The following is a 57,671-nucleotide window of genomic DNA, read 5'->3' as shown; positions in this document are numbered from 1 at the left end:
TTTTTCAAAATTTTCTATAGTTGGTTCTAAGATAGATTTTATCATCACACAAAAGCACAAAGACTTAGGTGAGATTAATTTATTTTGGGCTGAAGCTAAGCAAGGCATAAGTGATGTTAAAAAATCATTCATTCAACTTATTTTAACCATAGGAAAACATAAATTTCACACCGAGCAAACACCTGCTTTAATAGGTGCATTTGATGCTGAAAAAATCGCATTTTTACCTTTTTCTAAAATTCAAGAAGTTTTTTATAAAAACGACATAGACTGGAGTGTAACGCCAAGTGATCACACAAGCGAGCAGTTTTTAAAGCTTTTGAAAGAATTAGATGAAATTTTAAATGAAGCTTTGATTTTTTACTATGAAAAAAATGACAAAGAATTAACAAATTTCATAAAAGAAAATTTAACAAACGAAAATATAAGCAAATTTAAAATCGACAAAAACAACTTTGTAAGTATATATCACAAATGGAATAAAAGCGTAAAAGAAAGCATAAGTATAGACTGGGATTTAGCAAAGAAAAATGGTATTATCGATGCGGATTTTTACCTAGCTGATTTACTTTCAAACGAAAATCAAACCATAGTAGAAAAGCTTTTTGCTATCTTGAAAAAAGATCATTATGAATTTAATGCCAAAAAGACAGATCTAGGCTCTATCGCTACGGAAAAAACGGGCTTTAAAGATGATCAAAAAGCACATAAAGAATTTTGGGCTATTTATGAGCGTCCGCCTTTGGAGGAATTTTGGGATTATATGATAGAGCGTAGGGATTTGCTTGTAGATCAAGACATTAGAGAAAGAAAGGGAGCGTTTTTTACTCCAAGAATTTGGGTAGATAAGGCTTGTGAGTATTTATCAAAGGCTTTAGGCAAAGACTATGAAAGTGAATACTATACATGGGACCTTGCTGGTGGGACAGGAAATTTGTTAGCAAATTTCACAAATGCAAAAAATGTTTTTTGCTCTACCATAGATAAAGCAGATGTTGATGTGATACATGAGCGTATAAAAAATGGTGCAAATTTATATGAAAAACATATTTTTCAATTTGACTTTTTAAATGATGATTTTTTTGATAAAGTAGATGATAAAGGCAATATAATCCAAAAATCAAAACTACCTTCAAATTTACAAGAAATTTTAAAAGATGAAAATAAACGCAAAAAACTCATCATCTTTATAAACCCACCTTATGCAGAAGCTGGGACTGCTGCTGCTATGTCTGGAACTGGAAAACACAAAAAAGGTGTTAGTCTTGATAATTATGTTTATGAAAAATATAAAGATATTTTAAGCAATGCTAGAAATGAACTTTTTGCTCAATTTTTTATTAGAATATATTGTGAGATCGATGGAGCTATACTAGCTTGTTTTTCTAAATTAAAGTATATAAATTCTGCAAATTTTATAAAATTTAGAGAAACTTTTAAATCTAAATTTTTAAAAGGCTTCATAGCGCCTTCTTATACTTTTGATAATGTAAAAGGAAATTTTCCCATAGGTTTTTTAATATGGGATACTAGTCAAAAAGATGAGCTTAAAAAGGTAAAGCTTGATATTTTTAATGAAAATGGAAATTTTTTAGGTAAGAAAAATTTTTATAATGATGAAAAAGAAAGCATAAATAAATGGCTTAGAAAATTTAATATTGAAGATAATGAAATAGGTGTATTAATGGCTGATGCACCAGATTTTCAAACCCAAAATTTAGTAGCATTGCTAAATAAAAAAACAAATAGACATGGTATTTTTCAAAATATAAATCAAAACAACCTTATTGACACCGCAGTTTATTTTTCTGTGCGACATGTTATAAAAGCTAATTGGTTAAATGATAGAGATCAGTTTTTATACCCAAACAAAGCATATCAAAACGATAAAGAATTTCAAAGTGATTGTTTAGCTTTTATGCTTTTTCACGGACAAAATCGCATAAGTGCAAAAGAAGGTGTAAATCACTTCATACCTTTTAGTGAGAAAGAATTAGGCATTACTCAAGAAGCATTTAAGAGTGATTTTATGTATAAATTTATAAATGGCAAGATAAAAAATGATGATGTTTTGTTTGATGATGAATTAGGTAAGGTGGAATTTTCTAATGAAGCAAAAGAACTTTTAAAAGCAGGTAAAGAATTTTTTAAGTATTATCACACGCATAAAGAAAAGGCAGGATATTTAGTCAATGCTTCTTTGTATGATATAAAAGAATTTTTTCAAGGTAGAGATGAAAAAGGCAAGATGAATATACCTAGCAAAACAAAAGATGAACATTATAAAATTTTACTTAGTGATTTGAATTTAGCTTTGGGTGTTTTGGCTAAAAAAATCGAGCCAAAAATTTATGAATACGGATTTTTGAGAGAATGATTAATTAATACTAAAAGAAAAAATACTTCCTTTGTATGGAGTAGATTGAATTTTTAAAGCACTATTATGCAAAGAAAGTATTTTTTTAACTAAAAATAATCCTAAACCAAAGGAATTACTTTGACTTGGATTGATTTTATAGAATTTTTTGGTGATTAATTTTAAATGCTTTTCTTCTATGCCTATACCTTCATCTTTTATAATAAATTCGCAATTTTTAATTTGTATATATATGTCTTTAGAACTATATTTTAAAGCATTGTTAATCAAATTAATGATTACATGTTCGATTAAAAAAATATCTGCAAAAACTTCACTTTTTTCGCCATCTATATGAATTCGTGTTTCATTAAATGAATTAACAATTTCCTGACTTAATTTAAAAAGATCAAATTTTTCTTTATTTATAGAATTTAAATTAAAGGCAAAATTTAGTTTATGAGTTAATTGATTGATTTTAAAACTTTGTTTTTGAATTTTATCAATTAAATAAGTTTGAGTAGGGCTATTTTGATTATTTTTAAGTGATTCTAAACTTAAATTAATCACACTTAAAGGATTTTTTAACTCATGAGAAATTACGCTGATTAAATTAGAAAGTTGTTCGTTTTTTGTCTTAATCTTTTTAGCTTGTTTTTTATTTTGAGAATTTTGCTTATGGATATGGTTTTTAATTTTGAGTAAAAAAGTATTGATTAAATTTAAATCTTTAAAAAAAATTTTTTTAAAAATAAAAGTTGATTCTAAATTTATATTTTTAATGAAATTGAGTAATTCTTGAAAATATTCTTTAAAAGTTTTATAAATAAATATAAAAGTAAAACTTAAAACAAGTAAAAATATAACAAATATAAAAGCATTTTGTATCCAAAATTCTGTTTTTACATCTTTGGGGTAGACTATGATAATATATCGAAAATCTTCATAAGTGTAAGATTGATAATAAATTATTTTTTTATTAAAATGTGTGTTGCTTAATTGCGTATTAAATTTATCTATGAAAAAAGAATAATCTTTTAATGATGAAATAATCTTATTTTCTTTTTTAATGATAAAATCTGCTCTTGTTTGTAATGCGAAGTCTAAAATATTATCTTGATTAATTTCTTTAAGTAGGCCAAAATTTAGTGTATCATGCAAGGTTTTTAATTTTTGTTCGTAGGTGCTTTTTGTGATATTATCAATGTACTCTTCGTTTATAATAAAAAATAAAATCATAAAGAAAATACAAAGAAAGCTAAACAAAAGCAAAAAGAAAGTTTTAATTTTTAGCAAAATTTATATCCTACAGATCTTACTGCTATAATTTTTTCTTTTATTTGAGGTATTTTTTGTTTTAATCTTACTATGGCAGTATTGATAGTCTTATCGCTAGTATTGTCGTTTTTCCATACTTGTTCGCTTAAAAATTGTCTATTTAAAAGTTGATTTTTATGAATAAAAAAGCATTTTAAAAGCTCAACATCTAATGTGCTTAAATTTATATTTTCATTTTTATAAGAAAGTATTCTCTCTTCAAAATATAAAATAAAATCACCACAAATTATTTCTTCTTTTTGAAGTTTATTTCTTTTAGTAACAGCTTTAATTCTAAATAGTAATTCGTTAAAATCAAAAGGTTTACAAATATAATCATCACATCCTTGCTCAAAACCATCTAAAATATCTTTTTGTAAAGTTTTAGCACTGAGAAAAATAACATTTTCATCATAACCTTTTTTTCTCATTTTTTTAATCATTTCAATACTATCTCCACTTGGAAGATTTCTATCCATAATGATTAAATCAATATCATTCTTATCTAAAAAGTTTTCCAAATTTAAAAAATCAAAAAAACTAAAGACGTTAATATTTTCTTGCTTTAATCTAAAACATAAAAGCTCATTTAAATCTTTATCATCTTCTATCAGAACTAAATTTAACATTCAAAAATTATATCAAAAAATATTTGTATCCAAAATGTTTCCATTTTATTTTAAATTTTCATTACTTTTTTAATATTAAGGAGAAAATCTATGAAAAAAGTTTTAGCTTTAAGTTTGATGGCTTTTATGAGTTTAAGTGCAGCAGACCTTAAAATAGCTGGTTCATCTACAGTGTATCCTTTCACTTCTTTTGTTGCAGAAGAATATGCTTTGATAAAAAATGTAAAAACTCCTATAGTGGAAAGTTTAGGAACTGGAGGTGGTTTTAAAGTTTTTTGCGAAGGTATAACTAGCATATCTAATGCTTCAAGAGCTATAAAACCTAGTGAATTTGAAGTTTGTCAAAATTCAGGAGTTAAAGATATTCTTGGAGTAATGATAGGTTATGATGGTATTGTTTTAGCTCAAAATAAAATCAATGCTCCTTTAAATATTACAACTGAGGAATTGTTTTTAGCATTAGCCAAAGAAATACCACAAAATGGAAAATTAGTTCCAAATCCTTATAAAAACTGGAACGAAATCAATCCAAAATTACCTAATAGAAAAATTACTATTTACGGACCTCCTTCTAGTTCTGGTACAAGAGATACTATAGAAGAATTAATTATGATACATAGTGCTAAAAAGTTTTCAGAATATGAAGATAAATATAAAGCAATACGTCAAGATGGAATGTATATACCAAGTGGAGAAAATGATAATTTAATTGTTTCAAAATTAAATGTAGACAAAGAAGCTTTTGGGCTTTTTGGTTATGGATTTTTAGTTAGTAATGAAGATAAGATTAATGCTGTGAGTATAGATAATATTCAAGCAAATAATGAAAATATTTCCAATGGATCTTATAAATTATCAAGATCTTTGTTTATTTATGTTAACGCTAAAAATCAAGATGCACTTGAATTTGCAAAAATTTATATTAGCGATGATTTGGCTAAATCAGGAGCAGAATTAGAAAAAATAGGTCTCGTTCCTTTAAATGATGATATGTTAAAACAAATGCAAAAACATGTTGATGAAAAAGAATTATTAAATTCTGAGCTTGTAAAAGCTGGAAAAGTTTTTTAGTATATAGGGATAGAAATTGGCAAAAGAAAAAATAGTTAAATTTATACTCTTTCTTTGTGCTTTTGTTAGCGTAGTGGTAAGCTTTGCCATTATGCTAACTATTTTAGTTGAAGCTTTGAAATTTTTTCAAAAAGAAAGCGTTTTTACTTTTTTATTTTCTAGTCAGTGGGCTGCTGATACAGCTTTTGTTGGAGCTGATGGAGTAAGAAAAGAAGGAATTTTTGGTGCTTTGTCTTTATTTTGGGGAACTTTTTATATATCTTTAATTGCTATGATAACTGCTTTGCCTCTTGGAATTATGTGCGCAGTTTATTTAGGCGTTTTTGCAGGTAAAAAATCTAAAAATTATTTAAAACCAATTCTAGAAATTATAGCTGGAATTCCAACCGTGGTTTTTGGATTTTTTGCAGCGATAGTTGTGGCTCCTTTTATAGTGTGGTTTTTCTCTCTTTTTGGTATTAATGCTAGTTTTCAAAGTGCTCTTGGGGCAGGATTTATTATGGGGATAATGATAGTTCCTATTATAGCTTCTTTATCTCAAGATTGTATTGAAGCTGTTAGTCAAAAAAGAATAAATGGCGCTTATGCTTTAGGTATGACAAAAAAAGAAGTAGTTTTTGCAGTAATTTTACCAGAGGCTTTGCCTGGTATGGTAGCTGCTTGTCTTTTAGGGCTTTCAAGAGCACTTGGTGAAACTATGATAGTGGTTATGGCTGCTAGCTTAAGACCGAATTTGAGTATGAATTTTTTAGAAGATATGACAACAGTTACTGTTAAAATAGTAGAAGCTTTAAGCGGAGATCAAGCTTTTGATAGTTCTTTAGCATTAAGTGCATTTTCTTTAGGATTTGTATTGTTTATTATTACTTTAATTATTAATATTTTTAGCGTTTATTTAATCAATCGCTTTCATAAAAGGAAAAATTTATGAAAAAATTGTTTAGACAGAGAAAAAAAGCCTCAAAATCTTTTAAAAGATTTTGCAAAATGGGTCTTTATATAAATCTTGTTTTTCTTGGTATTTTTTTATCAAGTATTTTTTATTTAGGGCTTGGAGCTTTTAAGCAAACTTATATTTATACATATGCAGAGAGAAATTCTCCAGTTTATGAATTATTATCTCGAGTAGAACAAAGAAAAATTCGATCTTCTCAAGTAAGCGGAGAGGCTTGGTTTTTAGCAAATGCTGAAGTAGATCAATATATGAAAAAAAATTATAATAAACTTGATGATGCGCAAATACAACTTATAAATGAGTTGATGCAAAAAGAACAAATACAATTAAAATTTAATGCAAATTTTTTTCTAAATGGAGATTCAAAATCACCTGAAAATTCAGGTATTTTATCTTCTGTTGTGGGAACTTTACTTGTGATGGTTGTTTGTATGGTTGTAAGTATTCCAATTGGGGTTGGTGCGGCAATTTATTTAGAAGAATTTGCTCCACAGAATTTATTTACTCATTTTATAGAAGTTTGTATAAATAATCTTGCGAGTATTCCTAGTATCTTATTTGGACTTTTGGGACTTGGTGTGTTTATAAATTTATTTGGTATGCCTAGATCCTCAGCTATCGCAGGAGGTCTTACACTAGCTATAATGAGTTTGCCAATTATTATAGTTTCTACAAAAGCTGCATTAAAAAGTGTAGATGTTAATATGAAAAATGCAGCTTATGCTTTAGGTATGAGTAAATTTCAAATGATTAAAGGTATAATGCTTCCTTTGGCAATGCCTATGATACTCACAGGTTCTATTTTAACTTTAGCACAAGCTATAGGAGAAACAGCACCTTTAATGATAATAGGTATGATAGCTTTTATTCCTGATGTAGCTAGTAGTATCTTTTCACCAACTAGTGTTTTACCAGCTCAAATTTTCACATGGTCTGCTATGCCAGAACGAGCATTTTTAGAAAGAACTGCTGCTGGAATTTTAATTTTATTAGGACTTTTAGTTATATTAAATTTAAGTGCTGTATTACTTAGAAAATATTTTCAAGGAAAAAATTCATGATTATTGCAAAAACTGTTGATTTAAATTTATTCTATGGAAAAAAACAAGCTTTATTTGATATCAATATGCAAATACAAAAAAATAAAATAACAGCTTTAATAGGTGCTTCAGGTTGTGGAAAATCAACATTTCTACGCTGTTTTAATCGTATGAATGACAAAATCGCTACAATCGATGGGCTTGTAGAAGTAAATAAAAAAGATGTAAAAAATCAAGATGTTGTTGTTCTTAGAAAAAATGTTGGTATGGTTTTTCAGCAACCTAATGTTTTTGTAAAAAGTATATATGAAAATATAGCTTATGCTCCAAGACTTCATGGAATGATACAAGATAAAGCTCAAGAAGAACAATTGGTTTTAAGTTGTTTAGAAAAAGTTGGTTTATTAGAAGAAGTTAAAGATAAGCTTCGTCAAAGTGCTTTAGCGCTTTCTGGTGGTCAACAACAAAGACTTTGTATAGCAAGAGCTTTGGCAATTAAACCTAAGCTTTTACTTTTAGATGAGCCAACTTCAGCTCTTGATCCTATATCATCTAGTGTGATCGAAGAGCTAATTAAAGAACTTAGTCATGATTTATCTATGATTATGGTGACTCATAATATGCAACAAGGTAAAAGAGTGGCTGATTATACTGCATTTTTTCATTTAGGTAAATTGGTTGAATTTAATGAAAGTAATGAATTTTTTAACAATCCAAAAGAAGAAAAAACAAAAGCTTATTTAAGTGGTGCTTTTGGATAAGTAATTTTTATTTTTGTAATTTTTAGGTATAGTTTTACTAAATCTTAAAAGGATGCGTATGCTTATAAATAAAACTTATTTCATAGATTCTTGTGATGATGTAGAACTTAATATAAAAAGAGAAAGTAAACTTGAATATAGAATAACTTATGATGATGAAAAAGAGATGAAAGCTGTGGTATTTGTAATAGGTGGATATGGTGCAAATGCTAATATGACTTTTGTTGATTTTAATCGACAATTTGTAGCTAAAAAATACAATGTTGCTGCAGTAAGTGTTTTGTATCATTGTTTTTGTCAAAGAAAAAGTGATGTGGAAAGATATAGTGCATTACTAGCGTTTATTGAAGAGGATTTGCCAAATTTAAAATTAGTTTTAGAAAATTTTAATCTTCAAACTAGTAAATTAGATACATCTACGGCCTTTATCCATTATGAATTTTTGAACAAGACTATTAGCAATCTAAAAGAAAATAATCTTTTGTCTCAAGATTATCGAGCACATTTTAGTGCAACCTTTATTCCACCAAATAACGAATATCAAAACTATGGCATAATGGCAGCAATTGATCATATCAATGCTTTAAAAGATATTTTAAATAAATATCCTCAATTTAAAACTCTACCTAAAATTTACGGAGGTGGATCTTATGGAGGTTATTTAGCTTTAATGTGTGCAAAGATAGCTCCTTGGTATGTTGATGGAGTTATAGAAAATTCAGCTGCAATCTTGCCACCATTTGAGTATTTTTTAGGAAAGGAATTTCAAAAAGAAGATAGCGTAGTTTATGGTTCTAATATAATGATGCATTGTCAAGTTAAAACTCATTGGACTAGAAAAAACCCAAACTCTCCTTATTATTTTGCAGATGAAAATTATCTAATAAGAGCTTTATTAAATCAAACTCATTTAATATTACAAACTCAAAAAAGTAAAGATATAGTTTATATAAGTTATCATGGCTCAAAAGATACACTCACCCCAACTAACTACAAGATTCAAATAGTACAAATACTTAAAGCATTGGGCTATGAAATAAATTTTCATTTAATAGAAGAAAAAGATATAGATGGTAAATACATTAAAGATTTAGAACATGGATGTGGAATTCCTGATAAAGCATTATTCAATAAAGAATTACCAAACATGTTAGAAAAATTAAAAGGTAAAGAATTTAATATAAGAGAAGATAGTATTTCTTATCCTTGCAAGGATAAAGTTTTTACTTTTAAGGATAAAGATGATAAATTTTGTCTTTCAATTATATAAAAATTATTACAGAGGGTGAAATATGACAGCTTATTTACATATAGGAACTACAAATACGGGCAACCAAGAAAAACAAGGTTTTTTAATGCAAAATGAAGACAAGCTTTTAGAACAAGGTTATATATATCCAAAAAGCTTAAGAATGGCAAATAGACATTGGGTGTTAGTTGATATAGTTTTAGAATTAGTTAAAAAAGAAAATTTAAGTTCTAATGTCTTAGATGATTTAGATGATGAGCGTTTGATTAAAGCTGTTGAAAATTTTAGAGTGGAAGCAAAATTACATCAAGATAAAAAGTTTATTTTTTCTGCTGAAGGTATAGTTTGGGACTTTTCTACTAAAAAACATATAGAAATTTTGAAAAAAGTGATGGATAATCTAGGATTTACAAAAATTTACGAGATAGTTTATTTTAGATCGACACTAGATTATTTAAATTCTCATTGCTCTCAAGATATTAAAAATAATATGGGGTTTTATTCGGCTGATTTTAAACCAGATGAACATCCTAGAAAATATATTTTTGACTACAAATGGATTTGTCAAAGTCATAGTGAAATTTTTGGTGAAGAAAATTTAATAGTTAGATTACTTAGGGAAGAATATGTTGGTGGAACTTTACTAAAAGATTTTGTATATCACTTAGGTTTAGAATGGGATGATGATTTTGTATTAAAACAAAATAAAAACGAAAGCTTTAATCTTTTAGGTATGGAACTTCAATCAAGACTTATTAAAAAAGATCTGCAAGGTCAAAATATTAATTCCTTACTTTATATTGCTAGAAAAACTTTTGAAGGCACAAGCGATAATAGATTAAAATTTAAAGTTGCAAAAGATATTGCAAAGTCTTATGTTGATTACTATGAAAGTTCTAACGAATGGATTAGATCTAAATATTTTCCGCATAGAAAAACTCTGTTTGAACCTGTAAATTGGAATGAATATAAAGAAAATCCAACCTTAACTCAAATAAATGAGAAAGATTGGGATCAAGTAGCTGAATTTATAGCTCAAATTATAATATCTAAAAATAAGATTATAAATTCTTTAAAAAAATAATTAATTATATGCTTTTAGGAGCATATTCTTAATATTTTCGAAATTTTCGAAATTTTCAGGATTGATGAATTCGGCTTTAAGTGGTGCCCCGCAAAATTTTTCTATCTCTGCTACTAAAGCCATGATATCTATACTATCAATTATATCTTCGCTTACTAAATTTTGAGTGTTTTCATCTACATCTGCTCTTTCTATATTCAAGAAAAATTGTTGAACGTCTTTTAAATTTATTTGCATACCAACTCCTTTAAATTGTTATTATATCAAAAATTTAATTGATTTACTCTGTCTTGATCGCTATCTCCTTTGAAAATGGCGTAGTTTTTATTTTTACTTTTTAATGGCGAAATAAATATCAATATTTTCTTTAATAAAAAGTTCGTAATATACAGGTATTATCTCTTTTTTAGTTTTTAAATTAGTCCCATATTAATAAAAAAATGCTTATTGGGTATGTAGCAAATCAAGCTTACAAATTTACAATTTTTTTATTTAATAAACTTTGAAATTCATAATACAAATAGCATGCATTTTGATTTATTATGTTTGATAGTTCTAGTAAAAATACTGCTTTTATTCTTCATTTTTAAATACCCCAAAAGCCTCATATTTATATATAGGATGCCTCAATTATCGATTTATAAAATAACTTAAGCTTTCTTAGGAAAAAATATAAATTTAAGTTTGCTTTTTTTAAGTTCACCGATGGTAAGTTTTTTATATTTATAGAATTATTTTTTTGTATTTATTTATATTATTACTAAAATTAGCAAGTTCAAAATTTTTCTTTTTATCATTTTTTATATAAAAATTATATAGTTTATCTATTTTTGTTATATCCAAATAAAGATACAATTTTTTGTGAGAATTCTGATATTCCAGTAGATGAAGTATGTTTTATATTTAAAACATCTACTAAATGTTTGTAAAGTTTTAAACCTAAAGATGGATATTGTTTTTTGGCACTCCACAAGGAAGTCCAAACATTAATATCTTTAAAATTTATATCATATTGACTTTGCAATATAAAACCTAAAATTCCATCAAATTCTTTAGTATTTGTATTATAAGCTACTAAAAAATTATATCTTTGATGATTTGTATCAAAATGCTGAAAATCCAATACAGTTTTTGATTTTACAAAAATATGATCTTGCTTCCATTGAGTTTTTATATAATTTTTTAAAAGTTCATATTCATTATCTTTATAAAATCTTATTTCATGATTCATCCTAAATTTATCTTCTAGAAAATCTAGTTGTTTTTTAAAATTTTCCAAAGATAAATATCTAAAATATGGTAATTTGTTTGAAGAATTTCTAACATAATGATACATTATTATTATTTTCATTTGCTAAGTTTTTGTAAAACCTTTCTATCTATTTTTCCATTTTGATTGAGTTGAAAATTATCAACTATAATGAATTTCTTAGGAATCATATAAGATGGTAATTTCTCTTTTAAAAAGAATTTAAAATCTATTTCTTGATTACTCTCGTAAAAGCAGATTATTTCATCATTAAATATACAAGCATTGTTTTTTACCTCATTATGAGAATTGATAATAGCTTCTATTTCTCCAAGTTCTATGCGATGACCCATGTATTTTATTTGACTATCTATTCTGCCATAGCATATAAGCTCACCAAATTCATTATAAGCTACTATATCTCCACTTTTGTATAATAAATCTAAATAATTATTATGCAATGGATTTTGTATAAAAGCTTGTTTTGTTTTTTCTTTATCGTTGTAATAACCTAAAGAAAGACAAGTTCCTCTTATGTAAAGTTCCCCTTTGATATTTATTTGATTTTCTTTAATCAAATTTAAGTTCTCATCAAAAACTAAAAGCTCTGTGTTTTTACAAGCTTTACCTATAGGTAAAAGCTCTTCATCTTTAAATTGTCTATTTATTATATAATAAGAACATACGTCAGTAATTTCAGTAGGTCCATATAAATTTGCAAAAAGTGCTTGTGGTAAATAAGTCCGCCATATGTTTAATTGTTTATTTGGCATAAGTTCGCCACAAAATAAAATTTTGTTTAATTTTAAATTTGTATCATGTAGAGCATTTGTATTTGCAAAATATATTAAAACCGAAGGAACCCAAAAAATAGTGCTAACTTTTTCTTGCTCTAAATAAGCTAATATTTTTTTAGGAAAAGCAAATAAATGATTTGGAAGTAAATGTAGTGTCGCTCCTGTTTTAATAGTGCTGAAAATATCTAATACACTATTATCAAAATACAACGGTGCTTGATTTGCTATAATTTCTTTATCATCAATATTAAAAGTTTCACAAATCCAAAAAGCATAGTCAACAACACTTTTGTGAGATATAGAAACACCTTTAGGCACTCCTGTGCTTCCACTTGTAAATAATACATAAAGCAAATTTGTATCTATGTGTTTATTTTTAATATTTTCTAATTCTTTGGTATTTATTTTATCATCGTCAAATTCATCTATAAATAATGTTTCTAGCTCTAAATCACAATTTAAATCTTTTGAAGTGATTAAAAGTTTAGGTTTTAAAACTGAAATTATTTTTTCAATTCTTTCTAGTGGAGTCTTTTCATCTATTATAGTATAAAAATTTCCACTTCTTACAACAGAAAAAAATGATATTAAAGCATTAATTCCTTTTGGAAGTATTATTAAAATAGGATTTTTATATATATTTTTTTCTATTATGGCACTAGCTAGTTTTTTTGTAATTTGGTCAAATTCTTTGTAAGTTATATGATTGCCATTAAATTCAACAAATAATTTTTTATCTGGATATTTACTAACACTTTTTTCTAAAAAGTCACATACATTAGTAATCATTTTTTAGCCTTTGAGAATATTTATGATATTATAAGATAAATTTTCTAGGAAAATATAATGCTTATAAATAAAACTTATTTCATAGATTCTTGTGATGATGTAGAACTTAATATAAAAAGAGAAAGTAAACTTGAATATAGAATAACTTATGATGATGAAAAAGAGATGAAAGCTGTGGTATTTGTAATAGGTGGTTTTGGAGTAAATTCTAATATATCTTTTTTAGATTTTGATAGAAAATTTTTATGTAAAAAATTTGATGTGATAGTTGTGAATGTTTTTTATCATTGTTTTTGTGCTAGAGAAAGTATAAATGAAAAATATAATCCCTCGATGATACCAAATCAAGAAGATTTATCTAATATACAAAGGATATTGAATGCTTTAAGTATCAATATAAAAGCTAATGAAAATAATTTTTTAGATTTAATAAGCTATATAAATGAAAATGTTAAGGTTTTAAAAGATAAAGGCTTAATCGATATTGATCAAAAAGCTATTTTATCTTGTGGTATTATTCCACCAAATAATGAATATCAAAACTATGGCATAATGGCAGCAATTGATCATATTAATGCTTTAAAAGATATTTTAAATAAATATCCTCAATTTAAAACTCTACCTAAAATTTACGGGGGGGGGTCTTATGGAGGTTATTTAGCTTTAATGTGTGCAAAGATAGCTCCTTGGTATGTTGATGGAGTTATAGATAATTCAGGTGTGGTTTTACCTCATTTACCACATATTATCGGTAGAGATATGAACGCGGGTGAATTTATTTTTAAAAATGTAAATTATGAATTGATTTGTTATGTTAAAAGATATTGGACTAGTAATGAAAATTCTTTATATTTTTTTGGTAAGGAAAATTATTTAATCCGAGCTATTTTAAATTCTAAACATTTATACGAACAAAGTAAAATGAATAATAAAACTATAATTGTTAGTTATCATAGTTGTGAAGATCAAGGTGCTCCTGTGCAAAATAAAATAGATTTAATTGATGCTTGTAAGCACTTAGGATTTAATACCACTTTACACTTGATAAAAGATGAAAAAGATATAGATGGCAGATTTATTAAAAGTTTAGAGCATGGCCTTAGAATGAGTGATAAAGCATTATTCAATAAAGAATTGCCAAACATGTTAGAAAAATTAAAAGGTAAAGAATTTAGTATAAGAGAAGATAGTATTTCTTATCCTTGTAAAGATAAAGATGATAAATTTGTTTTAGAATTAAATTAAAGGAAAATAGTGTTAATCAATAAAACTTATTTCATAGATTCTTGTGATGATGTAGAACTTAATATAAAAAGAGAAAGTAAACTTGAATATAGAATAACTTATGATGATGAAAAAGAGATGAAAGCTGTGGTATTTGTAATAGGTGGATATGGTGCAAATGCTAATATACATTTTTTAGATAGTTATAGAAAATTTATAGCTAAGAAATTTGATGTCGTGACTATTAATGTATTTTATCATTGTTTTTGTCAAAGAAAAAGTGATGTAGAAAGATATAGTGCTGAGATGACATTTTTGCTAGATGATATTAGAAAATTTGAAAAAGCTTTTAAGGATTTTGAAATAGATTTTGAGATTTTAGACAATACTATAAATATAGAAAAATATTATCAAATACTTGATAAAAAATTGACCCTACTTAAAGATAACAAATTATTAGAAACAAATTATAAAATTGATTTATCTTGCACTTTTGTCCCACCAAATAACGAATATCAAAATTTTGGCATAATGGCAGCAATTGATCATATTAATGCTTTAAAAGATATTTTAAATAAATATCCTCAATTTAACACTCTACCTAAAATTTACGGGGGGGGGTCTTATGGAGGTTATTTAGCTTTAATGTGTGCAAAGATAGCTCCTTGGTATGTTGATGGAGTTATAGATAATTCAGGTGCTGCTTTACCGCCGTTAAAATATATAATTGGTAGAGATTTAAATGAAGGGGATGCTATACTAAATCACGATGAGTTAAATAGCAGAGTTTATTGCTATGTGGAAACCTATTGGCAAAGAAAAAACCCAAACTCTCCTTATTATTTTGCAGATGAAAATTATCTAATAAGAGCTTTATTAAATCAAACTCATTTAATATTACAAGCTCAAAAAAATAAAGATATAGTTTATATAAGTTATCATTCTAAAAAAGATCCCGCTACGCCAGCTGATTACAAAATTTCTATGGTAGAAATACTAAAAGCATTAAATTATGAAGTAGATTTTCATTTAATAGAAGAAAAAGACATAGATGGTAAATACATTAAAGATTTAGAACATGGATGTGGAATCTCTGATAAAGCATTATTCAATAAAGAATTGCCAAATATGTTAGAAAAATTAAAAGGTAAAGAATTTAATATAAGAGAAAATAGCATTTCTTATCCTTGTAAAGATAAAGTTTTTACTTTTAAAGATAAAGATGATAAATTTGTTTTAGAATTAAATTAAAGGAAAATAGTGTTAATCAATAAAACTTATTTCATAGATTCTTGTGATGATGTAGAACTTAATATAAAAAGAGAAAGTAAACTTGAATTTAGATTAACTTATGATGATGAAAAAGAAATAAAAGCTATAATTTGTCTTGTAAATGGTTTAGGCGATGATATTAACGATGATTTATATCTTAGCGAGTTTTGTTCTAAAAATTTTGATGTTGCAGTTTTAAATGTAAATTATCATTGTATAGGAAATCGTTTAAAAACTGGGGCAGAATTTTATATAGATGAGATAGATAAATTAATTTTAAAAACAAGTTTAGAAGCTATAGGATTTAATCTTCCTATAGATATTCAAAATATCAATACATATGATGAATTTTATGATGTTGCGGATATTGTTAATAAGCTGATAGAAAAACTAAAAAAAGAACAATATTTTGATGAACATTATAGGATGTGTTTAAGTCTGGGATTTAAACCTGCAAAAAACGAATATCAAAATTTTGGAATCATGCAAGCAACAGATATATTAAATGCTCTTTTATATATTAATAAAAATCCACCTTTTAAGATTATGGGGGGGGGTATGAAGAATATTTTAATTGGAGCTTCTCATGGAGGTTATTTAGCAAATTTATGTGCAAAAATAGCTCCTTGGAATATTGATTGTATTATTGATAATTCTTCACAATCAACTCTTAATGAATTGTGGCGTTTAATAGGTTTTGGTAAAGAAATTGACTATACTACATACCATTGTGTTGGAACCACTCAAATATTTAAAAATATCAGTCTAGCTGTTAATGATAAAACTCATTGGACTTCCAATAAACAATCTCCGAGATATTTTTCACCAGCAAGAAAACTTATAAGAGAAATTTTAAATAAGGAACACTTAAAAACTCAAAGTTTATATCCTAAACCAAAATATATTTCTTATCATTCTAACTTTGATCAGTTTGTACCTTTACAAGATAAAGAGCAAATGTATAATTATTTAAAAGAATTAGGATTTGATATAGAATTTACTAAAATTATGAATCAAAATGAAGTTGATGGAAAATTTATTAAAAATCTAGAACATGGTATGGGTATTCCCATGAAATTACTCATTAAAAAGCATTTACCAGATATCTTAAAAGAAAAAGTTAAAGATAAAACTTGTAAAAAAGAAATTTCTTATAAAAGTGATGATTTAATTTATACTTTTAAAGAAAAAGATGACAAAATACTTTTAGAGGTCAATGAAATATAATTTTAACTTAAAGAAAGTATTTTTATTTTAAAATTGTCATCTTATTTTTTCTAAAAAAGAGTAATTATGGCCTCAAAGCAACTTTCACTCAAGCATCTTAGCATGCCTATATTGCTTGAAATGTTTTTAAGATATTTTTCTTTGATTATTAACACTATAATGGTTTCTCAATATTCTAATTTTTTGGTTGGAGCTATGGGTGCTGGTAATCAAGTAGCAGATTTGTTTATTATAATTTTTAGTTTTTTAAGTGTAGGTTGTAGTGTTGTTATAGCTCAAGCTTTAGGAGCTAAAAATTATGTTTTAGCTTTAAAAACAATTCATCAAAGCTTATTTTTAAATACTTTAGTGGGTTTAATATGTGGCATTTTAATTTTATGGCATGGTGAACTTTTACTAGATCTTTTGCAAATTCCTCATGAGCTACTAAAAGATAGTCAAATTTATTTGCAAATGCTGGCAATTTGTTTGTTTTTTGATGCCATTGGTATAGTATTAGCTGCAATTATACGAGTTTATAATATGGCTTATTGGGTTATGTTTGTAACTTTATTTATGAATATAGTAATTTTTTTAGGAAATTATTATGTTTTGCATTTTACCAAACTGGAGCTTTTTGGAATAGGGCTTGTTAATATATTTGGTCGTGTTGTTGCCTTTGTGATGTTAATTTGTATATTTTCATTTAAACTCAAAATTCATTTAAAGTTTAGAGAAATGATAAAACTAGAAAAAGTAGTTTTGAAAAAAATTTTTAGCATAGGGGGATTTGCAGCTGGAGAGCATTTAGTTTGGTTTATACAATACACTATAGCATTTGCTTTTGTAGCAAGTTTAGGTAAAGAAAATTTAAGTGTTCAAACAATTTATTTTCAAATATCTTTGTTAATTATGTTAGTAGGACAAGCAATTAGCGTGGCTAATGAAATTATTATAGGTAAATTAGTGGGTGCTAGATATTTAAATATCGCATATAAGCATACTTGGATAGCATTATATTTTAGCGTTATAGCAAGTGCTTTGGTGGCTTTATTAAATTTTATTTTACAAGATTTTACCATGTCAGTAGTTAAATTAGAAGACACTCTAAAAGAACTTATGGCACCGCTTTTTACACTTTCTATATTTTTGGAAATTTCTAGAACTTTTAATATAGTTATGGTAAATTCCTTAAGAGCTACTGGAGATGCTAGGTTTCCTTTTTTAAGTGGAATAGTATTTATGCTTGGAGTTTCTTTACCTGTTGGTTATGTATTGTGTTTTTATGCTGGATTTGGAATTTTAGGTGTGTGGATAGGATTTTGTGCGGATGAATTTTTAAGAGGAATTGTAAATTCGTATAGATGGAAAAGTAAAAAATGGCAAAGCAAAATTTTAGTATAAAAGGCTTGTTAAAATTTAAAGAATTCAATATTCAATTTGAAAAGAAAAAAGTCAAGTATTTAAGATTAAAAATTGATAAAAAATTAAATCTTAAGCTCACAGTACCTTTGCATTATGAAAATATCGATGTATTTAGTTTTTTGAAAAAAAATGAATCTTGGATTAGAATTAAATACAAAGCAATTTCGTCTCAAAACATAATTTTAAATCCTAATGAAATATATTTTTTAGGTCAAAAATATATGGTAATTTATAATGAAAAAAATCTTAAAACTTGTATCAAAAATTCAAAAATTTTTACAAAAGATACTAAAACTCTTGAGGATTTTAAGAAAAAAAGTGCAAAAATAATTTTTGAATTTTTAATTAATAAGTGGCAATTTGCTTTTGAGAAAAAAGTGCAAAAAATCAGCATAAAAAATATGATTTCAAGATGGGGATCTTGTAATCACAAAAAAGCCTATATTAATTTAAATTTAAAACTTATGCAAAAACCCATAAAGACTATAGAATATGTGATATTGCATGAACTTACTCATTTAATTTATCCTCACCATCAAAAAGAATTTTATAGTTTTTTGTATAATCTAATGCCTGATTATAAAGAAAGAGAAGTTTTTCTCAAGCATTTTTAGTAATAAAAATTGAAGAAATATTTTTATTATTTTAAAGTTTGTATTGTGTATTTTTTAAGCTTTCCTTAGAATTAAAATTGTTATATTTACGCTTTAGTTTAATCTTTAAGGTTTTATTTTGTTTTTAGAAATTACTTTTGATTATAAATGCAAGAATGACATATTTGAATATCTTTTATTGTATTATGCCCAAGATTATAGTTATGTTTTTGAACAAAAAGATAATAAGATTATTATTAAGATAAGTGGTGAAAAAGAATATTTGCAAGCCTTTTGTGAAAATTTAGAAAAAATTAGTCATAGTATTTTTTTAGATAAATTTGATTTAAAAATAATCGAAGAAGAGCTTGAAAATTTAAAGCCAGCTAAAAAAGATTTTACCAAGAGATCATTTTTAACAAGATTAAATGCTAATGCTTACATTCATGGTGAACTTGTTGAAAATGAATGGGAAATTTTTGTCGAAGAAGAGTTTAAAATTGAAAATGATTTTATAAAAATTACTAAAGAAAATTTTCATTTCTTTTTAGAAAAATCTTTGGAAAAATTAAAAAACAAGCAAAAAATAGAATATAAAAATGATAAAGGAATCTATACTCTTGAAATTTTTAATGAAACACTAGATGATTTTTTAATGCCAAGTGACCCTAAACACATCAATGCGTTTTTTTCTTGTAATAATGAACAATTTAAAATTCTAGCAGGTCTTGAAAAGCCTTTAATGAAACTAAAATTTAATGCTATTTTTAGACAAAATCATAATCTTAAAAATGACTATTTTAAGATTAAAATTTATGATAATTTATTTATTTTTGCTTTATGCTATGAACTTAATAAAGAAGGAATAAAATTTTTAAACTTTAAAAAATTGCAATATTTTGAAGATGATTTCGAGGTTGCTTTAATAGAAAAAAATATGTTTGTTTTAAAAGGTTTTGATTATATTTTACCTGAATTTAAAAATTTAATTTTCCAAAAAGAAGATAAAAACTATGCACGAATTTCTTGTATATTATCTGATTTTAAAGATAAGAAGCCTTTACTTTTAGAACTTAGTAAAAAATATGATGATATTATATTGCTAGATAAACAGGTAAATTTATTAAAACTTAAATTGCCAACAAGTTTTGATGAATTTTATGAAGTAGTTAAACAAGATGAAACTGCTAAAAGATTATTAGAAAACTATCAAAAAGAGTTTGTTTTACCGCAAATAAAATTAAATTTGAAAAATAATTTTTTTGGAATTTTTTGTATGATAGGGATTATTTTAGAACTCGATAAAGATCCCTTGCAAGCTGGAATGAAAGTCTTGTCTTTATCAGATGAAAGTAAAATGGCAAAAGGTGTTAGAATAGATTTTAAATTTAATGATCAAAAAGAATTTGATTACACCAAAACTTTAAGAAGTGTTATGAGTTTTAAATTAGCAGGTGTAGAAGATCAGATTATAGCTTTAGGTGCAATAGAATCTTTGGCTTATTGCTTAAGAGATATGTTTGATGATTTAAAAGCAAAAAATCAAGCAGATTTTGTTGTATTAAGTGGTAGTTTGTTTGAACATAAAAGCTTAAGTAAAAATATTTTTAAGCACATACCATTTTTTAAGATAAGCGATGTTCCACTTTGGATATGAAATTTGCATCAAAGGGCTAGTTCAAGGAGTTGGTTTTAGACCTTTTGTTTATAATTTAGCTAAAAGGCTACGTCTTTATGGGGAAGTTTATAATGATGGTCTAGGGGTAGTCATAAGGCTTCAATGCGAAGAATTTTTATTCGAGACTTTTAAAGATCAATTATTAAAACAATTACCAAAACTAGCAAGAATAGATCAAATCCAAATTTCAAAAACAAGTTTTAAGCACAAATATCAAGATTTTTTCATAAGTTCATCTAAAGATACAGACAAATTTAGTCCCATTTTAAGTGATTTTTCTCTTTGTGATGATTGCCAGAAAGAATTTTATGATAAAAAAAATCCTCGCTATAGATATCCTTTTATCACTTGTACTAATTGTGGTCCTAGATTTTCTATCATTAAAAAGCTTCCTTATGATAGAAACAATACCGCTATGGATAATTTTAGCATGTGTTCTTTTTGCGAGAGTGAATATAAAGATCCTTTAAATAGACGCTTTCATGCCCAACCTCTATCTTGTCCTCGATGCAAAATCACTATCTTTTTAAAGGACAAAAATAAAAATATATTAGCAAAAGATGAGCAAGCTTTTTTTATGCTTTCTAAACTTCTAAATGAAGGTAAAATTATCGCTTTAAAAGGTATGGGAGGATTTCATTTAATTTGCGATAGCACAAATGAAAACACTATTAATGAGTTAAGAAGAAGAAAAAAGCGTCCTAAAAAACCTTTAGCCATCATGGCAAAAGATATACAAATGGCAGAAAAACTAGCTTACATAAATGAAAATGAAGCAAAACTTTTACAATCACATTTAAAGCCAATTGTAATATTAAAAAGTAAAAAGATTTTAAAAAATTTAGCGCCAGATACAGATAAAATAGGGATTATGCTAGCTTATATGGGAACACATTTGTTGTTATTTGAATATTTTGATAAACCTATTGTAGCAACTAGTGCAAACATTAGTTCGCAAAGTATTATTTTTGAAGAGCAAAAGCTTTTAGACAAACTTTATAATGTATTTGATTTTTATCTTGACTATGATAGAGATATTGTAAATTCAAGTGATGATAGTATTGCTCAAGTAATTGACGACAAAATAATGTTTTTAAGAACTTCTAGAGGTTTAAATCCTTTTTATTATCATTGTAAAGATATTTTTAATTATGATGAAAATATCCTTGCTTTGGGTAGTGAATTAAAAAATGAATTTGCGTGTTTTTTTAAAGGCCAAATTTTCATATCTCCTTATATAGGAGATATGAAAGATATAGATATACAAGATAGATTTTTGAAAATATTAAATTTTTTCAAAGATTCCTATGATCTTGAATTTAATCAAATTTTATGTGATAAGCATCCGCATTTTTTATATACAAAGGAATTTAATTCTTCTAAAAAGTATTTTATACAACATCATTACGCGCACTTATGTGCGTGTTTATTTGAGCATAAAATTTATAATGAAGATGTTATAGCATTTATTTTTGATGGAACAGGCTATGGTGATGATGGTAATATATGGGGAGGAGAAATTTTTAAAGCAAATTTGAGATCTTATGAAAGGTTACATCACTTTAAATCCTTTAAGCTCATAAATAGTGATATTAAAAATATTTTAAATTTGACTTTAGCTTTAATTTTTGATTTTAAATTCGAAAATGAAGCAAAAAAGATTTTATCCAAATTAGACCCTATAAAATTAGAAAATTTGCATAAAATTTATGATAAAAGTGTTTTATATACTAGTTCTCTTGGTAGGATTATTGATGCTTTTGGAGTTATTGCGTTTGATATAACACATCTTGATTATGAAGCTCAAATAGGGTTGTTGTTTGAAAAATACTATGATGAAAATCTTGATTATAGTTATAATTTTGATATAAAAGAAAATGAAATTTGTATTAAAAATGCATTTTTGCAAGCATTAAAAGATGATGATAAAATTAAAATTAGCACAGGATTGTTAAATGCCATAGCTAATATAATTGTCAAGATATCAAGTTTTTATACAGAAAAAATTATTTTAAGTGGCGGTGTATTTCAAAACAAGACTTTGCTTACTATTTTAAACAAAAAGAATATTTCTTATAAAACTTCTTTACAATTTCCTTGTAACGATAGTTCAATAGCTTTAGGACAACTAGTACATTATTTATCATTAAAAACCTGATAAAACTCATAAATTTTTAATATTTTTAAAGATAAAATAAAACGAAAAAGGATTAAAAATGTGTAAAGATTGCGGCTGCTCTATAAGTGAGCATGAACATCATCATGAAAATCCAGCTTTAAAAGATGAAAAAACTATCAATGTTATTAGTAAAATTTTATCAAAAAATGATCATCAGGCTGCTCATAATAGAGAACATTTTAATGAATATAAAACTTTATGCATCAATTTAATGAGTTCGCCTGGAAGTGGAAAGACTACACTTTTAGAAGAAACTATAAAAACTTTAAACAATGAACTAAAAATTGCTGTTGTTGAAGGAGATTTAGAAACAAATAATGATGCAAATCGTATTAAAAATGCAGGTGCATTGGCTCATCAAATCACTACTGGTCAAACTTGCCATTTAGATGCTTTTATGGTTCATGAAGCTTTGCATCATTTTAAATTAAGTGATCTTGATATTGTATTTATAGAAAATGTAGGGAATTTAGTTTGCCCAGCAAGCTATGATTTAGGAGAGCATTTAAATATAGTTTTACTTTCAGTAACAGAAGGTCATGATAAGGTTGAAAAATATCCTGTAATGTTTAGAAAAGCTGATTTGCTCATTATCACTAAGGCTGATTTGGCTCAGCATTTTGATTTTGATTTTGAACAAGTTTCACTAGCAGCAAAAAGATTAAATCCTAAGATTGACATAATGATTTTAGATAGCAAGACAAAATCTGGTTTTAACCTATGGATTAATTATTTAAAAATGAAAAAGGAATTAAATTAATGTGTCTTTCTATACCTTCTAAAATCTTAGAAATTGATGAATTAAATTCAGCTATAGTGGAGACTTTAGGTGTTAAGCGACGAGTAAGTTTGGATTTAATAAGTGAGCCTTTAAATGTAGGTGATTATGTTTTAATCCATGTTGGTTTTGCGATGGAAAAAATAGATACTCAAGCAGCCAAAGAAAGTTTAAAAATTTATACAGACATCGCATGTAAGATGGATAATGGTCAAATCGATGAATATGAAGGGGACATGGGTTTAAAAGATGGATTTAATCAATGACTTTAGAGATAAAGAAAGAATTTTAACTTTAAAAGAGCTAATCGCCTCTAAGCTTACAAAACCTATTAATATAATGGAAATTTGCGGTGGACACACTCATAGTATTATGAAATTTGCTTTACCAAGTTTGCTTCCAAAAGATATCAATTTTATTCATGGACCAGGGTGTCCTGTGTGTGTGATGCCAAGAGAGCGTATTGATATAGCCTTAAAACTTGCAAGCATGCCAAATACGATTTTTTGCGTTTTAGGAGATATGTTAAGAATTCCAGGAAGCTACGAGAGTTTGATTGATCTTAGAGCAAAAGGTGCTGACATTAGAGCACTTTATACTCCATTAGAAGCTCTTGATATTGCTATAAACAATCAAGATAAAACTATTATTTTTTTTGCTATAGGCTTTGAAACAACAACCCCTATGAGTGCTTCTATTATTCAAAAAAGTATAAAGATGAAATTAAAAAACTTGTTTTTTCATATTAATCATGTTTTAGTACCACCTGCAATAGAAGCCATTATGCAAGATAAAAAAGTTAAAATAGATGCTTTTTTGGGTCCTTCGCATGTTAGCGTGATAACAGGTTCAAATATTTATGAGCCAATAGCTAATAAATATAAAACCCCTATAGCAGTCAGTGGTTTTGAACCTGTAGATATTATGCTTAGTATATTGAATATAGTAGAACAAATTAATGCAAATACTCATAAAGTGTATAATGAATATTTTAGAGTTGTTAGCAAAGAAGGCAATATAAAAGCTCAAGAACTTGTAAGAGAATTTTTTCAACCTTGTAATTTTGAATTTAGAGGGCTTGGGATTATTAAAAATGGTGGACTTTACTTAAAAGATAAATATGATTTTTTAAATGCTGAAAAAATATTTGATTGTAAAGTAGAAAGCAAGGATGAGAGTAAAGCTTGTATTTGTGGTCAGATTTTAAGAGGATTAGCAAAACCTTATGATTGTAAAGTATTTTCTAAGGTCTGTACCCCTAAAAATCCTATAGGAAGCTGTATGGTTTCTAGCGAAGGAGCTTGTGCTGCTTATTACAAGTATTATCAAAACTAAGGATCAAAATGGATAAAATTACTTTAGCTCACGGTGGTGGTGGCGATGAAATGAATGCTTTAGTTGGAGAAATTTTTTCTATTTTTGATAATGATGTACTAAGTGAAGCAAATGATGCAGCAATATTAAATGATATAGCTTTTAGCACAGATTCTTTTGTGTTAAATCCTATTTTTTTGAAAAACTTAGATATAGGAAAATTATCTGTTTGCGGAAGTGTTAATGATGTTTTGATGGTAGGTGCAAAACCGCTTTATCTTTCTTTGGCTTTGATTTTAGAAGAAGGATTTGAAATTGAAAAGCTAAAAATTATCTTAAATTCTATAAAAAAAGAATGCTTGGAACTAGGTGTCAAGTTAGTTTGTGGAGATACTAAAGTTGTGCCTAAGAATAAAGGCGATGAAATTTATATCAATACTTCTTGCATAGGTAAAGTTATCAAAAAAATATCTACAAAAGATATACAAAATAATTTAAGTATAATAGTTTCAAGAGATATTGGAGCTCATGGATGCGCTGTTTTAGTCGAAAGAAATAATTTACAAGCTAATATAATAAGTGATTGTAAGAATTTAAAATCTGAAGTAGAAGCTCTTTTAAAATCAAATATTAAAATCAAAGCTATGCGTGATGCTACGCGTGGAGGACTTAGTGCAGTATTAAATGAATGGAGTTTATTAAGCGGATTTGAGCTTTTAATATATGAAGAAAAAATTCCAATTTGTAATGAAGTTTTAGGAGTATGCGAACTTTTTGGATATGAACCTTATGAGCTTGCAAACGAGGGTACTTTTGTATTGTGTGTTGAAAAAGAGGATGAAAAATTTACTTTAGAGATTTTGCAAAAATTCAATCACAATGCAAGTATTATAGGTGAGGTAACTGCTATTAAAAAATCTAGAGTAGTCTTAGAAAATGCTTATGGAGCAAGGCGTATTTTGGAAGCTCCTAAGGGCGAACTTTTACCAAGAATTTGTTAATATGCATGAGTTAAGTATTACTGAGTCTTTACTCGAGCTTTGTGAAGAGTATGCTCAAGGCAAAATTGTAGAAGAAGTGCATGTAAAAATAGGGCGTTTAAGTGGGGTTGAAGCTTCTCTTTTACAGAGAAGCTTTGAAACATTTAAAGAAAATAGTTTTATTTGTAAAAATGCTAAAATAATACTACATTTACAAGAAGTACTTGTAGAATGTCCAAAATGTCATTTTAGTGGAATTTTAGAAAAGAATATCTTTTGGTGCCCAAAATGTGAAGATAAAAATTTAAAAATTATTGATGGAGAAGAGCTTTATTTAATGAGACTTATCTTGCAAGAAGATTTAAAATAGGAGTAATTAAAATGCATACTGTTTTATCCAAGGAAATTGTTTTAGGTGGAGGTTGTTTTTGGTGCGTTGAAGCTGTTTTTGATGAAATTAATGGGATTTTAACCAGTGAAGTTGGCTACAGTGGTGGTCAAGATAATCCAACCTATAAAAGCGTTTCAAATGGTGATGGAAACATAGAAGTTGTAAAACTTACTTATGATCCAAATCAAATTTCATTAGAAAAAATTTTAACTATTTTTTTAAAATGCATGATCCAACAAGCAAGGATAAACAAGGTGCTGATAAAGGGATACAATATCGATCAATTATCTTTTATAGTAATGACGAAGATTTAGATGTTATCAATAGTTTTATTAAAAATATTCAAAAGCAGTATTTAAAAACTATAGTTACTGAAATAGCCAAATTGCAAAAATATTATAAAGCTGAAGAATATCATCAAAAATATTTCAAGAAGAACCCAAGTCAAGCTTATTGTCAATCTGTAATAATTCCAAAAATCGAAAAAACTAGCATATATCGCTGTTTTTCTTTTTAGAAATAGGGCAAATTCCTAGAGGACAAGCTTGTTTTCCACTTAATACTCTAATTGGACATATTCCAAATAAGCCTGTTAAAAATGGAATTAACCCTAACAAACCCCACCAAGTAGAAAAATATATTCCCATAGAAAATGCACACATAGAAAGTAGTATTCTAAAAAATCTTTCTGTTTTTTTCATTTTAATCTCCTTTTTTTATTTGAGATTATAAATAAAAAATATTTTGATATCAGTGATAAAGTCACAAAGCAAGTAAAATAATTTTACCTCTTAGAAGTTTTATTTTTTTATTTTTTTCTAATTCTTTTAAAATTCTAGATATTACTTCTCTTGCACTTCCAAGATGATTTGCTAATTCTTCATGGGTAATTTTAATTTGATTATTTATTGCATTTTCTTTTAAAAAATTACAAATTCTTTCATTTAAAGGTGAAAACAAAGCTTGCTCTAAAACTTTTACTAAAATATTAAATCTTTTTGTAATTAAATTTAAAGCATAATTATTAACTTGAGGGTATTTTTCTTTCAATTTACTAAAAATTTTAGCAGGTAATATCTCAATACTTGTATCTTGAGAACTTTGTATGAAAACATCATGATCAATACTATCTACATTACATTGAGAGCAAATCAAACACTCATCACCTTCTTGTAAATTAAATAATGTAATTTCTTTCGCATTGGAAGTTAAAATGTAAGCTCTAAGCTTTCCTTTTATAATTTTAATAAGACCTAAACATTCATCATTAACTTTAAAATTACTTTTTAGATCTCTTATGACAAGATTGGATAATGCTAATTTTTCATCAGCATCTTGTAAATTAAATTTAAAAATAATATTTTTCATATTCACATTTAGAAGTCTATTTAAGACTTCTAAAATTTATTAATGGCAACCACAACCACCACAACCGCAACTTTGACTAAAAAAATCTTCTAAAGCTTGCATATTTGGAAGATCTGTTACTTCTTTAACTAGTTCTTTATAAGCAATCACACCATCTTTTATAACAAATACAGCTCTTGCTAAAATTCCTTCTAATGGACCATCTGCCATTAAAACACCATATTTTTCACCAAATTCTTTCGAAACAAAATCACTTGCTACAATTAAATTATCTATACCTTCAGTTGAACAAAAACGACCCATTGCAAATGGTAAATCCATACTTACTACGATTACTTCAGCATTAGTAGAAGCCGCTTTTTTATTAAATTCTCTTGCTTCGGTTGCACATACTGGCGTATCTAAACTTGGAACACTAATAATAATTTGAGTTTTTCCTTTTGAAGCTACTTCAACACTTGAAAGATCTTTTGCTTTTAACATGATATTTGGAGCTATATCGCCAACTTCAAGCTGATTTCCCTTTAGCTTAACTTCATTTCCTTTGAATAACACTGCATTCATTTTATATCCTTTTTTAAAGTTTAATTTAATCATAATATAAAAAGATTAATAAAGTCTTATTCTTTACACATGCCAGCCTCTATCAAAAAACAAGAAGGTTGGTAATTATTCTTTTTTATCTTATCATATTTAGCATAACTTAAATATAAAGTATCCTTGGCTCTAGTTACAGCTACATAAAACAATCTTCGTTCTTCTTCTAAGCTACCACCCATACTTATAAGTTTTTGATTAGGAAATCTACCCTGAGCAAGATCAATTACAAATACAAGTTCAAATTCAAGTCCTTTACTAGCATGAATACTTAATAAATTTACTCCATTACCACTACTCATTTCGCTTGCTCCAAGGGTTAAAAAATTGTAATATTTATAATTATCGCTATAGTTTTTAGCAAGTTCTTTTAAAATCATCATTTTTGCATTAATTTTTTCTAAAATTTCATTTTTTTTGTTTAAATCTACATTGGAATTTTTATTTGTTGCTCGTTTGGTAGCTAAAATGTCACAAATTTCTTTAAAATATTCATTATCTAAAATCAAATTCACAAGTTGCATTGAAATTTTGCACTCACTTGCTTTTTTAACAAAAAGATATAATTTTTCTAAGTTTTTTGCACATTGTTCATTGATTTTAGAAAGACCTAGTATAGGATGAGTGTTAAATTCGCTTTTTAATTGAAATCTTATAGGAGATGCTAATTCTTCTAAGTCTTCAAAAAGCCCCAATTGATAGCTTTGTTTTTTTTGTTTTGTTAAACTAATATCAGTGTCAGGGTCTAAGAAACCTTTTAATAAATTAGCATGTCCAAGTTTTAAAAATGCATCAAAAATATCTTTAGCTAAAACTCCACCTACACCTTTGGTATATTCAAGCAAATGTATAAAAGCCATGATGTCTTTTGGATTTAATATAATTGCCAACATAGAACAAAAAGCTTTAACCTCTAAACTTTCAAAGAAACTTCCACTACCTTTTCTTTTACTAGATATTCCAAGCTCTCTTAAAGCTACCTCTATACCATCTGCACTGGAATTATTTCTAAAAATTACCGCAATTTCATTTAAGTCAATTCCACTTTGTAAAATAATTTTAGCTATAGTTGAATACTGATCAAAAAGTTCATTAAAAATAAGCAAACTTGGTGCCTTAAAATTTCCTTCTCTTGTGACGATCAACTCTTTTGGATATAACCTTTCATTATTTAAAATAACTTTATTTGCTAAAGCTAAAATATTTTTACTAGAACGATAATTTTTATTTAAAGTGAAAATTTTAGCATCTAAAAATCTATCTTTAAATCCTCCTATGATAGAAATATCAGCACCATTAAATGCATAGATACTTTGATCATAATCCCCAACACAAAACAAACTTTTACTATTAAAAGCATCAATTAAAGATCCTTGTAAAGTATTGGTATCTTGATATTCATCGACTAAAATTTCATCAAAGTCAAAATGATGGTGTTGCAAATTTTGTTTTAATTTAATTAATAAATCATTAAAATCAACATAGTTAAATCTTTCTTTTTCTTCTTCATATTCTTTTAAAATATCTTCATAAATTTCAGCATAAATGGCTTGTTCGTTATAATTTTGACAAAACCATTCATAAAAATTATCTAAATTTGTGTTTGTATTTTGAAATAAAGAATATACATCGTATAAATAACTAGACATATAAGGCTTAATATCGCTTAAGTGGTGAAAGGTTCTTTTTTCAAAAATAGATCTTAAAAGAATTTTTAATTCACTTGCTTGTTTTAAAATAATATTATGATTTAATTCTTTTAAAAGAGTATATGCTGTGCTATGAAAAGTACCTGCTGTAATTTTAGAGGTGATGCTTTTATCAAAATATCTACCAAGTCTACTTATCATTTCCTTACTTGCTTTATTGGTAAAAGTAAGAAGCATAATCTTTTCTGGTTTTATATTATTTTGTAAAAGATAAGCTATCCTTGCAACTATAGTTGATGTTTTACCTGTTCCAGCGCTTGCTATAATAAGATTATGTCCAAAAGATGCACAAGCTGCTTTATATTGTTCTTCATTTAAACGCGATAAAGGCATAATCTTCCTAAATTTGAATAATATTTTCTAAATTTTTAAAATAAAAATAATTGTAACCATCTTTATATTCATAAAAAAGAGTGAGTTTGTGAGAATCTAATATAGTTTTTACTATATAAAGACCAAGTCCAAAGCTGTCTTTATTTTTCTTTCCTTGAGTGAAAGCTTGAGTATAATATTTTAAGTCTTTGTCTAAGGCTTTACCTATATTTTTAAAGCACAAATATTCTTTTGTGATCTCTATGGTTACTTTATTTTCATCAGAATATTTTATACCATTGTCTATCATATTTTTCATAGCAGTGGTAAAAAGTTTAAAATCGACATTTATACTAAAACTTTCTTTAATGCTAATTTTTATTTTGTTATCATCATTCATTGCAATATCTTTAGCTTCATCTAATAAATCTAAAATATTATATTTTTTTAAATTTATTAATTGAGATCCTGAAGTAATTTGTTCAATTGCTGCAAATTCATTAATGAGCACTTCAAGACGATTAAAAGCTCCCACTAACCTTTCTTTATATTTACTATCTTCAAGCATTTCTAAAGTAATCAATCCTTTGGTAATTGGAGTTTTTAGTTCGTGCATTATATTTCTTAGAAAAAATTGCCTTGAAGAATTAAGTTTTTGAATTCTTAAAATAGACTCATAAAATGCTGTTGCAACCTGTGAAATTTCGTCATTTCCTCTACTAACATTTTGTATTTCATCTAATTTATTTTGTCCAAATTTATCAATTTGTCTTTTTAAAGCTCTTAAAGGTTTTAATTTTCTTATAATAAAAAGATACAAAGTCATTAAAACCATAACTACAATTACTGCTATTAATTTTATTACAAGATACCTATAGCCTTGATATTCTAAATCTTTATATAAAAAAAGTCTGCCATTGTAAATAATTTTCAAGTATATATTATCTTGTAGGGTAATAATCTCCACAATAGCTGTGCTAGTTTGAGCTCTAGCGATAGTTTCAGCTTTATAAATAATGTTTTTGATGGAATTTGGTCTTATAATTTCCACCATTTTATAGTTTTTAGTTTGCTCTTGAAATTCTTTTTCACTAATTACATTATTAAGATATAACAATCTTGAATTTGCCACAAAAGAATACTTAGCATTAAGCTCATTGGTATAATTTTGCTGATCATATTTAATAAGCCATAAAAATGCTAGTATTACGCTAGTAATAGCTAATAAAAATACAAAAGTAATGGTGTAAAATATTGATGATTTATTCATTGAGTTAGTTTATATCCTATACCTCTAATTGAATGAATATACTTTGGAGTTTTAGGATCATCTCCAATTTTTTGTCTGATTCTACTGATAATTACATCTATACTTTTATTACTGGAATCTTCACTTATAGAGCTGCAATTATATACAAGCTCTTCTCGACTTACTACACCACCTTCTTTTTTAATTAAATAACTTAAAATATCAAATTCTGCATTAGTAAAATTAATTTCTTGATCTTTCATCGTTATAGTGTGTTTGAATTTATCATAAACTAGATCTTTTTTCACTTGTGCTTGAGCAGTTTTTGTATTTAAAATTCTTCTTAAATGACTTTTAATTCTTGCTTGAAGCTCTTGAGGATTATATGGTTTTGGCAAATAATCATCAGCACCTAAATTAAGTGCTGCAACTTTATCGCTGATATCATGTCTAGCACTTGAAATAATAATAGGTGTATCATATTTTTTACGAATTTCTTCACACACTTCAAGTCCATCAAGTCCTGGTAAACTTAAATCCAAAATAATTAAATCATAAGGATTTAAAGCAAGCCTAGAAAGTCCTATGTAAGGTTCATGGGCAATATCTACTTTCATATCAAATTGCTCTAAATATTCAGCAATAATTTCAGCTAATTCTAAATCATCTTCTATCATTAAAATATTAATCATCATTTCATCCTTTCATAATAGTTAAAAAAGCAAGGCTCTAATTAATCCGCCTCTATTTACCCAAATTTTAACATATTCTTTGCCTTTATTTAACTCTAAAGCTTTAGCTAAATCTTTAAAATTTGATATTTCATATTGATCAACACCAACAATAATATCTCCGGCTTCAAACCCAACTTGCTCTGCTTTAGATTTTGAAATAACTTCAGTCACTAAAATACCACTAATGTTTTCAGGAATTTTATATTGTTGTTTATTTTTAGAATCAAGCTCTAAGAGTTTTAAATCATCTATGTAACCTTTTTCGTATGCCATAGATTTTTCATCAGTATTAAGCATAAATTTAATTGTTTTAATTTTATTATCTCTTTCATAGCTTAGTTCAATTTCTTGTTTTGGATCTATATTTCCTATATAATTTTTTAAATCCATAGGGCTTTTTATAGTAGTTTTATCAACTTTGATAATTAAATCTCCTCTTTTTAATCCAGCATTATATGCTGCTGAATCTCTTTGTACATCAGTAACTAAAGCACCATCTTTATTTGTGTAAGCTTTTTTTATATCTTGTGTTAAAACTCCTATGGCAACACCTAAATATCCTCTTTCAATTTTACCATTTTCAATGAGTTTTTGAGCTATAGTTTTTACCATATTTGAAGGTATGGCAAAACCTATGCCATTATTTCCACCACTTCTTGAAAGAATGGCTGAATTTATTCCTACCAAAGCTCCACGACTATCTACCAAAGCTCCACCTGAATTTCCAGGGTTAATAGAAGCATCAGTTTGTATGAAATTCTCATATTGATTTAAACCGATATTATTTTTATTTAAAGCTGAAATAATACCACTTGTTACGCTACTTCCAACTCCAAAAGGATTTCCTAGAGCAAAAACTATATCTCCTTCAAGTAGCTGATCAGAATTTGCGAAAACAACAGCTGGTAAATCTTTAGCATCTATTTTGATTACCGCCAAATCAGTCTTAGGATCAGCACCTATTAACTTAGCCTTATATTCCACACTAGAATCTGGTAAATTAACAGTAATTTTTTCAGCTCCTTCTATTACATGGTTATTTGTAATGATATAACCATCACTAGAAACAATAACCCCAGAACCAAGTGATCCTACTACTTCTTTATTTTTTTTGTTTTTAGGCATTTTCGGAAGATCAAAACCAAAAAATTGCTTAAAATATGGGTCATTGAAAAAATCATCAATGCCAAAAGAATTATTTTGCACCGTTTGACTTGTAGAAATATTAACAACTGAATTTTTTACTTTTTGAATAGAATCATGATAAGAAAGTATAGTGTTTGTATTATTTGCAGGTAGAGATCTTTGTAAATTTTCTTCTGCTTGTTGAAAATCAATGCTTGCACTAAATAAACTTGTCGAAGCTATTAAAGAAATAATAATTTTTTTCATACTTTTCCTTTTTTAAAATCATTTCAAATAAGTATAAAATTTTATTTTTACATAATTGTAAATGAAACCTTTAGCTTTATAACTTATAAAAGTTGATTGACTTAGACTAAAGTTTTTGATATAATACATACTTTAAAAACTAAAGTGAAGGATATAAAAATGAGTAATAGCTTATACGATACTTTAGGTGTTTCTAAAAATGCAAGTACTGATGATATCAAAAAAGCGTATAGACGCCTAGCAAGACAATATCATCCAGATATCAACAAAGAAGCTGGAGCTGAAGACAAATTTAAAGAAATAAATGCTGCATACGAGATACTAAGTGATGAAAAAAAAAGAAGTCAATATGATAGATACGGCGATTCTATGTTTGGAGGACAAAGTTTTCAAGATTTTTCAAGAAATGCAGGTGGAGCTGATATAAATGATATATTAAAAAATATTTTTGGTGGAGGTTTTGGAGGATTTAGCTCTAATAATAATTTTAGAAGCGGTTTTGGTGGTTTTGGTGGTTTTGAAGAGGACTTGGATTTACAAGCTAGTATTAAAATTCCATTTGAAAAAGGAATTTTAGGTGGAGAACATACTATATCCATACAAGGTGAGCAAATAAAAATAAAGATTCCACACGGTGTTAAAGATGGGGAAAAGCTCCGCGTGCGAAATAAAGGAAAAAATTCAAATGGCCAAAGAGGAGATTTAATTTTAAAAATTGAACTTGAAAAAAGCGATGAATATACTAGAGAAGATGATGATTTATATAAAAATATAGAAATTAGTCTAAAAACTGCTCTTTTTGGAGATAAAATTAGCATAAATACTCCAAGAAAAGAAGTTAAAGTTACCATACCACCAAATTCTAAGAATAATCAAAAAATAAGACTTAAAGGTTATGGGGTGCAAAATAGAAAAACAGATATTTATGGAGATATGTATTTAATTTTAAATGTTAAGTTGCCAGATACAAATGCCTTAGATCCTGAATTTTTAAAAATTTTAGAAGAAAAACTACCATAAGGAGTAAATATGCAGCATAGTTATGATGAACCAGTTTACTTAATTAGCGTTGTAGCTAAAGTTTTAAGTATCCATCCTCAAACTTTAAGACAATATGAAAGAGAGGGTTTGGTAGAACCAAGTCGAACAGATGGAAAAATGAGACTTTATTCTCAAAAAGATATAGATAGAATTAAAATGATTTTGCGTCTTACAAGAGATTTGGGTGTTAATTTAGCCGGTGTAGATGTAATATTAAAACTCAAAACAAAAATAGATGAATTTGAAAATACTATCGAAGAATTAAGATTAGAACTTGATAAAAAAGAGAATCCTTCAAAATCAAGAGCGGTGGTAAAACACAGAAGTAATTTTGATTTAATATTTTTAGAAAAAATTAAATAATGCAGTTAAAAGAGGACAATAAGTGGAAGAATTTTTAACCTTATTTTTAACTGCGGTTGCGGTTGCGGTAGTTTTAAATGTTATACTAAAAAAATTTGGTATTCCCACGATCATAGGATACATAGCTACAGGTTTATTTGTACGAGAATTTTATGGTTTTAGTACAAATGAAATCGTCATTCACGTAGCAGAATTTGGTATAGTATTTTTAATGTTTACTATAGGCTTAGAATTTTCATTTAAACATCTTTTGGCTATGAAAAAAGAAGTATTTTTAAATGGAAGTTTGCAAATGCTAACTTGTGGTTTAGTTTGTACTTTGCTAGTTACTTATGTTTTAGGAGTTGCAAGCCATATTGCTATGATAGCAGGATTTGCACTTGCTTTATCTTCTACGGCTATTGTATTAAAGATATTAAATGATAATGGCGATATCAATCAAGAATATGGAAGAAAAGCTTTAGGGATACTTCTTTTTCAAGATATAGCAGTTATTCCTTTGCTTATAATGATAGATATTTTTAGTTCTGAGAATGCTGATATTTATAAACTACTCTTTACTACTTTAGTAAGTGCAGTCATCTTACTTGTATTATTGTATTTTATAGGAAAATATCTTTTTTCTTATATTTTAAAATTTATTATTAGAACTAATGCTAATGAAATTTTTATTGCTGCTATACTTTTTACTGTTATAGGTGCTAGTTTTTTAGCGCATTTTTTTGGTTTTTCTTATTCATTAGGAGCTTTTGTAGCAGGAGCACTTATAGCAGAAACTCAATATAAACACAAAATAGAAGCAGATTTAATTCCTTTTAGAGATTTACTTTTAGGATTTTTCTTTGTAAGCGTTGGATTGCAAATTGATTTTCATCTAGTTTTTGAAAACTGGTTTTTAATATGCTCTTTTGTAAGTTTGGTATTATTTGTTAAATTTGTAGTAATTTATGGACTTTTAAAGCTTTACACAAGAAAAAGAGTGGCTTTAAAAACCGCTTTAAGTGTCTCTCAAATAGGAGAATTTGCATTAGCTGTTTTTTCATTAATGCAAGTACATACTTTAATTGATGAAAAAACTGCACAGATTTTTATTATAGTTTCCATTACTACTATGATAGCAACACCTTTTATCTTAAATAATATTAGAAAAATAGCAGATGTTGCCCAAGGTGAAGAAGGAGATATGGCTAAATTTTATTTGTGTGATCAAAAAATTAAAAATCATTTTATCATTTTTGGTTATGCAAGATTAGGTCAAGAAGTAGTTCAAAAAATTAAAAAAACAGGTATTCCATATGTAGTTTTAGAAAGTGACTTAAATTTAGTCGAACTTGGACGCAGTAGAAATGAAAATGTTTATTTTGCAAATGTAGCTCAAATTGAAACTTTAAAAATAGCGAACATAGAAGAATGTTCTGTTGCAATCATTACCATTAACAACGAAGCAAAGCTTGAAATGTTATATCAAGTGCTTTCTAATCTTAAAAAACCTATACAAACTGTTTTAAAAACTAGCGGTAGTGGTTCTAAAATTATTTTTCCTCATACTGACAAAAATTTGCATATTATAAATCAAGAAGTTTCTATTGCTAGAAATTTAGTTCAAGAAGCTTTACAATGTAGAATTAATACCGGTGCTGTAGAATGAAAAATGATGAAAAAGTATTAAGAATCAAATATATAAGAGCTTTGGAAAAGTTTGCCAACTCAGCTACAAGCGCTTTAAAAAGAGATGATTTTGATTTAAGTCTTTTTCAAGAAAGAATGAAAAAAAATACTCAAATTTTTAAAAAAATTCAAGTAGTTTTTTTAGATTCAACCTATACTAAAGCTTTGGAAAATTTTGTTAATGATTGTCTTGACAATACTTTAGATAGAAGAAAATTATTAAACAAAGTCAATACTTTACATAAATTAAAAAAACAACAAAGCTACAAAAAAGAAAAATATAAAAATAATTTTAAGGATGAAATTTGATAAATGTAATTTTTGATATGGATGGCACTTTGATTGATAGTGCTAATGCTATTGTTTGTGCGGTTAATGAAATTAGGATGGATTTAAATTTGACTCCACTAGATAGGGACTTTGTACTTAAAACTATAAACACCCCTGATCAAGATTATGCAAAAATTTTATATGGAATTACGCAATATTCTCACACAAGTTTTAAAAAAGGATATGAAAAATATTTTCTAAAACATTATGATAAAAGTGTAGTTCTTTTTGATGGAGTTGTTGAAGTGCTTGATTTTTGTAAAAAAAATGATTGTTACTTAGCCATTGCTACAAATGCACCACAAGAAAGTTTAGTTCCGATTCTAAAAAAACATAAAATATTATCTTATTTTGATAAAATTTTAGGAGTAAGTTATGGTATAGAACCAAAACCAAACCCTATGATGCTCAATTTGATTATTGATGAAGCAAAATATAAAAGAAGTATTTTTATAGGTGATAGTTTAAAAGATAAACTTTGTGCCAAAAATGCTAAAATAGACTATATAAATGTATCATGGCAACAAGATATAAAAGAAGAATATGAGGCTAATGATAAAAATAGTCTTATGGTAAAAATTAAAAAATTTATAGGAGAGTAAAGAAATGGATATTTTTGATGAAATGTTTGCCAAAACTCCAAAAGAAAAATTTATAGAAACTATAAAACATGCAAATTTAGGTGCTTTAGAAAAAGTTATGGATCAATTATTAGCCGATCACATCGCTATGATAGAACTTTTAGAAAAACAAAATTTAAATGAAAACGATGTGTCAAATTTTCAAATGGAAAATTCTTTGCTAATAGATGAAAGAAAGAATGATTTTTATATAGGAATTAGTGCTCAGATTTTAGGTCATGAAGGATAAAATTGCGAATTTATATTGCTTTATTTTTGTCTTTTTGTTTGCTAAAAGCTGAAGTTTTTTTTGATTACACCTATAAATTTACTTTAAAAAAAGATGAAAAAGCTAGAGTGCAAATTAAAGAGCTAGATTATCCTGATGAAATATATTTTTTTGATTTTTCATGGACCCTGTTTGATCAAACTAATATTATAGTTCATTCAAAATATAAAAAATATCCAAGGCAGTTTGTTATGTCTTTGCGAAGGAATTTAAATTGGGTAGATCAAACTTTAGTTCCTGATTATACTAATCCTCACATTGATAGAGCAAGGTTGATTTTAGAATTTACAAATTATAATAAAGGTGAAGCTATTTTTAGTGTATATATAGAAGATAAGGATAAAAAACTTGAGGTTAAATTTTTAGACCCTAGAAAACCTCCTCTTAACTAAAAATAAAGCAAAATTTAATAAAATACCGCAAATAAAATAAGGAAAGTATAGTGCAAGAAATAGATTTTTATATGCACAAATTTTTATCTGAATTATCTTACGAGCCTATTATAACAATGTCTCAAGAACTAAAAAGTGGCAAAAAACTTCGTTCTAAATTACTTTTAAAAATAGCTGGAAAAAGTCAAATAAGTTATAAAATTTGCGCAATTATTGAATTAATTCATAGTGCTAGCTTATTACATGATGATGTGATTGATGAGGCTAATCTAAGAAGAGGGGTAAAATCAATCAATGCACGTTTTGGAGCAAAAAACGCCATCATGTTGGGTGATATTTTGTATTCTAAAGCTTTTTATGAGCTTTCTACAATCGATACTAACTTGGCAAAAATAATATCAGATGCTGTTGTGAAACTTTCTATTGGTGAATTAATGGATGTAAATTTATCTCAAAATTTCAATATTGATAAAAATAAATATCTACAAATGATTTATAATAAAACAGCAGTATTGATTGAAGCAAGTGCACGATGTGGAGCAATATTGGCAAATCTTGATGAATATGATTTTGCACAATATGGAAAAAATTTAGGTTTGGCTTTTCAGATAGTTGATGATATGCTTGATATACAAAGTGATGAAAAAATTTTAGGAAAACCTACTATGAGTGATTTTAAAGAAGGTAAAACTACTCTTGCTTATATATATCTTTATGAAAAACTTAATCAAAATGAGAAAGAAATTTTACAATCTTTTTTTAAAAAGAATTTGCATCAAGATGAAATTTTATGGATAAAAAATAAAATGCAAGAATATGCTGTTTTAGACTTAGTTAATTTGGAATTAAAAAAATATGCTCATAATGCTTTACAATCTATAGAAAAATATAAAATTAAAGATTTAGAAGAAATCATCACAAATATGATTGAAAGGGAATTTTAATGCATTATTATTGCATAAGTTTTACTCACAAAAATACAGATATTGCAACTAGAGAAAAACTTTCTTTTTCAAATGATGATAAAAAAAGAGAATTTTTACGATTAATACACTCAAATAATAAAATTTTAGAAAGTTTATTGCTTAGTACCTGTAATAGAGTAGAAATTTTTATTTTTTTAGCAGATAGTGAAGGAATTCATGAATTTGTTTTAAATTCACTTTGTTTATTATGTGATGTAAATAAAGAAGAATTAAATTTAAAAGCCGATTTTTATGAGGATAGTGGAGCCATACACCATCTTTTTTCTGTAGCTAGTTCCTTAGATAGTTTAGTTGTAGGAGAAACTCAAATTGCAGGACAATTAAAAGATGCTTATAAATTTTCTTTACAAGAGCAAAGATGTGGTGTTAATATAACTAGAGCGGTGCATTATGCTTTTAAATGTGCAGCGAATGTAAGAAATCAAACAGAAATTTCTAAAAATCCTATTTCAGTAGCTTCTGTGGCAGTATCCAAAGCGAAAGAATTAATAAATTTAGAAAACAAAACTGCTGTAGTAATAGGTGCAGGAGAAATGAGTGAGCTAGCTTGCAAACATTTAATAAATGCAAAAGCTAAAGTGCTAATTTTAAATAGAGATTTGGAAAAAGCTAAAAAATTATCCGAACAATTAGGTAGCAATGTTAATTTTGAAAGCATCGCAAATTTAAAAGAGATTTTAAATACTTATGAGATATTTTTTTCAGCGACCAATGCTCCGCATGCTATAATTATAGATGAGTTATTGGAAGAAAAAAACTATACAAGATACTTTTTTGATATAGCAGTGCCAAGAGATATTGATCTTAAAACAAGTGATAAAATAGTAGTTTATGCAGTAGATGATTTAGAAGAAGTAGTACGCAAAAATCTAACACTTAGAGAACATCAAGCACAAATTGCTTATTCCATAGTTGGAAATATGACTAATGATTTTTTTAAATATCTAAGTAAATTAGCAACCTTGCCATTGGTAAAACAATTACGTTTGCAAGCTAAAGAAATCGCACATAAAGAATTACAAAAAGCTATTAATAAAGGTTATTTAAAAAGTTCAAATCACCAAGAAGCACAAAAATTGATCAATCAGGTTTTAAATGCTTTTTTACATCATCCAAGTGTTAATTTAAAAAAATTAAGTGGAACTATGCAAAATGATGCAGTAATAAACTCTATGCGTTATGTATTTGATCTAAAAAATGAAAATTTAGAAGGATTAAATCACTATAAATGCGAATTTAGTTTGGAGAATCAAAATGAAATTTAGTAAATTATACGCCGTTAGTTCTAAGGAAAACCCAAAAGATGCAACTTTACCTAGTCATATATTTTTAGTAAGAGGATCATTTGTAGAGCAAATTGGTAGCGGACTTTATAATTTTTTACCTCTAGGAAAAAGAGTCTTAGATAAAATTAAAAATATAGTAAAAGAAGAAATGGATCGTGCTGGGGCTTTGGAGGTAAATTTAAGTTTTAGCACCCCTGCGAGTCTTTGGAAAGAAAGTGGAAGATTTAGTATCTTTGGAAAAGAGCTTTTAAGATTTAAAGACAGAAAAGATAACGATTTTGTTTTAGGACCAACTCATGAAGAGGCAATGGTAGCTCTTATTAGAAATAAAATTACTTCTTATAAACAACTCCCTTTACATTTATATCAAATTGGGTTGAAATTTAGAGATGAAGCTAGACCTAGATTTGGACTTTTAAGATGTAGAGAATTTCTAATGAAAGATGGCTATAGTTTTCATACTAATGATGAAGATTTAGATAAAGAATTTAATCTAATGTATGAAACTTATAGCAAAATTCTTACAAGATTAGGTCTTGATTTTAGAGCTGTTGAAGCTGATAGTGGAGCTATTGGTGGAAGTGGCTCGAAAGAATTTATGGTGTTAGCTAAAAATGGCGAAGATGATATTTTATTATGTGAAAATTGCGATTATGCAGCAAATATAGAAGCTGCCACTAGAACTAAAAAAATATGCGAAGATGAAAGACCTCAAGCTGATTTTGCTACGCAATTTCACACCCCAAATGTAAAAACTATAGAGGACTTAGCTGATTTTTTTAAAATAAATCCTTACTATACCATCAAAGCTGTGGTGAAAAAAGCTATTTATGAAAATGAAGAAAAAATTGTAGTGTTTTTTATTCGAGGAGATGATGAACTACAAGAAACTAAAGCTTTAAATGCCGCAAATGCATTAGAACTTATAGATGCTAATGAAGAAGAACTTATAAATGTTGGTTTAGTGCCTGGTTTTATTGGTTTTGTAAATTTACATGGAGTTGATTTTTACCTTGACAAAGAGCTAGAAAATGAGACAAATATGATTATTGGAGCAAATAAAAAAGATTATCATTTAATAGGTATCAATGTAGTAAATTTAAACAAAGAACGTTTTAAAGATTTAGTTACTATTAAAGAGAATGATTTGTGTCCAAAATGTCAACACAAATTAAAACAAAGCAAAGGCATAGAAGTAGGACATATATTTAAGTTAGGAAAAAAATACTCTCAAGCAATGAATGCAAGCTATTTAGACGAAAATGGAAAAACACAATTTTTTACAATGGGTTGCTATGGAATGGGAGTTAGTCGCTTAGTTGCAGTAGCAATTGAAGCAAATCACGATGAAAAAGGTTGTATTTGGAATCAAACCTTAGCTCCATTTTTACTCGATATTATAATTTCTAACATTAAAGATGAAAAGGCAAATAATTTTGCTAATCAAATTTATGACTATTTTAAAGATAAAGAAATTTTACTTGATGATAGAAATGAACGTTTTGGTGTAAAAATCAATGATTTTGAACTTATGGGTTTTCCTTATGCTTTGGTAATTGGTAAAGGTTTAGAAAAAGATGAAGTAGAATTGATACGCAGAACAGATCTTACAAAGCAAATTTTAAAAACTAACGAAGTGATTCCATATTTAGAGAAAATTTTATGATAGCAAAAACAAATTTAAGCGCATTTTTAATTTTAGAATTAATAGTTAGTATTTTATTTATATTTTTTTTTGGATTTTTAAATTTTTTTATGATAGTTTTTGCGGGCATGTTTTTGGGAGCTATATTTTTAACAAAAACTTGGACTGATCTTATTACCATGCAAAATACAAATACAAATTTTTTTGGCATGATTAAGCTATTTTCCTTAACTATAGTTGGAATTTTGTTATTGATTCCAGGGATTTTAAGTACTTTTTTGGCTATCTTGCTTTTACTTTTTATTTTGATAGTAAAATTTTTTTATAAACAAAAAAAACATACACGAAATAATTCACATGAAGATGAAATTATCGATGTTGAAATCATTGGAGATGATAAAAAATGAAATTAATTATAGCTACTAGAAAAAGCCAACTTGCTTTGTGGCAAAGCGAACATATAAAAGAATGTTTATTAAAAAACCACCCTCATTTAGATATCATATTAGAAGGTTTTAAGACTAAAGGAGATATTTTGCTTGATTCTCCTTTAGCTAAAATCGGTGGAAAAGGACTTTTTACCAAAGAACTTGAAGAAAGCATGCTAAGAGGTCAAGCACATTTAGCAGTGCATAGTCTAAAAGATGTGCCTAGTTTTTTTCCAGAAGGTCTAACCTTAGCAGCTATTTCTAAAAGAGAAGAAACAAACGATGCATTTTTAAGCGAATATTATAAAGATTTAAAAGCTCTACCTTTAGGCGCTAAAGTTGGTACAACAAGCCTTAGAAGAAAAATGCAACTTTTAATTTTAAGACCTGATTTAAATATTATTTCATTAAGAGGTAATATTAATTCTCGCCTTGAAAAACTTAAGGCAAAAGAATTTGACGCGATTATTCTAGCTTTAGCAGGCATTAAGCGTTTAAATTTAGATAAACAAATTAAATTTGTAAAGGCTTTTGAACTTGATGAAATGATACCAGCAGCATCTCAAGGAGCATTGGGTATCGAAAGTATAGATAATAATCAAATTCTAGATTTATTGCATTGTATTAATAATGAAAATGCTTTTATTGAAACATACATAGAAAGAGATTTTATTAAAACTTTAGAGGGTGGATGCCAAGTTCCTATAGGGATTAACGCAAAAATAATCGAAGAAAAAATAGAGATTCGAGCTATCGTTGGATTACCTGATGCAAGTAAAATTTTAAAGGAAAAAATAATAATTTCAAAGCAAGATTATAAAAATGCTGGAAAAACTTTAGCCAAAGAAATGATTAAAAACGGAGCTAGAGATATCCTAAAAGAAGCAGAAAGTATGATCTAAATGCAAAATTTTATACAAATTTTAAAAGAAAATCATTTATTAAAAGTTATTGATGAGCCAGTAGATGTAGAACTTGAAATGGCGCATTTAGCTTATTTGGAAGTAAAAAAAGAAAATTCAAAAGCTTTACTCTTTACTAATGCGATAAAAAATAATAAAAAATACAATTATCCTGTACTTTTAAATACATTTTGCAACGAAAAAGCTTTAAATTTATCATTTGGAAGATCCTATAATGATATTTCTAAAGAAATTTCTTCCTTGCTTAAAATGCATATTCCACAAAATTTTGGTGCTAAAATTGATTTTTTTAAAACTTTATTTGGTTTGAAAAATATTCCACCTAAAAGAATTAAAAAAGATGGGCTATTTACTCATCAAACTTTGCATTCTTTAGACGAACTTCCTATTTTAAAAACTTGGGAAAAAGATGCTGCACCTTTCATCACCATGGGACAAGTTTATACTCAAAGCTTAGATGGTAAACAAAACAATCTTGGTATGTATCGTTTGCAAGTTGTAGATGGAAAAACTTTACTAATGCATTGGCAAATTCACAAAGATGCAAGTCTTTTTTTTAATGATTATAAAAAAGCAAATCAAAAAATGCCAGTTAGTATCGCCATAGGAGGTGATCCTTTATATATATGGTGTGCTCAAGCACCTTTGCCTAAAGGTATTTTTGAACTTTTGCTTTATGGCTTTATACGAAAAAAACCCGCTATCTTATCAAAATGTAAAAGTAATAATCTTTACGTTCCTTATGATAGTGATTTTGTGATAGAAGGCTTTGTCGATCCAAATGATTTTGCCTCAGAAGGTCCTTTTGGAGATCATACAGGATTTTATACGCCTATTGAATCTTGTCCTGTATTAAAAGTAGAAAATATATTTGCCAAGAAAAATGCTGTATATCAAGCTACCGTAGTAGGAAAACCACCTTTAGAAGATAAATACATGGGTCTTGGTACTGAAAGAATTTTCCTACCATTATTGCAAACTAATGCACCTGATTTAATTGATTATAATATGCCAGAAAATGGGGTTTTTCATAATCTCATTTTAGCACAAATTAAAACACAATATCCAGCACACGCACAACAAATAATGCATGCTTTTTGGGGTGTAGGTCAAATGAGCTTTGTAAAACATGCAATTTTTGTAGATGAAAATGCTCCAAAATTAAAAGATTATGAGAAATTAATACCTTATATACTTAATCGTTTTGATGAATCAAAAATTTTAATTAGTGAAGGAATTTGTGATCAACTAGATCACGCTTCTAGTACTTATTGTTTTGGTGGAAAAGCTGGAATTGATGCTTGTGGAGAACCAAAAGAAATTCAACTTGATAAAATATCAGATGAAAATTTATTAAATATATTTCAAAGTGTAGATAAGAATGTTACAAATATAAAACAATACTACTTAGAAACTTTTGCTCCAATTTGTGTAATATCAATCGACAAAAAAGAAAAAATTTTTAAAATTTTTGAAAGATTGCAAGATCATAAAAAACATTTTAGAATTTTAGTTTTTGTTGATAAAAATGTAAATTTAAATAATCCTTACATGCTAGTATGGCGTGTGGTAAATAACATTGATGCAAAAAGAGATATTTTTATAAAAAAAGATAATGTCTGTATTGATGCTACTAGTAAAGGAAGATTGGAAGATTATCACAAAGATTGGCCTTTGATGACTGATTGTTCTAAGGATATTATTGAAAAATTAATCTCTAAAAAACTTCTAAAAAAAGATAAAGATTTTTTCGAAAAATTTGAAATTTTTTAATTTTATATTTTTTGAGAACACTTTTTGCTTATAACTTTTTTGTTAAGTTTTTAATGTCAAATTATTAAGTTTTTATAGAATTTGTCGATATTGGGTTTTAAAGTCTTTTAAAAAGGAGTTTAAAATGAATATCAATGGCATTCAAAGAGATAATGTCACACATCATTATGGCGCAAAAAATGTGGAAAAACCATCGACAGATGATATACAAACACAGCATCAAAATTTAAATAATCAGGATGAGAATTTAAATGAAAAATTAAAAGATGCTACAGATAAGCTTAATAAACAAATGGAAACTTTAGAAACCAATGTGCGTTTTGCCTATAATGACAAAATCAATGAGATGTATGTTAATGTGACAGAGAAAAATACTGGCAGGTTAATACGCAAAATTCCAACAGATGAAGTGATGAAATTAATAGAGCATTTCAAAGGTGTTATAGGAACAATTTTCGACAAGGAGAGCTAAGATGGCAATAGGTAGTTTAGGAAGTTTGGGGATAGGTTCAGGTGTATTAACAAGTGAAACACTTAATAAACTTAAAGAAGCAGAGTTAAATTCTCAATTAAAACTTTATAACTCACAGCTTGAAACTAATACTTCAAGACAAAAAGATTTAGCAGAATTAGAAGCTAAACTTTTAGCTTTTCAAACTGCTGTAAATAGCCTTGGAGATGCAAGTCAATTTAACAAAAAGAAAGTTTCTCCTAGCGTTAGTGGAGATAGTGCTGCTGCTGGATTGACCGTAGGTTCTTTGTCAGATTTAAAAAATATGACAGTAAAAGTAGATCAGCTTGCTCAAAAAGATGTGTATCAAAGTAATGGTTTTAAAGATAAAACCGAATCAGTTTTAAAAGCTTTAGGATTACCAGAAAAAGAAACTAAATTTACCATTACTCAAGATGGAAAATCTTATGAAATTAAAATAGACAAAGATACTAGCTTTACTAAACTTGCAGAGCAAATCAATGCTGCAGGTGGTGGCAAAATAGAAGCTAAAATAGTCAATACAGGAGATAAAAACAATCCTTATCGTTTAGTAGTACAAAGTAGCGAAACAGGTGTTCAAAATAATATCTCATTTTCAGGAGATGAAACACTTTTAGAAAAATTAGGTTGGAAAATTGATAAAGATAGCATTAGTGCTGGAGGGCTTTTTGGTTTTAGAGAGACAGGGAATAGTAATAGTCTAGATAAAATTTCCGGAACATTGAATAACAATGGTAATATCACAGAAAACGACAAACTCTTAAATGGAACTTCAACAACTCCAACTTCCCTAACCTTTGTGCTTAAAAATGGTAGTGGTTATGATAGATACACTATAAACATAGATAGTAATACTACCTATAAAAGCTTAAGAGAAGAATTAGAAAAACAATCAGGTGGAAAAATTACTTTAGAATTAGATTCCACTAAAAAAACAGTTGCTTTCAAATCTACTGGTGGTGGGGAACTAGGTATATTTGATGGTGGTTATGCAAAAGATTCTAGCGGTAATATTGATCAAGATAATTATCAAAGAGATAAAAATGCCACAGATTTACTTAAAAATAAATTTGGTATTACTTTAGATATTGATAAAACTCCTCAAGGTTATAATGTAAAAGATAGCACAAAAAATCATATACAAAAAGGAGCAGATGCTATTTTTAGCGTCGATGGAGTACAAATGTCAAGACCGACTAATACTATCAAAGATATAGGTCCTGATATCACATTAGACTTAAAACAAAAAGGTGAGATAAACTTTAATGTAGCTCAAGACACAGAAGCTATATCAGAATCGTTACAAAATTTAGCTAAAGCTTACAATGATTTGATGCTAAACATCACCGCAGCTACAAAATATGATCCTGATGCTGGAACAAAAGGAAATTTCGTAGGAGTAAGTGAAATTTATGATATAAAAGCTCAGGTTAATCAAATTCTGCTTCAAACTATAACAGTTGATGGAACAGTAACAGTAGGAGATAGTGATACTTCAGAAGGCACAAAAGTATCTTCTAAAGTGAGCTTGTCTTTGGCTGACTTTGGTTTGACTTTATTAGATGGAACAATGAGTTTTGATTCTTCTAAATTTAATTCTAAAGTTAATGAAGATCCTAAAATAGCAGAAAAGTTTTTCGTAGGAAGTAGCGGTTTTGAAGACCTTGATTTAATCGGAAATAAGGTTGATTTACATAAAAATAGCAATGATAAAATAGATTTTAAAGGTAAAGATTTCAAAATAGTTTATAACGATGAAACTATAGACTTATCAAAAAATAAAGATGGAACTGATTTTGTATTAACTGGAAAAGATAATGCTGAAATGGCGAAAAATTTAGTAGATCATATCAATAGTTTTGGTTTAGAAGGTTTAGAAGCTAGCTTTGATATTATCAACAATGGCAGCAAAGATAGCGTGCAATTTAAAATCAAGGGAACTTCAGGAAGTAATCTTGAGATTAAAGGTGATAAAAATTTCTTAAGTCAATTTGGTTTAAGTGCTAAAACTATGTATTCAAAATACAAAGAAGAAACTGGAACTTTTGGTAAATTAAAAAATAATTTAAAAGAAATGGTAAGCTCTGATGGATCGTTTGGTGGATATAAAGAATCACTCACAAAAGAAGCTAAAAATTTAAACAAAACCACAGAAGATACTAAAAAATCTATCGAGGATAGATACGATACAATGTGGGCAAGATGGGCTGCGTATGATGGGATTATTTCTAAATTAAATAATCAAGCAAATGTAATATTAAATATGATCAATGCAGCAAATAATCAAAATTCCTAATATAAGAAAGGATTCTTATGGTAAATAATGCAGTTTATAGTGCATATTCACAAAATCAAATAGGGGTAGAATCTCAAGAAAAATTAATAGAGATGCTTTATGGTGGTGTTTTAAGATTTGCTAGTAGGATCAAACTCGCCATACAAAATGAAAATATAGAAGAAAGAGTTTATTATGTAAAAAGAACAAGTGCAATTTTCATAGAATTGATAAATTGCCTTGATTATGATAGAGGAGGGGAGGTTGCTCATTATCTTAGTGGCTTATACACAAGACAATTACAACTTCTTTCTTTATCAAATATAGAAAATAATGAAGCTAGAGTCGATGAAGTCATTAATGTAGTAAAGGGCTTACTTGAAGCTTGGAGAGAAGTGCATCAAAAATGAATGAAAATAAATGGATAGATGAATTTAAATTAGCTGTTTATACTGAAGATATAGAAAAAATAGCTAAGTTGATAGAAAAACCTGATTTTAAAAGCTATCCAAATGAAGCATTGGCATTAACAAAAGAAGCCATTGCTCTTATGAAAAAAAAGCAAGATGAGCTTGCATCAAATTTACAAAAGCTTCAAAAAGCTTCTGCTTATATAAAATAAACATGGCTATAAGCCGAGTTCTGTCTTGAATGATCATTTATCTAGTTTTGTTTTTGCAAACAAAATCAAGCGAAGGGTTAAAATATAAGACTAAAACCACCCCTTCTTGCTGCAGATTGGGTTTACATAGCTAGCCTTGTTACCAAGGCTACTGGTGAGCTTTTACCTCACCATTTCACCTTTTCCATGAAAAAATATCATGGTAGTTTTCTTTCTGTTGCACTTTCCCTTAGGTCGCCCTAGCCATCCGTTAGATGGAATCTTTGTCTTATTGCAGCTCGGACTTTCCTCTTCTTAAAGAAGCGATCATCTGCCATGTTTGTATAATTTTATCAAAAAAGTAATGTTTATACTAGTGCAAAAATTAAATTTAAAGAAATTTTTAATTCTTTCCCTTCTTTTTTAAAATTTATATTTTGAATCTTAACATCATCTTGAATATTATTAATAAATTTCATCGCAGAATTAAAATCACTTATAAATTCAAGTTTGATATTATAAAACATAAAAAAATCATCATTTTGATGAAAAGTATTAAATTTCACTTTTTGAGCTTGTATTTTGTTAAGATTTCTTTCTATATGCTGTATTTTACTTTGATAATCTTGTTTAAACATTTCAAGTTGTTCTTTTAATGATAAATCATATTCTGTATCATTAAAATCTTGTAAAAGTTGATTATTTTCATAATGAATTGTTTTTAAATTTTCTAAATCTTGTTTTAAATTTTGATAATTATTTTGAATTCTTTCAAAAAAACTTATATAGACAATAAAAAATCCAAGTACAAAACACAAAATTAGTAGTAAAATAAATTCTCTATTAGATAATTTAGTAAAAAAATTTTCTAAATTATTATAAGTTAATTTCAAAAAATAGTTTAACTTTATCATCATAAATTTCTTTATTTTTCAATATAAAATTATATTTTTTATAATCATCATAGAATTCATAATCTCTTGAAATTTCTATAACAAATTTGTTCTTTTCGATTTCTAAAGATTCTATGAAAATATTATGCAAATTTAAAACCTTTATAAAATTATACAGATGTTTATAACATACAGTATCATTATAAAATATTTTTAAGGTATTAATTTTTTGTAAGATCTCATCGTATTCTTGTGATATTTTATCTCGCTGTTTTTCTTTTTCTTTTATAAAATTAAACGATTGTTTTTGCTCGCTAATTAAAATTTCCATTTTTACAATTTCTTTTTGAATAAAATAATTTTTAATTAATACAAACAATATAATCAAAAATGCAATAAAACTGCCACTTATCAATGCAATCAAAAATTTAAAACTCAAACACTCTTTTAATTTAAATTTCTTGTTTGATGATAAATTAAGCTTGAAATCAACATTTATATCTAATAAATCTTTGTAAAGATTCATATTTTGATCGCATGTAAAATTAATTCCATCAATCTCTATCACATTCTCATATGATATTTTTAATTTCTCTTTGAAATTTAAATCTAATTTTATTAATGGTATAGTTTGACAAAACTGAAATCTATCATCTTGATATTCTACTAAAATGACATATTTTTCTTTATAAACTAAAAATAAATTCTTTCCTTTTATTCGATACTTCTTAACATAAGCTATGAAAATCAAAGGTTCTGGAATAATAAAACTATAATCTTTCAATATATCATCAAATTTGGCTAAAAATATATGTGTTGCATTATCTTCATAGAAATAAACAAGTTTATATGAAAAATCATCAAAAATACCCAATTCATTAAAACTTTTTGTTAAAATTTCATCTTCTTTGATTTTTTCTTGAAATTTTACATATAAAAGTTTTTCATAAGATAAAAAAGTTTTTGTTTTGGGTGATTTATTCATCATATAATATTTTTTTAAGACTTTGTTCATTCTTATGCCAATTTTTTTCAAGATGAACAAAAAGTTTTAGCATAATTTTATTTTGAGCTAATTTTTCTATTTTTTTACGAGCATCTTTTCCTATACGCTTAATAGTTACACCTTCTTTTCCTAAAACCATAGCTTTATGAGATTTAGTATCACTAATAATTGTAGCATTAATATAAGCTATAGTGTCTAATTCTTTAACTCTATCTATTCTTACTTCAGTGCTATAAGGAATTTCATCGCTTAAGTTTTCATAGATAGCCTCAAGTATAAAATCTCTATAAATATCTTTTTTATTTGTAGTTGTAATAAAATCAGGATCAAAATAATAAGGATGCTCAGGTAAATATTTAACAAGCTCATTTAACAAGATTTTTTTATAGAATTTTTGCTTAGCAGAATAAGGTATTATAGCTTTAAAACAAGTACTAAATTTAGTATATTCACTAAGTTTTTTAAGCAACACTTCTTTTTGAACTAAATCTACTTTATTTATTACAATAAGATGAGGAGCTTTAGGATTTAAACTTAGAAAAGCCTCATAATCTTTAATATCATCATAAATGCTAGCTACAAACAAAATTACATCACAATCAGCAATACTCTTCATAGCAACATCAATCATAAGTTGATTCATACTTTTAGAACTTACATGTAAGCCAGGTGTGTCAATAAAAATCAGCTGGTTTTCTTGATGCATGATAATAGCATTAATTTTTCTTCTAGTTGCATTTTGTTTGTGCGAAACTATCGCAATTTTTTCTTCTAATAAAGAATTTAGGATAGAACTTTTTCCAGCATTTGTTCTACCCACAATACTTATAAAGCCACTTTTCACAAAATATACCTAGCAAGGTCTTTATTTTCTACAATATCTCCGAGTTTTACTTGAACTTTAAAATCATCTATTTTATAAACCTTGCCTGCATATTCATCTGCCTCAAAACTAATATCTTCTAAAAGTTTTTCTACTACAGTATGCAAACGTCTTGCTCCAATATCTTGCATTTCTTCATTTGCTTTGCTTGCAATTTTAGCAATCTCCTTAATCGCTTCATCTTCAAAAACAAGTTCAACATCTTCTGTTTTTAGTAATTCTATATACTGAGTTAATAAAGAATTCTTAGGTCGTGTTAAAATTTCGTATAAAGCGTCTTCACTAAGACTATCTAGTTCAACCCTCAAAGGAAAACGCCCTTGAAGTTCAGGAATTAAATCACTTGGTTTACTAAGATGAAAAGCTCCAGCTGCTATAAACAAGATATGATCGGTTTTTAATGGACCAAATTTAGTTTGTACAGTACTACCTTCTACTATAGGCAATAAATCTCTTTGAACACCTTCTTTGCTAGGATCTTGGCGATTTGAATTTGAACTTGAAACCGCTACTTTATCTATCTCATCTATAAAAATAATCCCTTCATTTTGTGCTCTTCTTAACGCCTCGCTTTTAATGCTTTCCATATCAAGTATTTTATCGCTAGCTTCTTGGAGTAAAGCATTCTTAGCATCTTTGATTTTTATTTCTTTTTTAACCTTTTTACTTCCCACGCCAATTACCTTAACTATATCCTGCATAGCACCCATTTCTGGAGGTAAATTTGGATTAGCATCAAAAACATTTTGTGAGATTTCTATTTCGATTACACTATCATCTAAATCTCCCGCTTTGAGCTTAGAACGCATTTTTTCTAAAGAATTTTTATATTCTTGCTCTTTTTCTTCACTAACGCCTTTTGGTAAAGGTGGTAAAAGTTTTTCTAGTATTTTATTTTCTATAAATTTATCAATTTTTTCTTGATTTTTTTCTTTTTCTTCATTTTTGACTAAATTTAAGGCAGCATTAGCTAAATCTCTTACCATACTTTCTACATCTCGACCTACAAATCCTACTTCAGTATATTTGCTTGCCTCAACTTTCACAAAAGGCATTCCCATCATCTTAGCAAGCCTTCTTGCAATTTCTGTTTTTCCTACACCAGTTGATCCTATCATCAAGATATTTTTTGGCATAATATCATCTTGAAGTTCAGGACTAAGTTGCATTCTTCTATAACGATTTCTTAATGCTATTGCAATAATTTTTTTAGCATTTTTTTGGCCAATTACATAATCATCTAAAAATTTGACAATCTCTTTTGGAGTTAAATTCATTTATCATCCTCAATCACATAAGTTTTTATATTTGTATTAGTATAAATACAAATTTCACCAGCTATTTGTAAACTTTCTTTTACTAAATTTTCCTCATCTAAATTAGAATGTTTAGCTAAAGCTCTAGCAGCTGATAAAGCAAAATTACCACCACTTCCAATAGCTGCTATTTCCCCGTCTTCAGGTTCTACCACATCACCGGTTCCAGAAAGTAAAAAAATATGTTTTCTATCTAGCACAAGCATCATAGCTTCCAATTTTCTTAAATATTTATCCTTACGCCATTCTTTAGAAAAATCTATTGCAGCCTTTAGCAAATCTCCTTTAGAGCTTGATAAAAGTTTTTCAAACATATCAAAAAGATTAAAAGCATCTGCGGTACTTCCTGCAAAACCGGCTAATACTTTTCCATTATTTAATTTTCTAATCTTAACTGCATTATTTTTAAGTACAGTATTTCCAAAACTTACTTGTCCATCTCCACCAATAACTGATTTATTCTTACCCTTATAAGCTAAGATAGTAGTCGCATGAAACATTATTCACCTCTAACTTCAAGCTTAAATTTAGCATGGATAGAATGACCTAATTTTATAGAAATTTCATGTATTCCTAGCTCTTTAATAGTTTCACATTCTAAACTTTTTTTATCAATTTCTATATTTTTTTGTTCTTTTAAAGCGTGTGCAATTTCATCTTTAGTAACACCACCAAATAATCCTCCATTAGCTCCTACAGCTTTATTAATAATAATAGTAATTTTTGCTAATTCTTCTTTCATTTTTTCTAAATTTGCTAATTCAAATCTCAAATTTTCTGCTTTTTTCTTCTCTTGAGCCTCATATTGCTTTAACACCTCGTGTGTAGCAGCTTTAGCAAAACCTTTAGCTATTAAAAAATTTTGTCCATAACCATCTTTAACTTCTTTAACTTCCCCTGTTTTTCCTAAACTTTTTACATCTTTAATCAATAAAACTTTCATCTTACTTCCTTAAAATTTTCTACCATTTTTTCCTGCAATAATAAATCGTAAAGCATTTAGCCTTATAAAACCTGCAGCATCTTTTTGATTATACACTTCATCTTCTTCAAAAGTGCAGTAAGCTTCACTAAATAAACTATCCTTAGCACTTTCTCTTCCTATAACTATAACATTACCTTTAAATAATTCCAATTTCACCTTGCCATTTACATATTTTTGAGATTCATCAATCAATGCTTGAAGCATCAATCTTTCAGGAGAAAACCAATATCCATTATAAATTAAATGCGCATATTTTGGCATAAGCTCATCTTTTAAATGTCCTGCTTCTTTATCTAAAGTAATACTTTCAATAGCACGATGAGCTTTTAAAAGTATAGTTCCTCCAGGTGTTTCATAACAACCTCTACTTTTCATCCCAACATAGCGATTTTCTACAATATCAAGACGACCAATACCGTGTTTTGCGCCAAATTCATTTAATTTGGTTAAAAGTTGAGCGGGAGACATTTTTTCTCCATTGATAGCAATTAAATCTCCTTTATTAAATTCTAATTCAACTATTTCACTCTCATTTGGAGTATCTTTTAAATCTTTTACCCAACGCCACATATCAGTTTCAGGTTTTACAGTAGGATCTTCTAAAACCAAACCTTCATAGGAAATATGTAATAAATTAGCGTCCATAGAATATGGAGATTTTCCAGGTTTTTTACTGATATCAATGCCATGTTTTTGTGCATAAGATAAAAGTTTTTCACGACTATTTAAATCCCATTCTCTCCAAGGAGCTATAATAGCCAAATTTGAATTAAGCGCTAAAGCACCTAATTCAAAACGCACCTGATCATTTCCTTTTCCAGTAGCCCCATGACTAATAGCATCTGCTTTTGTTAAGTTAGCAATTTCAACTAAAGCCTTTGTTATTAAAGGTCTTGCTATGCTAGTACCAAGTAAATATTCTCCTTCATAAATAGCATTTGCCCTAAACATAGGAAATACATAATCTTTTACAAATTCATCTTTTAAATCTTTAATAAATATATTTTCTTCTTTTACACCTAAAGATAAAGCTTTTTTTCTAGCAGGTTCTAGTTCTTCTCCTTGTCCAATATCAGCTGTGAAAGTAACAACTTCGCATTGATATTCATCTTGAAGCCATTTTAAAATGATACTTGTATCAAGTCCACCAGAATATGCTAATACAACTTTATTAATATTTTTTTTCATTTTGTATCCTTTATTTTAAAAAAAGACAAATTTAAATTTAACGAATTTAGCTTAATGTAATGTAAAAATCTCATTATTTTGCTACTTTTTATTGTTATTCTGATAAAATATATTTATGAGAATAGATAAATTTTTAAATGTAGTTAATATTACCAAACGCAGGGCCATTTCAGAAGATATGTGCAAAAGTGGTGTAGTGAACATCAATAATCAAGTTGCAAAAGCTAGTAAAGATGTTAAAATAGGTGATGAAATCAGTATTAAATTTATTGAACATATAGATATTTATAAAGTGTTGGATATACCTGTAAGTAAAAATATTCCAAAAAATATGCAAGAAAAATATGTCATCAAAATAAAATGAAAGAACTAGTTTTAAAACAAGATGAATTGGAGACATTGTTTAGAACAATGCCAAAAAATGGGGTTGTTATTTTAAAAGGTGAATTAGCAAGTGGAAAAACCACATTAGTACAAAATTTTGCTAAATTTTTAAATATTTCACAAAAATTAAATTCTCCGACTTTTTCTATAATGCAAAGCTATCCATTTGAATATGGTGTATTATATCATTATGATATATATCAAGAAGGTTTTGATGGACTTGTAAAAAATGGCTTAATAGAAAATTTTTTTGAAGATGGCTTGCACCTAGTAGAGTGGGGTGATGAAAAATTAAAAAAATATTTAGATAAATACCAAATTTTTAATATAATTTTAGAAATTATTCCTTATGAAAACAAAAGAAAGTATATAATTTATGAGTAAGCTCGAGGCAAAAAATTTAGAAAAAACCATAAAAAAAACAAAAATCATCCATGATGTATCTTTAGAAATTCAAAGTGGTGAAGTTGTAGGTCTTTTAGGACCAAATGGAGCTGGAAAAACTACAAGTTTTTATATGATATGTGGGCTTATCTTACCAACTAATGGAAAAGTTTTTTTAGATTCTAAAGATATTACAAAAGAACCTTTAAATAAAAGAGCAAAAATAGGCATAGGATATTTACCTCAAGAAAGTAGTATTTTTAAAGACTTAAGTGTGGAAGACAATTTGCTCTTAGCAGCTCAAATATTTTATCAAGATCCAGATCTTTTAGATAAAAAAGTAGAGCAAATGCTTGAATTATTAAGTATAAACCCTATTAGACACAGAAAAGGACTAAGCTTAAGTGGGGGAGAAAGAAGGCGTTGTGAAATAGCACGATCTTTAATATGTAACCCTAAATTTCTACTCTTAGATGAACCTTTTGCCGGTGTTGACCCTATAGCAGTAAATGAAATTCAAAACCTCATAAAAGATTTAAAAGCTATGAATATTGGTGTTTTAATTACAGATCACAATGTTAGAGAAACACTAGCAATTTGTGATAGAGCCTATGTTATCAGAAGTGGGAGGTTACTTGCAAGCGGTAATGCAAATGAAATAGCAAATAATGATGATGTAAAAAAATATTATCTTGGAAATGAGTTTAAACTTGAATGATGTTAAAGCAAAAAACTTCCATAACTCAAAAGACTAAATTATCACAAACTTTAAGATCATGGCTTCCTATATTACAAGCTAATATAGAAGACTTAAAAGAAAATTTAGATGAATTTGCAAAAGAAAATCCTTTCATAGAAATAAAAGAAAATTCTAATATAACTCTTAATCAAAATAAATATTTTCAAGAATATTTTAGTAAAAATGCTACAGCACAGATGATTGATTCTAAAAGTTTAAGTCATAAAAGTGCCTATGAACTCTTAAGTGAACAAATTATTCCACCTTTTTTTCCTACCAAAAAATCACAACTAATTGCAGAAAAAATAATAGAATGTTTAACTCATGAAGGTTATTTTGAATACGATGAGGAAATTTTAAGTGAATTTGATCCTTTGGAGGTTGAAAAAATACGGCAAAGATTTAAATATCTTGATCCCATAGGAGTGGGTGCTAAAGACAATCAAGAAGCATATATTTTTGCTCTAGAACATTTTGATTTAGAAGATGATTTATATGAATTTTGCAAAATGCTTATTTTAAATTTAGAAAATGCTAAAGATTTCACAAAAAATCCTCTTTATAAAAAAGCAATTTCAATCATCAAAAAAATTTCTATCCCACCATTTTTAGAATATTTCGAAGAAAGTATGAGTATTATCCCTGATATATATATTTATCAAGAAAATGGTGAAATTAAAATAAAAATTAACGATGAATATTATCCTGAAATTTCCTTTGAAGCAGATGGATTAGATCATGAATTTTTAAGTTCTTATCTAAAAGATGCTAAAAATTTAATTGATGCACTCAATATGCGAAAAGCAACCCTTTATAAATTAGGACTTATGATTATAGAATATCAATATGATTTTTTTATTGGTGGAGACATAAAACCCATGCAACTTAAAGATTTAGCTCAAGATTTAGAAAGAAACACTTCTACCATTTCAAGAGCTATTTCAAATAAATATTTAAGTTGTGATAGAGGATTAATACCTTTAAAAGCATTTTTTACTACAGCAGTAGATGATGGTGAAACTTCCAATGCCACCATAAAAGATTTTTTAAGTAATTTAGTAAAAAAAGAAAACCCTAAAAAA

59 protein-coding genes, 1 other RNA gene and 1 pseudogene (2 of these 61 cut by a window edge) are annotated in these 57,671 nt (G+C 27.2%); 41 read left to right on the top strand and 20 right to left on the bottom strand.

The features are described from left to right. Window positions 1–2,377, top strand: the 3' portion of a protein-coding gene (locus CINS_RS03910) for a hypothetical protein (RefSeq protein ID WP_039650028.1). Its footprint begins 59 nt before the window's first position; 2,377 of the gene's 2,436 nt are visible here — the last part of the coding sequence; its start codon lies off the left edge, out of view; its stop codon occupies window positions 2,375–2,377. On the opposite strand, the gene CINS_RS03905 is transcribed toward CINS_RS03910, so the two are convergent. Together CINS_RS03905 and CINS_RS03900 are read right to left on the bottom strand one after the other, a co-directional pair. Continuing rightward, window positions 2,378–3,595: a sensor histidine kinase gene (locus CINS_RS03905; RefSeq protein WP_126437488.1), complete on the bottom strand. Its 1,218-nt coding sequence runs from the start codon at window positions 3,593–3,595 to the stop codon at window positions 2,378–2,380. A gap of 50 nt (window positions 3,596–3,645) precedes the next feature. Next, a complete protein-coding gene (locus CINS_RS03900) occupies window positions 3,646–4,302 on the bottom strand; it encodes a response regulator transcription factor (protein WP_039650024.1) in 657 nt (218 codons plus the stop codon). Window positions 4,303–4,392: 90 nt separating this feature from the next. Between CINS_RS03900 and CINS_RS03895 the strand changes: the two genes are divergently transcribed. From CINS_RS03895 to CINS_RS03870, 6 genes are read left to right on the top strand one after another with little or no spacing between them, the layout of a single operon-like run. Then, window positions 4,393–5,373: a substrate-binding domain-containing protein gene (locus CINS_RS03895; protein ID WP_039650023.1), complete on the top strand. Its 981-nt coding sequence runs from the start codon at window positions 4,393–4,395 to the stop codon at window positions 5,371–5,373. A gap of 16 nt (window positions 5,374–5,389) precedes the next feature. Continuing rightward, window positions 5,390–6,304: a phosphate ABC transporter permease subunit PstC gene (pstC, locus tag CINS_RS03890; RefSeq protein ID WP_039650021.1), complete on the top strand. Its 915-nt coding sequence runs from the start codon at window positions 5,390–5,392 to the stop codon at window positions 6,302–6,304. Further along, on the top strand, window positions 6,301–7,389 hold the full coding sequence (gene pstA, locus CINS_RS03885; protein WP_039650019.1) for a phosphate ABC transporter permease PstA: 1,089 nt from the start codon (window positions 6,301–6,303) through the stop codon (window positions 7,387–7,389). Before pstC ends, pstA begins: the two co-directional genes overlap by 4 nt. Beyond that, the gene (pstB, locus tag CINS_RS03880) at window positions 7,389–8,129 is read left to right on the top strand and encodes a phosphate ABC transporter ATP-binding protein PstB (protein ID WP_084593997.1); all 741 of its coding nucleotides are present in this window, start codon (window positions 7,389–7,391) and stop codon (window positions 8,127–8,129) included. Before pstA ends, pstB begins: the two co-directional genes overlap by 1 nt. A 58-nt stretch (window positions 8,130–8,187) precedes the next feature. Then, complete coding sequence (locus CINS_RS03875) at window positions 8,188–9,399, top strand: DUF2920 family protein (protein WP_039650014.1); 1,212 nt, start codon at window positions 8,188–8,190, stop codon at window positions 9,397–9,399. Between the two features lie 22 nt (window positions 9,400–9,421). Beyond that, entirely contained in the window at window positions 9,422–10,462 is a 1,041-nt protein-coding gene (locus CINS_RS03870; RefSeq protein WP_039650012.1) for a hypothetical protein, read from the top strand. Here the strand turns inward: CINS_RS03870 and CINS_RS03865 are convergent, their stop codons facing one another. The 3 genes from CINS_RS03865 to CINS_RS03855 form a co-directional block, all read right to left on the bottom strand. Further along, window positions 10,463–10,699 carry a hypothetical protein gene (locus CINS_RS03865; protein ID WP_039650011.1) on the bottom strand — a complete coding sequence of 79 codons (237 nt, stop codon included), beginning with the start codon at window positions 10,697–10,699 and terminating at the stop codon, window positions 10,463–10,465. 583 nt (window positions 10,700–11,282) lie between these two features. Next, on the bottom strand, window positions 11,283–11,813 hold the full coding sequence (locus tag CINS_RS07890) for a hypothetical protein (RefSeq protein WP_170161462.1): 531 nt from the start codon (window positions 11,811–11,813) through the stop codon (window positions 11,283–11,285). Next, complete coding sequence (locus CINS_RS03855; protein ID WP_039650010.1) at window positions 11,810–13,297, bottom strand: amino acid adenylation domain-containing protein; 1,488 nt, start codon at window positions 13,295–13,297, stop codon at window positions 11,810–11,812. Before CINS_RS03855 ends, CINS_RS07890 begins: the two co-directional genes overlap by 4 nt. A 57-nt stretch (window positions 13,298–13,354) precedes the next feature. Between CINS_RS03855 and CINS_RS03850 the strand changes: the two genes are divergently transcribed. The 13 genes and pseudogenes from CINS_RS03850 (at window position 13,355) to msrA (ending at window position 26,854) form a co-directional block, all read left to right on the top strand. Next, window positions 13,355–14,542, top strand: coding sequence for a DUF2920 family protein (locus tag CINS_RS03850; RefSeq protein WP_039650009.1), 1,188 nt, complete (start codon window positions 13,355–13,357; stop codon window positions 14,540–14,542). 9 nt (window positions 14,543–14,551) lie between these two features. Then, window positions 14,552–15,772, top strand: coding sequence for a DUF2920 family protein (locus CINS_RS03845; protein WP_039650008.1), 1,221 nt, complete (start codon window positions 14,552–14,554; stop codon window positions 15,770–15,772). Window positions 15,773–15,781: 9 nt separating this feature from the next. Continuing rightward, window positions 15,782–17,020, top strand: a complete 1,239-nt coding sequence (locus CINS_RS03840; RefSeq protein ID WP_039650007.1) for a DUF2920 family protein — start codon at window positions 15,782–15,784, stop codon at window positions 17,018–17,020. Between the two features lie 66 nt (window positions 17,021–17,086). Beyond that, on the top strand, window positions 17,087–18,403 hold the full coding sequence (locus CINS_RS03835; protein ID WP_039650006.1) for an MATE family efflux transporter: 1,317 nt from the start codon (window positions 17,087–17,089) through the stop codon (window positions 18,401–18,403). Further along, window positions 18,379–19,038, top strand: a complete 660-nt coding sequence (locus CINS_RS03830) for a M48 family metallopeptidase (protein WP_039650004.1) — start codon at window positions 18,379–18,381, stop codon at window positions 19,036–19,038. Before CINS_RS03835 ends, CINS_RS03830 begins: the two co-directional genes overlap by 25 nt. A 118-nt stretch (window positions 19,039–19,156) precedes the next feature. After that, entirely contained in the window at window positions 19,157–20,674 is a 1,518-nt protein-coding gene (locus CINS_RS03825; RefSeq protein ID WP_039650002.1) for a hypothetical protein, read from the top strand. Continuing rightward, window positions 20,655–22,853 (top strand): carbamoyltransferase HypF, encoded by a 2,199-nt coding sequence (hypF, locus tag CINS_RS03820; RefSeq protein ID WP_039650000.1) that lies wholly within the window; start codon window positions 20,655–20,657, stop codon window positions 22,851–22,853. Before CINS_RS03825 ends, hypF begins: the two co-directional genes overlap by 20 nt. 58 nt (window positions 22,854–22,911) lie before the next feature. Next, on the top strand, window positions 22,912–23,634 hold the full coding sequence (gene hypB / locus CINS_RS03815; protein ID WP_039649998.1) for a hydrogenase nickel incorporation protein HypB: 723 nt from the start codon (window positions 22,912–22,914) through the stop codon (window positions 23,632–23,634). Beyond that, window positions 23,634–23,918 (top strand): HypC/HybG/HupF family hydrogenase formation chaperone, encoded by a 285-nt coding sequence (locus tag CINS_RS03810; protein ID WP_039649996.1) that lies wholly within the window; start codon window positions 23,634–23,636, stop codon window positions 23,916–23,918. The genes hypB and CINS_RS03810 overlap by 1 nt, the downstream gene beginning before the upstream one ends. Then, window positions 23,902–24,987, top strand: a complete 1,086-nt coding sequence (hypD, locus tag CINS_RS03805; RefSeq protein ID WP_039649994.1) for a hydrogenase formation protein HypD — start codon at window positions 23,902–23,904, stop codon at window positions 24,985–24,987. Before CINS_RS03810 ends, hypD begins: the two co-directional genes overlap by 17 nt. 8 nt (window positions 24,988–24,995) lie before the next feature. After that, window positions 24,996–25,967 (top strand): hydrogenase expression/formation protein HypE, encoded by a 972-nt coding sequence (gene hypE, locus CINS_RS03800; RefSeq protein WP_039649992.1) that lies wholly within the window; start codon window positions 24,996–24,998, stop codon window positions 25,965–25,967. A 1-nt stretch (window position 25,968) separates the two neighbouring features. Beyond that, window positions 25,969–26,316 (top strand): hydrogenase maturation nickel metallochaperone HypA/HybF, encoded by a 348-nt coding sequence (locus CINS_RS03795; protein WP_039649990.1) that lies wholly within the window; start codon window positions 25,969–25,971, stop codon window positions 26,314–26,316. Window positions 26,317–26,327: 11 nt separating this feature from the next. Beyond that, window positions 26,328–26,854, top strand: a pseudogene (msrA, locus tag CINS_RS03790) (peptide-methionine (S)-S-oxide reductase MsrA). Here msrA and CINS_RS03785 read toward each other — a convergent pair. The 7 genes from CINS_RS03785 to CINS_RS03755 all read right to left on the bottom strand — a co-directional run bounded on the left by CINS_RS03785 (window position 26,826) and on the right by CINS_RS03755 (window position 33,698). Then, window positions 26,826–27,038 (bottom strand): YgaP family membrane protein, encoded by a 213-nt coding sequence (locus tag CINS_RS03785; protein ID WP_039649988.1) that lies wholly within the window; start codon window positions 27,036–27,038, stop codon window positions 26,826–26,828. The pseudogene msrA and the gene CINS_RS03785 sit on opposite strands and share 29 nt — an antisense overlap. Window positions 27,039–27,099: 61 nt before the next feature. Then, window positions 27,100–27,705 carry a Crp/Fnr family transcriptional regulator gene (locus tag CINS_RS03780; RefSeq protein WP_052251962.1) on the bottom strand — a complete coding sequence of 202 codons (606 nt, stop codon included), beginning with the start codon at window positions 27,703–27,705 and terminating at the stop codon, window positions 27,100–27,102. Window positions 27,706–27,744: 39 nt separating this feature from the next. Then, window positions 27,745–28,269: a thiol peroxidase gene (gene tpx, locus CINS_RS03775; RefSeq protein ID WP_039649985.1), complete on the bottom strand. Its 525-nt coding sequence runs from the start codon at window positions 28,267–28,269 to the stop codon at window positions 27,745–27,747. 56 nt (window positions 28,270–28,325) lie between these two features. Next, window positions 28,326–30,344 carry an ATP-dependent helicase gene (locus CINS_RS03770; protein ID WP_039649982.1) on the bottom strand — a complete coding sequence of 673 codons (2,019 nt, stop codon included), beginning with the start codon at window positions 30,342–30,344 and terminating at the stop codon, window positions 28,326–28,328. A 7-nt stretch (window positions 30,345–30,351) separates the two neighbouring features. Next, complete coding sequence (locus CINS_RS03765; RefSeq protein WP_039649980.1) at window positions 30,352–31,593, bottom strand: ArsS family sensor histidine kinase; 1,242 nt, start codon at window positions 31,591–31,593, stop codon at window positions 30,352–30,354. Beyond that, a complete protein-coding gene (locus CINS_RS03760) occupies window positions 31,590–32,264 on the bottom strand; it encodes a response regulator transcription factor (RefSeq protein WP_039649978.1) in 675 nt (224 codons plus the stop codon). Before CINS_RS03760 ends, CINS_RS03765 begins: the two co-directional genes overlap by 4 nt. A 21-nt stretch (window positions 32,265–32,285) precedes the next feature. Continuing rightward, window positions 32,286–33,698, bottom strand: coding sequence for a DegQ family serine endoprotease (locus CINS_RS03755; protein WP_039649976.1), 1,413 nt, complete (start codon window positions 33,696–33,698; stop codon window positions 32,286–32,288). A gap of 159 nt (window positions 33,699–33,857) precedes the next feature. Here CINS_RS03755 and CINS_RS03750 point away from each other — a divergent pair, with 159 nt between their 5' ends. The 17 genes from CINS_RS03750 to CINS_RS03665 all read left to right on the top strand — a co-directional run bounded on the left by CINS_RS03750 (window position 33,858) and on the right by CINS_RS03665 (window position 48,832). Beyond that, window positions 33,858–34,718 (top strand): co-chaperone-curved DNA binding protein A, encoded by an 861-nt coding sequence (locus CINS_RS03750; protein WP_039649974.1) that lies wholly within the window; start codon window positions 33,858–33,860, stop codon window positions 34,716–34,718. 9 nt (window positions 34,719–34,727) lie between these two features. Continuing rightward, window positions 34,728–35,102, top strand: a complete 375-nt coding sequence (locus CINS_RS03745; RefSeq protein WP_039649972.1) for a heat shock protein transcriptional repressor HspR — start codon at window positions 34,728–34,730, stop codon at window positions 35,100–35,102. 22 nt (window positions 35,103–35,124) lie between these two features. After that, on the top strand, window positions 35,125–36,750 hold the full coding sequence (locus tag CINS_RS03740) for a glutathione-regulated potassium-efflux system protein KefB (RefSeq protein ID WP_039649970.1): 1,626 nt from the start codon (window positions 35,125–35,127) through the stop codon (window positions 36,748–36,750). Continuing rightward, the gene (locus CINS_RS03735) at window positions 36,747–37,079 is read left to right on the top strand and encodes a hypothetical protein (RefSeq protein WP_039649968.1); all 333 of its coding nucleotides are present in this window, start codon (window positions 36,747–36,749) and stop codon (window positions 37,077–37,079) included. The genes CINS_RS03740 and CINS_RS03735 overlap by 4 nt, the downstream gene beginning before the upstream one ends. Continuing rightward, window positions 37,076–37,702: an HAD family hydrolase gene (locus CINS_RS03730; RefSeq protein WP_039649966.1), complete on the top strand. Its 627-nt coding sequence runs from the start codon at window positions 37,076–37,078 to the stop codon at window positions 37,700–37,702. Before CINS_RS03735 ends, CINS_RS03730 begins: the two co-directional genes overlap by 4 nt. A 4-nt stretch (window positions 37,703–37,706) precedes the next feature. After that, entirely contained in the window at window positions 37,707–37,970 is a 264-nt protein-coding gene (locus CINS_RS03725; RefSeq protein WP_039649964.1) for a DUF2018 family protein, read from the top strand. Then, window positions 37,967–38,401 carry an exporting protein gene (locus tag CINS_RS03720; RefSeq protein WP_069107215.1) on the top strand — a complete coding sequence of 145 codons (435 nt, stop codon included), beginning with the start codon at window positions 37,967–37,969 and terminating at the stop codon, window positions 38,399–38,401. The genes CINS_RS03725 and CINS_RS03720 overlap by 4 nt, the downstream gene beginning before the upstream one ends. A 50-nt stretch (window positions 38,402–38,451) precedes the next feature. Continuing rightward, complete coding sequence (locus CINS_RS03715) at window positions 38,452–39,345, top strand: polyprenyl synthetase family protein (protein ID WP_039649959.1); 894 nt, start codon at window positions 38,452–38,454, stop codon at window positions 39,343–39,345. Then, a complete protein-coding gene (hemA, locus tag CINS_RS03710) occupies window positions 39,345–40,652 on the top strand; it encodes a glutamyl-tRNA reductase (protein ID WP_039649957.1) in 1,308 nt (435 codons plus the stop codon). The genes CINS_RS03715 and hemA overlap by 1 nt, the downstream gene beginning before the upstream one ends. Beyond that, window positions 40,642–42,339, top strand: a complete 1,698-nt coding sequence (locus CINS_RS03705) for a proline--tRNA ligase (protein ID WP_039649955.1) — start codon at window positions 40,642–40,644, stop codon at window positions 42,337–42,339. The genes hemA and CINS_RS03705 overlap by 11 nt, the downstream gene beginning before the upstream one ends. Next, window positions 42,336–42,725: an FxsA family protein gene (locus CINS_RS03700; protein WP_039649953.1), complete on the top strand. Its 390-nt coding sequence runs from the start codon at window positions 42,336–42,338 to the stop codon at window positions 42,723–42,725. The genes CINS_RS03705 and CINS_RS03700 overlap by 4 nt, the downstream gene beginning before the upstream one ends. Continuing rightward, window positions 42,722–43,648, top strand: coding sequence for a hydroxymethylbilane synthase (gene hemC, locus CINS_RS03695; protein ID WP_039649950.1), 927 nt, complete (start codon window positions 42,722–42,724; stop codon window positions 43,646–43,648). The genes CINS_RS03700 and hemC overlap by 4 nt, the downstream gene beginning before the upstream one ends. Further along, window positions 43,649–45,442 carry a menaquinone biosynthesis decarboxylase gene (locus CINS_RS03690; RefSeq protein WP_039649948.1) on the top strand — a complete coding sequence of 598 codons (1,794 nt, stop codon included), beginning with the start codon at window positions 43,649–43,651 and terminating at the stop codon, window positions 45,440–45,442. Between the two features lie 124 nt (window positions 45,443–45,566). Further along, window positions 45,567–45,914: a FlaG family protein gene (locus tag CINS_RS03685; protein ID WP_039649946.1), complete on the top strand. Its 348-nt coding sequence runs from the start codon at window positions 45,567–45,569 to the stop codon at window positions 45,912–45,914. 1 nt (window position 45,915) lies between these two features. Continuing rightward, window positions 45,916–48,231, top strand: coding sequence for a flagellar filament capping protein FliD (fliD, locus tag CINS_RS07615; RefSeq protein WP_052251961.1), 2,316 nt, complete (start codon window positions 45,916–45,918; stop codon window positions 48,229–48,231). Between the two features lie 17 nt (window positions 48,232–48,248). After that, the gene (gene fliS, locus CINS_RS03670; RefSeq protein WP_039649945.1) at window positions 48,249–48,620 is read left to right on the top strand and encodes a flagellar export chaperone FliS; all 372 of its coding nucleotides are present in this window, start codon (window positions 48,249–48,251) and stop codon (window positions 48,618–48,620) included. Further along, entirely contained in the window at window positions 48,617–48,832 is a 216-nt protein-coding gene (locus CINS_RS03665) for a hypothetical protein (RefSeq protein WP_039649943.1), read from the top strand. The genes fliS and CINS_RS03665 overlap by 4 nt, the downstream gene beginning before the upstream one ends. On the opposite strand, the gene rnpB is transcribed toward CINS_RS03665, so the two are convergent. From rnpB to CINS_RS03630, 8 genes are all read right to left on the bottom strand, one after another. Next, window positions 48,826–49,154: RNase P RNA component class A (rnpB, locus tag CINS_RS07670), an RNA gene on the bottom strand. The genes CINS_RS03665 and rnpB overlap by 7 nt on opposite strands. A 25-nt stretch (window positions 49,155–49,179) precedes the next feature. Then, on the bottom strand, window positions 49,180–49,728 hold the full coding sequence (locus tag CINS_RS03660; RefSeq protein WP_039649941.1) for a hypothetical protein: 549 nt from the start codon (window positions 49,726–49,728) through the stop codon (window positions 49,180–49,182). After that, a complete protein-coding gene (locus tag CINS_RS03655; RefSeq protein WP_126437487.1) occupies window positions 49,688–50,692 on the bottom strand; it encodes a hypothetical protein in 1,005 nt (334 codons plus the stop codon). The genes CINS_RS03660 and CINS_RS03655 overlap by 41 nt, the downstream gene beginning before the upstream one ends. After that, window positions 50,682–51,554 (bottom strand): GTPase Era, encoded by an 873-nt coding sequence (gene era / locus CINS_RS03650; protein WP_039649937.1) that lies wholly within the window; start codon window positions 51,552–51,554, stop codon window positions 50,682–50,684. The genes CINS_RS03655 and era overlap by 11 nt, the downstream gene beginning before the upstream one ends. Then, entirely contained in the window at window positions 51,551–52,870 is a 1,320-nt protein-coding gene (gene hslU / locus CINS_RS03645) for an ATP-dependent protease ATPase subunit HslU (protein WP_039649934.1), read from the bottom strand. The genes era and hslU overlap by 4 nt, the downstream gene beginning before the upstream one ends. After that, window positions 52,867–53,409, bottom strand: coding sequence for an ATP-dependent protease subunit HslV (gene hslV, locus CINS_RS03640; protein ID WP_039649932.1), 543 nt, complete (start codon window positions 53,407–53,409; stop codon window positions 52,867–52,869). The genes hslU and hslV overlap by 4 nt, the downstream gene beginning before the upstream one ends. After that, a complete protein-coding gene (gene rplI / locus CINS_RS03635; protein ID WP_039649930.1) occupies window positions 53,409–53,852 on the bottom strand; it encodes a 50S ribosomal protein L9 in 444 nt (147 codons plus the stop codon). The genes hslV and rplI overlap by 1 nt, the downstream gene beginning before the upstream one ends. 9 nt (window positions 53,853–53,861) lie before the next feature. Beyond that, window positions 53,862–55,082 (bottom strand): argininosuccinate synthase, encoded by a 1,221-nt coding sequence (locus tag CINS_RS03630; RefSeq protein ID WP_039649928.1) that lies wholly within the window; start codon window positions 55,080–55,082, stop codon window positions 53,862–53,864. 115 nt (window positions 55,083–55,197) lie between these two features. Here CINS_RS03630 and CINS_RS03625 point away from each other — a divergent pair, with 115 nt between their 5' ends. The 4 genes in view from CINS_RS03625 to CINS_RS03610 are tightly spaced (each overlapping or abutting the next) and all read left to right on the top strand, a layout consistent with a single transcriptional unit that may run on beyond the window. After that, a complete protein-coding gene (locus CINS_RS03625; RefSeq protein ID WP_039649925.1) occupies window positions 55,198–55,446 on the top strand; it encodes an RNA-binding S4 domain-containing protein in 249 nt (82 codons plus the stop codon). Next, window positions 55,443–55,850 carry a tRNA (adenosine(37)-N6)-threonylcarbamoyltransferase complex ATPase subunit type 1 TsaE gene (gene tsaE, locus CINS_RS03620; RefSeq protein WP_039649923.1) on the top strand — a complete coding sequence of 136 codons (408 nt, stop codon included), beginning with the start codon at window positions 55,443–55,445 and terminating at the stop codon, window positions 55,848–55,850. Before CINS_RS03625 ends, tsaE begins: the two co-directional genes overlap by 4 nt. Next, window positions 55,843–56,568, top strand: coding sequence for an LPS export ABC transporter ATP-binding protein (gene lptB / locus CINS_RS03615; RefSeq protein ID WP_039649921.1), 726 nt, complete (start codon window positions 55,843–55,845; stop codon window positions 56,566–56,568). The genes tsaE and lptB overlap by 8 nt, the downstream gene beginning before the upstream one ends. Next, on the top strand, window positions 56,568–57,671 hold the 5' portion of the coding sequence (locus CINS_RS03610) for an RNA polymerase factor sigma-54 (protein WP_039651357.1). The gene runs 144 nt beyond the window's last position; only the first 1,104 of its 1,248 coding nucleotides appear in the window; it begins with the start codon at window positions 56,568–56,570; its stop codon lies off the right edge, out of view. The genes lptB and CINS_RS03610 overlap by 1 nt, the downstream gene beginning before the upstream one ends.

The organism is Campylobacter insulaenigrae NCTC 12927, assembly GCF_000816185.1.
Classification (GTDB): domain Bacteria; phylum Campylobacterota; class Campylobacteria; order Campylobacterales; family Campylobacteraceae; genus Campylobacter_D; species Campylobacter_D insulaenigrae.
The sequence above is the reverse complement of the archived record's forward strand: the minus strand, read 5'-3'. Positions and strand labels throughout refer to the sequence as shown.

Excerpts from the sequence above, each read along its gene's own strand:
- CINS_RS07890 (WP_170161462.1), bottom strand. The coding sequence starts at position 11,813 with ATGAAAATAATAATAATGTATCATTATGTTAGAAATTCTTCAAACAAA.
- CINS_RS03905 (WP_126437488.1), bottom strand. The coding sequence starts at position 3,595 with ATGATTTTATTTTTTATTATAAACGAAGAGTACATTGATAATATCACA.
- CINS_RS03835 (WP_039650006.1), top strand. The coding sequence starts at position 17,087 with ATGGCCTCAAAGCAACTTTCACTCAAGCATCTTAGCATGCCTATATTG.
- fliD (WP_052251961.1), top strand. The coding sequence starts at position 45,916 with ATGGCAATAGGTAGTTTAGGAAGTTTGGGGATAGGTTCAGGTGTATTA.
- hypD (WP_039649994.1), top strand. The coding sequence starts at position 23,902 with ATGGATTTAATCAATGACTTTAGAGATAAAGAAAGAATTTTAACTTTA.
- lptB (WP_039649921.1), top strand. The coding sequence starts at position 55,843 with ATGAGTAAGCTCGAGGCAAAAAATTTAGAAAAAACCATAAAAAAAACA.
- CINS_RS03875 (WP_039650014.1), top strand. The coding sequence starts at position 8,188 with ATGCTTATAAATAAAACTTATTTCATAGATTCTTGTGATGATGTAGAA.
- CINS_RS03630 (WP_039649928.1), bottom strand. The coding sequence starts at position 55,082 with ATGAAAAAAAATATTAATAAAGTTGTATTAGCATATTCTGGTGGACTT.
- hemC (WP_039649950.1), top strand. The coding sequence starts at position 42,722 with ATGAAATTAATTATAGCTACTAGAAAAAGCCAACTTGCTTTGTGGCAA.
- CINS_RS03855 (WP_039650010.1), bottom strand. The coding sequence starts at position 13,297 with ATGATTACTAATGTATGTGACTTTTTAGAAAAAAGTGTTAGTAAATAT.
- CINS_RS03705 (WP_039649955.1), top strand. The coding sequence starts at position 40,642 with ATGAAATTTAGTAAATTATACGCCGTTAGTTCTAAGGAAAACCCAAAA.
- hypE (WP_039649992.1), top strand. The coding sequence starts at position 24,996 with ATGGATAAAATTACTTTAGCTCACGGTGGTGGTGGCGATGAAATGAAT.
- CINS_RS03810 (WP_039649996.1), top strand. The coding sequence starts at position 23,634 with ATGTGTCTTTCTATACCTTCTAAAATCTTAGAAATTGATGAATTAAAT.
- CINS_RS03870 (WP_039650012.1), top strand. The coding sequence starts at position 9,422 with ATGACAGCTTATTTACATATAGGAACTACAAATACGGGCAACCAAGAA.
- hypB (WP_039649998.1), top strand. The coding sequence starts at position 22,912 with ATGTGTAAAGATTGCGGCTGCTCTATAAGTGAGCATGAACATCATCAT.
- CINS_RS03750 (WP_039649974.1), top strand. The coding sequence starts at position 33,858 with ATGAGTAATAGCTTATACGATACTTTAGGTGTTTCTAAAAATGCAAGT.
- pstA (WP_039650019.1), top strand. The coding sequence starts at position 6,301 with ATGAAAAAATTGTTTAGACAGAGAAAAAAAGCCTCAAAATCTTTTAAA.
- CINS_RS03760 (WP_039649978.1), bottom strand. The coding sequence starts at position 32,264 with ATGATTAATATTTTAATGATAGAAGATGATTTAGAATTAGCTGAAATT.
- CINS_RS03780 (WP_052251962.1), bottom strand. The coding sequence starts at position 27,705 with ATGAAAAATATTATTTTTAAATTTAATTTACAAGATGCTGATGAAAAA.
- CINS_RS03785 (WP_039649988.1), bottom strand. The coding sequence starts at position 27,038 with ATGAAAAAAACAGAAAGATTTTTTAGAATACTACTTTCTATGTGTGCA.
- hypF (WP_039650000.1), top strand. The coding sequence starts at position 20,655 with ATGTTCCACTTTGGATATGAAATTTGCATCAAAGGGCTAGTTCAAGGA.
- CINS_RS03830 (WP_039650004.1), top strand. The coding sequence starts at position 18,379 with ATGGCAAAGCAAAATTTTAGTATAAAAGGCTTGTTAAAATTTAAAGAA.
- fliS (WP_039649945.1), top strand. The coding sequence starts at position 48,249 with ATGGTAAATAATGCAGTTTATAGTGCATATTCACAAAATCAAATAGGG.
- CINS_RS03735 (WP_039649968.1), top strand. The coding sequence starts at position 36,747 with ATGAAAAATGATGAAAAAGTATTAAGAATCAAATATATAAGAGCTTTG.
- CINS_RS03725 (WP_039649964.1), top strand. The coding sequence starts at position 37,707 with ATGGATATTTTTGATGAAATGTTTGCCAAAACTCCAAAAGAAAAATTT.
- CINS_RS03655 (WP_126437487.1), bottom strand. The coding sequence starts at position 50,692 with ATGATGAATAAATCACCCAAAACAAAAACTTTTTTATCTTATGAAAAA.
- hemA (WP_039649957.1), top strand. The coding sequence starts at position 39,345 with ATGCATTATTATTGCATAAGTTTTACTCACAAAAATACAGATATTGCA.
- CINS_RS03865 (WP_039650011.1), bottom strand. The coding sequence starts at position 10,699 with ATGCAAATAAATTTAAAAGACGTTCAACAATTTTTCTTGAATATAGAA.
- CINS_RS03625 (WP_039649925.1), top strand. The coding sequence starts at position 55,198 with ATGAGAATAGATAAATTTTTAAATGTAGTTAATATTACCAAACGCAGG.
- CINS_RS03770 (WP_039649982.1), bottom strand. The coding sequence starts at position 30,344 with ATGCCTTTATCGCGTTTAAATGAAGAACAATATAAAGCAGCTTGTGCA.
- CINS_RS03850 (WP_039650009.1), top strand. The coding sequence starts at position 13,355 with ATGCTTATAAATAAAACTTATTTCATAGATTCTTGTGATGATGTAGAA.
- CINS_RS03765 (WP_039649980.1), bottom strand. The coding sequence starts at position 31,593 with ATGAATAAATCATCAATATTTTACACCATTACTTTTGTATTTTTATTA.
- CINS_RS03660 (WP_039649941.1), bottom strand. The coding sequence starts at position 49,728 with ATGATGATAAAGTTAAACTATTTTTTGAAATTAACTTATAATAATTTA.
- CINS_RS03745 (WP_039649972.1), top strand. The coding sequence starts at position 34,728 with ATGCAGCATAGTTATGATGAACCAGTTTACTTAATTAGCGTTGTAGCT.
- tpx (WP_039649985.1), bottom strand. The coding sequence starts at position 28,269 with ATGAATGCAGTGTTATTCAAAGGAAATGAAGTTAAGCTAAAGGGAAAT.
- CINS_RS03795 (WP_039649990.1), top strand. The coding sequence starts at position 25,969 with ATGCATGAGTTAAGTATTACTGAGTCTTTACTCGAGCTTTGTGAAGAG.
- CINS_RS03665 (WP_039649943.1), top strand. The coding sequence starts at position 48,617 with ATGAATGAAAATAAATGGATAGATGAATTTAAATTAGCTGTTTATACT.
- CINS_RS03895 (WP_039650023.1), top strand. The coding sequence starts at position 4,393 with ATGAAAAAAGTTTTAGCTTTAAGTTTGATGGCTTTTATGAGTTTAAGT.
- CINS_RS03685 (WP_039649946.1), top strand. The coding sequence starts at position 45,567 with ATGAATATCAATGGCATTCAAAGAGATAATGTCACACATCATTATGGC.
- CINS_RS03900 (WP_039650024.1), bottom strand. The coding sequence starts at position 4,302 with ATGTTAAATTTAGTTCTGATAGAAGATGATAAAGATTTAAATGAGCTT.
- CINS_RS03700 (WP_039649953.1), top strand. The coding sequence starts at position 42,336 with ATGATAGCAAAAACAAATTTAAGCGCATTTTTAATTTTAGAATTAATA.
- tsaE (WP_039649923.1), top strand. The coding sequence starts at position 55,443 with ATGAAAGAACTAGTTTTAAAACAAGATGAATTGGAGACATTGTTTAGA.
- CINS_RS03690 (WP_039649948.1), top strand. The coding sequence starts at position 43,649 with ATGCAAAATTTTATACAAATTTTAAAAGAAAATCATTTATTAAAAGTT.
- CINS_RS03755 (WP_039649976.1), bottom strand. The coding sequence starts at position 33,698 with ATGAAAAAAATTATTATTTCTTTAATAGCTTCGACAAGTTTATTTAGT.
- hslV (WP_039649932.1), bottom strand. The coding sequence starts at position 53,409 with ATGTTTCATGCGACTACTATCTTAGCTTATAAGGGTAAGAATAAATCA.
- hslU (WP_039649934.1), bottom strand. The coding sequence starts at position 52,870 with ATGAATTTAACTCCAAAAGAGATTGTCAAATTTTTAGATGATTATGTA.
- rplI (WP_039649930.1), bottom strand. The coding sequence starts at position 53,852 with ATGAAAGTTTTATTGATTAAAGATGTAAAAAGTTTAGGAAAAACAGGG.